Source organism: Fibrobacter sp. UWB5 (genome assembly GCF_002210295.1).
In the GTDB taxonomy this organism is placed as follows: domain Bacteria; phylum Fibrobacterota; class Fibrobacteria; order Fibrobacterales; family Fibrobacteraceae; genus Fibrobacter.
This window is the reverse complement of sequence record NZ_MWQH01000004.1, coordinates 230686-278164: the sequence shown is the minus strand read 5'-3', so window position 1 is coordinate 278164 and position 47479 is coordinate 230686. Positions and strand designations below refer to the sequence as shown.

The following is a 47479-nucleotide window of genomic DNA, read 5'->3' as shown; positions in this document are numbered from 1 at the left end:
ACCGGTAATGAATATGGTCGTTCATGAACCCACTATTAAAAAACCTACAAATCCAATCTTCTCGCTCAATGACAATGTCAATTCCGTCATCAGGTGGTACAACAATATATTTGCAGAGTTTGTCCACATCCTTTTTTGAAAGGTCCTTTATTTTCGTTTGCTCTCCATACAGTATTTCCAGAACAACTAACTCAAAAGCGTCATTTCTTTGGTTTTCCCGTACAATTGCATTGCCGGCAGGAAGTCCAACAAACTTGTTGTAATATTCATCAATTAGTTCATTGAGGTCTTGAGACATTGTTTATTCCTTTTTTTTGATAAAAATACATTCTTTTTTTGAGAAAAGAGGCCGTCTTTTCAATAAAAAAGTGATAACAGGTGGTATCATCAGCGCAATTCTTTCCGCGCTAGAGCGTGCGGCTCCTGGGGCGTAGACGCGCGCGGGGACCTTGCAATATAGCCCGACCCGGCGGGAACCGAGGAACGTCCTGTGTGGCGCATGCTTCAGCGATATCGACCTTGAAAGAATCAGGAATGGAAACTCTTTCCGCTTTTGCGGAAGAAAAAATCGTGTATGCTTAATTACACATGGAATTATTTAAAATACCCTTCCTTGAAGGGAAGGGCATGATAAGATTCCAGGTTGTAAAGCTTGGCGAATTAATGAAATACGCTAGAGAAAAGTTTTTAAATGAATTTTAGAGGGGCAGTAAAAGAAATATGAGATTCCTTAAATTTGAACTATAATTCAGAGAGTACTTTATTGTTGCGAGATAATGCGTCCTCAGATTCGTTTTTGCTTATGTAATCTTTAAGAATGTCATCAATAACAAAATGATTCATTTTTTCTGTAAAGAATGATTTTAAATAAATTTTTTTTAGTGAATCGCTTTTTTCGTGATCAATTTTTTTGAAGATCGCGTCTATTTGATTGTTCTGGTTTATTACATCGATAAGAGAAGGCTTTATTTCTTTCTTTATTGAAATGCTCTTTAAATCCATGATTTTAGAAATGATTTGTTTTTCGTTGGCATCCAGAAAATCAATGTATTTTTGATTGATGTCAAAAAATAGAAGGTATTGCCTAGATATCTCCTCAATTAGGAGTTTGTTCTGATTGTTTAAAAAGTTTTCTTCGAATTTTTTTGAAAACTTTATCGTATTCTGGCAAACGTCCTGAAAGTCGCTCGATTGGCTGTTGTTTCGGCGATTAATTTCTTCCTTGTTTTTTTTCTTAAATAATGAAATTAGTTCTTGCCACATATTTATCTCCTTCGGTTTGCTCTAGAATGCTTTCGAGTGCTTCGAGGTTGAGCGATTTTTATTGAGAACGTAGCTTGTTGTTGAGTCTGGCTTTGCTCCTCGCTGTCGGAATTTTCAATTTCTTTTTTCTTGCTGGCAATTGTTGCGGCGGCTATATCTGCTAAGGCTTTTGCTAGGGCTACATCATCTTGGTTAAAGGCTTTTTTTCCACTTGATGATATATGCAGAATTCCAATCATTTCCCCTCCATTGCCTTCCTGTATGCATATCGGAGCGGCAATCATCGACTTGACTTCGTCTTTGAATTGCAGTTCATTATCTGTTCTGATGAACTCGTCAGGAGAAGCTTTATGAGTGTTTGGGAAAATTACACACCCGTTTTTATGTTGGTCGAGGAGAATCTTTGCGACCCCCTGTTTTTTGTTCAAATGAGTTATTTGTCGAGATTCGCTTAGATTCCCTGCTTTAGAGATTGTCGTATAGCACCCTCTATGGCTGTTGTCGAATCCAGATAATCTTATGGCGACGCCAATAGTTTTTTTTGATTTGCAGGCTTCGAAGGCCTCCAAAGTGTCGTTGCAGATGTGCGAACACAATTCACTGATAGGAGGGGATTTGCTTTTATTTTGTATCTTAACAATGCTATTTCGGCAATGGTGCGAATTTTTATGTATGGCTTTAAAAAGTTTGATATGTTTATTTATGGAATTGGTGTAGCCTAAATAAAATGCGATAATAATCGCACTGATAATTATGGCTATGGCCAAAGCTTCTTCATAGTATACAAAATCGAATAGATTTAATTTTTTTAGCCCTTTTACTGCTGATGGAGGGATAAAGGAAAGTAACATTTTCCCGATATTTGAAAAAAAGAGCTTTATGGTATTTTTGCTTGGGAAAAAAGGATGAAGCTCTGAATCGCTATAAAATTTGTGTGTCTTTTCCACGAGGAATAATCCGCTGATTTGTTCAGATAGTGATTTTTGCAAAATATAACTAAATAATTGTAAAAATTACTTTGTGTAACATTTTTAAAATAAATTTTTGTTTCAAAAATGCTATATGAATCTATAGTTGGCTGGTGTAATTATTGCATTCGTGTTAGGGATAGTGACCCCTTGGGGCGGAGACGCGCTTGCGCGGCACCGTTGCAAGAGCGGCGCGGGGGTGCCGCAGGCGCGCACGGGGCGCCTTGCAATATAGCCCGACCCGGCGAAGGGTGGACCCTATCGCCTGCGGCTCCAGGGTGACAGGGGCCAACCGAGCCGGGGAACGCTACAGAGAAACGCGGGAAGTAACGCGCGGGCGTTGACTTCCTGCTGGTCTCTTTGTATATTTATCCCCGTATTACGACAATCCCTGCGACAGTCGGCATAGGCCTTGCGGCCCGTACGTGCATCCGCGGTGGGGCTCATCAACCTTCTTGTTGATGTTGTTGGATAGCTGATAGGAACACGACCTATTCGAGTGTGTGGCGAAAGCCGCGCCAGGTAACGCCGAGGAAAGCCCTCGCCAACAGCATTGCAAGAGCATCCAAAAACATAAACAAACCCTAATTGTGCCTGCAGTGCAGACGCAATTAAAACCGTTTTTAACGTTTGCTCATGCCGAGCGGGCTAGAGGATTATTATGGGAGACCTTCATGACCAAGGAAGAAATTTTAGCTGGCGAATCAGAGGTGCTTGAGTTCAAGAGAGATGTTCCTGAACAGAGTATCAAGTTTATCAAGACTGTTGTAGCTTTTGCCAATGGCAAGGGTGGCACGATCGTTTTTGGCGTGGACGATAAAACACATAAAATAGTGGGCATTAAAAAGAGCGAGGTCTTTCAGAAAGCCGACACAATCGCCGATACGATTTTCAACAGTTGCGAGCCCAAAATCAGGCCGAGCATCAATCTTCAGGAAATTGACAAGCGCTACATTATTGTGGTGACGGTGCCTTCTGGAATGCAGCAGCCCTATTACATAAAGAGCTTGGGCATTACCGAAGGCACTTTTGTTCGCGTGGCGGCAACGACCCGCGAAGCCGAACGATATATGCTTAAGGAATTGGTTCTTGAAGGTGAAAACGAATCGTTCGATCAGCAACCGGCTGGCGAAACCGTTTCGAAGGAAGAAGTCGAAAATCTTTGTGATAAGATTTATGAATTTACAGCCGGAACATTAAACAAAAAGGAACGTACAGCATTGCGAAGGCCGACCGTCAACCAGTTGCTTTCGTGGAAACTGTTAAAAAAGGAAGGCCGTTCTTTTATAGCTTCGAATGGGTTTAAACTTTTGCAGGGGACAAACGGGGATTTCCCTGACGCAAAGATTCAATGCGCCGTATTCAAAGGACAGGTCCGGGGCGAGTTCTTGAAGCGTCAAAATATGGAAGGCCCTCTTTTTGAGCAAATTGAATCGGCATATCAGTTTGTAATGCAGAATTTGCCTGTTCAATCCAAGGTAAAGGGGCTTTTTAGGCACGACAGTTCCCTCTTGCCCGAATCTGCTGTGCGCGAAGCCATTGCAAATGCGGTCTGCCATCGCAGTTACCTAATCCCTCGCAAGGTGCAGGTGGCATTGTATGATGACCGCCTGGAAGTGACGTCCCCAGGGACGCTTTGCAGGGATATCACCTTGGAAAAAATGCGTGAAGGCATGTCTAGCGTGCGCAACAAGGGGATTGCAGAAACGTTTATCTATATGCGCATTGTCGAAACATGGGGAAGTGGTATTCCGAACATCTTCAAGGCAATGCAAGAAAGCGGCTTGCCGGAACCCGTCATGCAGGATTTTCATGGGGATTTCAGGATAACCTTATATTGGAAGAAATCCGTCCAATCCCACCCAATCCTACCCAATCCCACCCAATCCCACCCAATCCTACCCAATCCCACCCAATACAGTGAGGTGGAATGGAATCTTCTTAAAATCTTAAAGGACAATCCTAAATTAAGTCAAAGCGAAATGGCCGAAAGAATGGGAATGAAGATAAATCGTCTCAAGTATTACTTAAACGAACTTCGAAAGGCTCCGAATCCAGCAATTCGCCATATTGGCACAACTCGTGATGGCTATTGGGAAATCCTAGTTGATATTGCAACAACCCACTCCCATTGATAAAAAATCAACAAAAAGTGTCTTTTGGGGCAGTTTTTAGCCTGTTTTTGGGGCTAATTTTATTGTGGTTGGACATTTTTAGGAGTTCTTATGAAGACGCTGGGCTTAGTGTTTGGTACTTTGGCGTGTGCGGCGACGGTGTTTGCACCTGTGGCTTTCGCTGCCGAAAATCCCCTAAAACTGTGGTACAATAGCGATGCGGGTACCTCGTTTACCGACGCTTTGCCCATTGGCAACGGCTACATGGGCGGCATTGTCTACGGTGGCGTTGCAAAAGACATTATCGGCCTGAACGAAAGTACCGTATGGTCGGGCGGCCCCGGCGACAACAACAAGCAGGGGGCGGCAAGCCACCTGAAAGACGCGCGCGATGCCATGTTCCGTGGCGACTACCGCACGGCGGAATCTATCGTGTCTAACTATATGATTGGCCCAGGCCCGGCAAGTTTTCAGCCGGTGGGCGACCTGGTGATTACCACGTCGCATTCGGGCGCTACCAATTACCGCCGCGAACTGGACCTCAAGACGGCTATCGCAAAAACGACGTATACGGCGGGCGGCGTCAACTACACCCGCGAATATTTTGCAAGCTACCCGGACCATGTGATTGTGGTGCGCCTCACGGCCGACAAGAGCGGCTCGGTGAGCTTTGGCGCCACCATGACGACTCCGCACCGCAGCAACAGCATGTCGAACAGCGGCAACACGCTCGTTTACGACGTGACGGTGAATTCCATCAAGTTCCAAAATCGCTTGAACGTGGTGGCTGACGGCGGCACAGTTTCGGTCGCGAACGGCAAAATTAACGTGCAGGGCGCAAATTCTGCAATGCTCGTGCTCACCACGGCTACGAACTTCAAGTCTTATAATGATGTCTCGGGCAATCCGGGCGCAATCGCAACTGAAATCATGTCGAAGGTGGCCAAAAAGTCTTACGACGACTTGCTCAGCGCGCACCTCAAGGATTACCAGACGATTTTCAATCGCGTCTCTTTGAACTTGGGCGAACCCGACAAGAGCGCAGGCGACATTACCAGCACTCGCGTCAAGAATTTCAATTCCACGAATGACCCCTCTTTGGTGGAACTGCATTACCAATTCGGCCGTTACTTGCTGATTTCTAGCTCGCGCAAGGGTGGCCAGCCGGCTAACTTGCAGGGCATTTGGAACAAGGATACGAACCCGGTTTGGGGCAGCAAGTACACCACGAACATTAACCTCGAAATGAACTACTGGCCGGTCGAAACGGCGAACCTCGGCGAATGCGTGTGGCCGCTCATCGATAAAATCAAGAGCATGGTGCCGCAGGGCGAAAAGACGGCCAAGGTGCACTGGGGCGTAGACGAAGGCTGGGTGGAACACCACAATACCGACCTTTGGAACCGTACTGCACCTATTGACGGTGCATGGGGCTTGTGGCCTACGGGCGCAGGCTGGCTCAGTACGCACTTGTGGGAACATTACCTGTTCAACCCGACCGACAAGGCCTACTTGCAAGACGTTTATTCGACCATGAAGGGGGCGGCGCTCTTCTTTGTGAATAGCCTTATCGAAGAGCCCGAAACCGGCAACAAGTACTTGGTCACGGCGCCGAGCGATTCGCCGGAAAACGATCACGGCGGCTACAATGTGTGCTTTGGCCCGACCATGGATAACCAGATTATTCGCGACGTGCTGAATTACACCATCGAGGCTTCCAAGATTCTGGGTGTCGACGAGGATGTTCGCGCCAAGATGGAAGCGGTGGTAAAGCGCTTGCCGCCTACAAAGACGGGTAAGTACGGCCAGATTACGGAATGGCTGCAGGATTGGGATGACCCGAACAACAAGAACCGCCATATTTCGCACCTGTACGGCCTTTTCCCGAGCGCACAGATTACGCCCGAAGAGACCCCTGACCTGATCAAGGGTGCAGGCGTTACGCTCAAGCAGCGCGGCGACGATGCGACCGGCTGGTCGCTTGCTTGGAAGATCAATTTCTGGGCCCGCATGCACGACGGCGATCACGCTTACACCATGATTCGCATGCTGCTGACGCCGAACAAGACTTACAATAATTTGTTCGATTCCCACCCGCCGTTCCAGATTGACGGTAACTTCGGTGCGGTCTCGGGCGTGAACGAAATGCTCATGCAGAGCCATAACGGCAGAATCAACCTGTTGCCGGCATTGCCTTCGCAGTGGAAAGACGGTAGCATCAAGGGAATTCGCGCCCGCGGCGGTTTCGAAATCGATTCCATGGCCTGGAAGGGTGGCAAGCTCACTTATGTGGCCATCAAGTCCGATGTGGGCCAGACGCTGAACATTGTGAATGGTTCTAACAAGTTCACCACGACGACGGTGCCGGGCAAGGTTTACGAATTCGACGGCAACCTCAAACTCACGAATCAGCCGTTCGAAGCGGTGACGATTCCGGGCAAGATCCAGGCCGAAAGCTATGTCGCCATGGACGGCGTGCAGATTGAACCCGACGAAGATGGCGAACCGAACCTCGGCTGGATCAACGATGGCGACTACAGCGAATATCTGGTGAAGGTTCCGGCTGCAGGCGCTTACAAGCTTACCGCCCGCGTAGCCTCTGGTGCCGAAGAAAAGTCGACCATTACGGTGTCCGATTCTACGGGCAAGGCGCTTGCGACGCTGACGGTGGACCCCGCAAAGACCGAGGGCTGGAACGACTGGTACGAATCTGCGACCACGATTGATTTGCCCAAGGGCGAACAGAAACTCAAGTTCACTTATAACGGAAGCGACACGTACCTGATGAACGTAGACTGGTACAGCTTCGAAAGCGACCCGACAGCGATTCCGACGGCGGTGCGTGTGGCGAGCGCACTCTCGGTTCGCCAGGTGTCTATGGCCCGCGCCTCGGTGGCCCTGATGGTAAGTGCCGACGGCGACTTTGAGGCCCGCCTGTACTCGGCAAATGGCAATTTGGTGGCAAAACGGCAGGGTAGCGGTAATTCTCTGGTGGAATTCGGCAAGAATGGCCGCCTGCTGCAAGGGACCTACATTGCGGTTGTCAAGAGCGGTAACCTGCAAAAAACGCTCAAAATCAAGGCATATTGATAACTTGTCCACGCGAATTGCCCTTTCGCGTGGAATTTTGGCCTTTTTTGGGGCTAATTTTAGAGGGGTGAGTAAAGAAAATCGCTCCAGTGGGGGCGTAAAGGGATGAATTATGATGTTTGTGAAGAACATTAAGGCGGCTGTCGCCTTGGTTGGTTTCGGGCTCTGCACGCAGGCCATGGCCGAAAACCCGCTTATCCAGACCTATTATTCTCCGGACCCGGCGCCTGTCGTGTTCGGCGATACGCTTTGCACCTATTCCGGCAACGACGAGGGTGGTAGCTTTTTTACGATGCACGGCTGGCGCGTATCGTGCACCACGGATATGGTGAACTGGACCGACATGAACACCCTCATTCTGGAAGCGGGTGACTTCAACGGTTCTGCCAAGAAAAACGGCGACTGGGCTTCTCAATGCATTCGCCGCAATGACAAGTACTATTATTACGTGACCGTGGAATCCACCCGCGGCGGCCGCGCCATTAACGTGGGTGTGTCCGACAAGAAGGAAGGCCCCTTCAAGGATGCCCTGAACGGCAAACATTTGGCGGGCCCCAACTGGGACTACATCGACCCCACCGTATTTATTGACGACGATGGCCAGGCATGGCTTTACTGGGGTAACCCCAAGCTTTATTACTGCCCCCTCAAGGAGAACATGATTGAATGCGCAAGCGACATCAAGGTCTCCGACATGAGCACCTTTAACGGCAAGTATACCGAAGGCCCATGGATTCACAAGCGCGGCAAAAAATATTACATGATTTACGCCGCCGGCGGCATTCCCGAATCTATTGACTATTCCTGGAGTGATTCCCCGACGGGCCCCTGGACTTACAAGGGCGTCATTATGCCGAAAAGCGAACCGGGTGCCGCGTTCACCGTCCACTCCGGCATTGTCGACTTTAAGGGCCGCAGCTTCTTCTTCTATCACAACCAGAAGAACGTGAAGGGTGGCGGCTACAGCCGTTCTACCGCAATTGAAGAATTCACCTGGAATGCCGACGGTACCATTCCCACTATCCGCGCTACCAACAATGGCGTCGTAAAGCCCATCAAGAACCTTGACCCGTTCGTGCGCGTGGAAGCCGAAACCAAGTCTTGGGTTGGCGGCATGACTGTCAATACGTCGGGTGGTTACACCATCATCGAACATGTGAAGGCTCAAAACGGTGCGGTTTACCTGACCAATATGGGTAACAGCTTCTATACCAAGGTACGCTCTGTGGACATGGGCGACGGTGCCGACCGCATTATCGTTTGCACTAGAGGCAACGGCGGTAAGATCGAACTCCATGCCGGTTCCGAAAACGGTGCGCTCCTTGCTACAATGAATATTCCGTCTAGTTCTGCTTGGCAAGAAAACTCGTTCGACTTGACTGATGCCGCAGGCGTCGATGATTTGTTCTTCGTGGTAAAGCAGGGCGGGTTCGATTTTGACTACTGGTACATGGAAAGCGAAAAGACCGCTGTGCCGCAGACTCCTTACAAGGAAGTGGCTGCAAAGATTCCGGGCAAGATCGAAGCCGAAAACTACGACGTGGGTGGCCACAATAAGGCCTTCTACGACAACGACCGCGAAAACCAGGGCAAGGCCTACCGCGAAGACGAAGTTGACGTCGTAGACATTAGTGATTCCAAGTGCGGCGACGCCGCCTGTGCGGGCTATGCTATCGGTTACACGAACGATGGCGAATGGGTAGAGTACACCATCAATGTTACGGCCGACGCCAAGTACGACATTACCGTGAACGTGGCGACCGCCTTCGAAACATCTGCAATGCAGCTGTTCATTGACGACAAGGAAATCACCGAATCGGTGGTGTTCCCGAAGGTTGACAGCGTATGGACTACGTACAAGGTGATAGACGTGGGTTCCGTGGATCTCAAGAAGGGCGAACATGTGCTCAAGCTCTTGATTACCGGCGGTTACTTGAACGTGGACTGGATTCAGTTTACCGATCCGAACGACACCACGACTTCTATTGCGAAGAACGTAAAGCTTGCCCCGCAGACAGCGTCTTACAACGTGTTCGGCGCCACCGGCAAGTTCCTCGGCCGCGTAGAATCCGGTGCGAACATGGCTGCAACCCTTAAGAATGCTGGGTTCGCAAGCGGTATGTACATCTTGCGTGCCGTGGGCCTGAACAAGACCCTCCGCGTACAAGTGAAGTAACTTATTGCAACCACTGAGCGCAAGTACGTAAGCATGTCATCCCGGCCTTAGACCGGTTAGTGGGCACTTGCAATTTATTGCTTATGTGCCCACAATCCTCGGAACGGGGAGATCTCCTTTTTTTATCACGCTTCAAAGCGTTGACAACTTGTCAATGAGAACTCTCTAAAAGTGAGTTCTTTTTTTTCACGAAAAGGTATTTTTTTTATTGGTGTGGATTTTAAAGTGAGGTTTCTTATGAAAAACTTCTTGGTTTCGTCTGCTGTAACGTGTGCAGCCCTTTGCGCAGCGTTGGCATCCACTGCAAATGCTCAACCCAACGATGAATGGAACGGCAAACCGCGTGTGTTTGCGGTGAATGCGCTTACGCCGCACGTCACGTCTATGCCGTATTCTACGGTCGAAGAGGCCGTGAAGGGTGATCGCCATGGGTCTGAGTGGTACCAGACACTTTCGGGTAAGTGGAAATTTTTCCATGTTGAAAAGCCCGCCCAGCGCAATAACGATTTCTACAAAGACAACTACGATGTGTCCGGCTGGAACGAAATTCCGGTGCCGTCGTCTTGGCAGCTGTTTGGCTATGACCACCCGATTTACACCAACGTGGTTTACCCGTGGGCGCAGACCCATAACGTGTCTGCACCTGCAGCCCCTACCAACTTTAACCCGGTGGGCCATTACCGCCGTAACTTCACCATTCCCGAAAAGTGGAGCGGCAAACGCATTCGCCTGCACTTTGAAGGTGTGGAATCCGCCTACTACGTTTGGGTGAACGGCAACTACGTAGGCTACGCCGAAGACACCTTTACGGACCATGAATTCGATATCAACAAGTACTTGCGCAAAGGCGAAAACAACGTCTCTGTTCAGGTGTTCCGCTGGTGCGATGGTTCTTGGCTCGAAGACCAGGACTTCATTCGTCTCGCCGGTATTTTCCGCGATGTGTACCTGTATGCAGTCCCTGAAGTGCATATTCAGGATTTCCAGATCGATGCGACGCTCACGAACAACTATACCGATGGCTTGCTGAAGACGACAGCCTGGATTTACAATTCTACGGGTTCGGCTTCCAGCGAATTCACTGTGGAGCTTTCCCTGTACAACGACAAGGGTACCGAAGTGATTTCCCCGTCGGCACAGAAGGTTTCTGGCGTTGGTTCGAAGGGTGAAAAGAGCGTGCACTTTGAACTCCCGATTACAAAGCCGGACCGCTGGTCTGCAGAAACTCCGAACCTGTATACGGCGGTGCTCGCCCTCAAGGATGGCAAGGGCAACATCGTGCAGGTCGAAAGCAACAAGATCGGTTTCCGCAAGATTGAAATCAAGAAGGATAACGGTGCTCCGCGCCTGTATGTGAACGGCATGCCGGTAAAATTCCATGGTGTTGACCGCCATGAACTCGACCCGGATAATGGCCGTGCCGTGACTTACGACCGCATGGAAAAAGACGTGATTCTCATGAAGCGTTTCAATATTAACGCGCTGCGTATGTCGCACTATCCGAATAACCCCTACATGTACGATCTTTGCGACAAGTACGGCATTTACGTGATTGACGAAGCAAACGTCGAAAGCCATGGTGCAAACAACAGCTTGCCCAAGAACAGCGACGACTGGCGCGCCCCCGCTGTGGACCGTATGAATTCCATGGTGCAGCGCGACAAGAACCACCCCTGCATTATCTTGTGGTCTTTGGGTAACGAAGCCGGTAATGGTAACGTGTTCGCCTCGGAACGCGAACGCGCCCACCAGATTGACTCCACCCGCTTTGTGCATTACGAAGGCGACTGGAATAACGCCGATGTGAACAGCTGGATGTACTTTGGCCCCGACGCCGTGCGTAGCTATAACGATGCCAACAAGCCGATTATGCTTTGCGAATACGAACACGCCATGGGTAACTCCGTGGGCGACCTGCAAGAATATATGGATGCCTTCTATGGCAACCCGCGCAGCTTCGGTGGCTTTATTTGGGACTTCATTGACCAGGGCCTTCGCCATAAGGGTACGCCGTATTTTGAATTCGGCGGCATGTGGGGTGACTGGCAGAACGACGACAACTTCTGCGCGAACGGCCTCGTATTCCCCGATCGCGCCTTGCAGCCCGAAATTTGGGAAGTCAAGTATCAGTACGCTCAGGTCCGCGTCAAGAACGTTGACGCCGCCAAGGGCAAGATTCAGATTGAAAGCCGCTACCTCTACAAGAACCTGGGAGATTTCCTCGATGGCTACTGGTCTATCAAGGAAAACGGCAAGGTCATTAAAGAAGGCAAGCTGAACGGCACCCAGATGAATATCGGTCCGAACCAGAAGAAAGAAATCACGATTGACATGCCGAAAATCGAAACTACAGTTGGTGCCGAGTACTTCTTGGATCTCGATTTCCGCCTCAAGAACGATGAACTCTGGGCTAAGGCCGGCTATAGCATTGCCCACGAACAGTTCGGCATTGATTTGGGCCAGCTCTGGTCTACTGAAATCGATATCAGCACCTTGCCGACTTACAAGGTGAACAAGGCGAACGGCCTCGAAATCGAAGGCACTGATTTCAAGATTCGCTTCGACGAAAAGAACGGTACGCTTGCAAGCTATGTTCTCGGTAACGATACCATTATCAAGAACGGCGGTATTCCGAACTTCTGGCGTGCCCCGATTGACAACGACAAGGGCTTCAATATGGAAAAGGGTCATGGCGAATGGCGTAAGGCAAGCCTGAAGCGCAACGTGACCTCCGAAGTCAAGGAAGTTTCTCAGCAAGAAACCCAGGTGACCTTCAACTTCACGTTCCCCGACGTGGGCAGCACCAAGATGAAGATGACTTACTACGTGTACGGTAGCGGCGATATCGTGGTCAGCTACACGCTCAACCCCGATGGTTCCAAGAGCTACTTGCCGAACGTGGGTACAATCTTTACCGTGCCGGGTGGCTACGAAAAGGTCCGCTGGTTTGGTCGCGGCCCCGACGAAAACTACATGGGTCGTAACCGCGGAAGCTTCATGGGCCTCTATTCGACGCTTGCCGATTCTATGACAATCAAGTACATGGAAATCGGCGAAACCGGCCAGCGCACCGACGTCAAGTGGGCAACGCTCACCAACAACGACGGCAAGGGCCTGATGATTGTGGGTAACCCGCGCATGGAATTCAGCGCCCAGCATTACACTCCGGAACAGCTTTCCAACGTAAAGCTCCCGTGGGAACTCAAGCGCGACAAGGACATTACGCTCCGCGTAGACTTGCACCAGATGGGCGTTGGCGGTATCAATTCCTGGGGTGCCCAGCCGCTCGATGCGTACCTGCTCAAGGCTAACCGCGAATATTCTCACACCTTCCGCCTGGCTCCGATCCGCAAAAAGTTGAACGACCCGACCGAATACTCGCTGCTCGGATTCCGCAACTTCGGCTGGAACAAGGAAATCGCCCCGGCTAAGTACGGCGAAACTGAAATCAAGAAGATTTACGAAAACCAGCCGGACAAGGATATTACCGAAGATGCCAATGAGGAAACCGAAGGTCGGACCCCGATTCTGCCGAGTGGCGTAAAAATGGCAAATAATGCCGTTCGCGACTATAGCGTGTTTGACATGCAGGGCAGAATTGTTGCTAAATTTAGCACAGTTGGTATCGAAGATTTGCAGGCCAAGACAACGGCCGCGGTCAAGCGCTCGGGTACTTACTTGGTGAAAACTAAGACGGGTACGGCTTACCGCATTAACGTAAAGTAATTGTCATCCTGGACTTGATCCGGGACCCCGAACCTCCACACCCCATGCAATGAACGTCCCGGAAGAAATTCCGGGACGTTTCTCATGAACACGAACAATGACTTATGAGAGCTCCAAAAGGATTAGTTAGTCATTGTTCGTCCTTCGTTCCGACAACTGGCTAATGCCAGTTGCCTCCACTCGGCAAGAAATCTGACTTTTTCGGGTCTTTTTGTGAATTTTTGGTGATTGAAATTTTTGCAAAAGTGTTTTTTGAAGGAATACGCAATTTGTGCTTTTTTTGGATATCTTTAAATTGGTTGAAAAGGATGGTCATTATGAAGTTTCGAGTACTCCTCCCGTTTATTTTGCCGTCGTGCATTTGTGCCGCGGTAAACCTGAATGTAAGCTTGGGCGACAGCATCAAGCCGGTGACCCATGTGGCGACTGGTTCGCTTTATGGCTTGACCGAGACGCTTCCGAGCAATATCGAGAAGGACGTTGCGCCCCTGAAGCCGAACGTTTTCCTTTCGCCGGCGCGCAGCGGTAGCGGTCGCCAGCAGGGCATCGGTGGCGCGTTCCTCGTGGCACCTCGTGTCGAAAGCATCGGTGCCAAAATCCAGATCCGCCTGGCCGACGTATTGCCCGGCTGGCCGTACAAGTTCCAGAACATGGATCACTGGAAAAACGAAGTCAAGTCGGTCATCAACGACAAACTTAAATCGAGCAACAAGAACTTTGACGGTTACGAAATCTGGAACGAACCGAACGATACCTGGAAATCGAGCATTGACTTCAATTCCGGTCTCTGGAAACAGACTTACGATTTGATCCGCCAGATGGACCCCGGTGCCAAAATCATTGGCCCGTCGTACTCCTTCTATCATGGTTCCAAGATGGAAGAATTCGTGAAGTACTGTTCGCAGAACAACTGCATGCCCGACGTGGTCAGCTGGCACCAGTGGGGTAGCGGTGGCTTCGTGGGTTCTGTCGAAACTTACCGTAACCTCGAAAAGAAATACAATGTCAAGCCGCGCCCGCTGAGCATCAACGAATATTCTTCGACCGAACACAGCGAAGAAGGTTGCCCGGGCCTGTCTATTCCCTTTATCGCTAAATTCGAACGTCACGGTGTCGAAAGCGCCATGATTTCTTGGTGGTTCGTACCGCTTCCGGGTCGCTTGGGTAGCCTGCTCACCAAGGATAACGAACGCGGTGGCGGCTGGTGGCTGTACAAGTGGTATGGCGACATGAGCGGCTATATGGCAAAGGTTGTGCCTCCTAACGACAAGAGCGATGGAGTCGACGGCTTTGCTGCTCTCGACAAGAAGAAAGGCTTTGCAAGCATTGTGCTCGGCGGTAACACCAAGGGCGATATCAATGTGAACATTTCGGGCATTCCTTCTGCATTCGGCAACAAGGTGAATGTGACCGTGGAATACGTGGTTTGGGAAAACAAAGACAAGGCCGTACCCTCGACGAACTTGGTGTCCGACAAGGAATACGACGTGAGCGACGGCAAGATTACGGTGCCGGTGAATATCACGAATACCAAGTACGGCTACCGCGTGTACATTACACCGATCATTCCTCAGGCGCCTTATAAGGATGTCGCCGCCGCAATCCCGGGCAAGATCGAAGTCGAAAATTACGATGTGGGCGGTTCGGGCAAGGCCTACTCTGACAAGGACGACGACAACAAGGGCGGTGAGTACCGCGATGACGCCGTCGATATCGTTAAAGCAGGCAATGGCTACGCCATCGGTTACACGCAAGAAGGCGAATGGCTCGAATACACGGTGAAGGTCGCCAAGTCGGGCGAATACAATCTTAACGCAAGCTACGCCACATCGTCTGAAAATGTAGGCTTCAAACTCTATGTCGACGGTAATGCGGTTACAGATAACATCATCGTGCCGCAAGGTGCCGACTGGGAAACCTATTCGACATACGAAGCAGGCAAAGTGAACCTTACCGAAGGCGAACACGTGCTCAAGCTCGAAATTGTGGGTAACTACGTGAACCTCGACTGGTTCGAATTCGTGGACCCGTCGCAAACCACGACGCGCTTTGCGACCGCTCCCGCCCTCCAGCGAACAAGCGTAACCTATGACGTCTTCAGCGCGACAGGCAAGTTCCTCGGCCGTGCCGACTTCGGCGCCACCGCTACAGAATCGCTCGCCGCTTCGCTCAAGCAAGCCGGCTACGCCAGCGGTGTCTACCTCGTCCGCACCGCCGCCGGCCGCACCCAGCGCATCCAAGTGCGCTAACCGCCGTTGCGTGCCAACGCACACTTCATGACTCCATGCAACCAAAGGAACCCCCCGCGCAAGCGAGGGGTTTCTTCGGCTGTTTATATAAAAAGAATCTCCCGCTTGCGCGAGAGATTCTTTGGTTGGTTTTTAGGAGGTATTCTTAGGAGTACTAAGATTCGTTTGTGAGAGAGAACTTACTTCACGAAGCTTGCCGGGAGCGTGAACTGCTTCAGGAACGGCCAGCCGATGCTTGCGTCACCGTAGTCGTGACCACCGCCCTGCTTGGTGCAGAGCACGACCTTCGTGCCATCCTGGCAGTTGGAGTATTCATCGCAACCGTTGGAATTTTTGGTCGGAGCCCCGGTACAGCCGTTCTTTTCGGCCCAGAACCTGAAGGTGCCTTCGGCGCCGAGGAAGTTCAGGCCGTCGTTGAATCCGCTATCGCCGCCCTGATATTTGCAGACCGGGTCATTCGTACCGCGGAAGTTGATGACAGAGATCGGACGAGACATCTTGCACTGTGCACTGTTGGTCTTGTTCAAGTCCATAGCTGCCGGAGCGACTGCTGCAAAGACGTCGGACATCATGCAAGCCACGTGGTTGCTCATGCCGCCACCCATCGAGAAACCGGTTGCGTAAATACGCTGCGGGTCGATACAGGCGATTTCTTTGAGCTTGTCAATCATTGCGTAAGAGAACTTGACGTCGTCATCGTTGGAGCAGCATGGGCCGACGTTCCAGCCGTTACCCATTCCACCCGGTTTGCTGGTGCCGTCCGGGTAAAGCGTGATTACGCCTTCGGGGTCAGTCTTGGCCTTGTACGGAGAACTTCCGAATTCGCCATTGCCGGAACCGCCAATCGGGTGGTAGTCGATAACGAGCGGTACGGGCTTGTCACCCGTGTAGGCGCTCGGGATGTGCATAATAAAGGTGCGCTGCTTGCCGTCGACGGTCACGGACATGTTTTGCTTGTCTCCGACCTTTGCAGTCTTGCCGGAGCAATCGACTACGACAGGTTCATCGCTGCCAGCGTTGCTGCTGGAAGACTTCGGCGGTTCAACCTGTTGAGAGCTAGAAGATTTCGGCGGTTCAATAGCTTCAGAGCTGGAAGAAGCGTCGGCAGAGGGCCTTACCATTTCGATGGTCACGCCGGTCTCGGTTTCGCTCTGCATTTGGTAGACAAAGTTGGCATAACCATCCAGCGCGAACTGGAGCATCGGCAGCAGGTCGCCTTCTTTCTTGAGAGCCTTGACTGCACCCTTGTCGGTCAGCATGAAGGTGCTGTTACGGTTGTCTGCGCTGACGCGGATAAACTTCGCGCCTTTCGCAAGCTTGCCCAAGTCGAGGGAGACGATACCCTGGACGTTTTCGATGTTGTTCTTCTTGAGAACCTTGCCAAGGGAGTTGATCACGGACACGCTGAGAGAACGTGCGTCAGCGTTATAAATGGTGAGCATGTTGCCTTCCATGTGGAGGGCGACATTTGCGGTGTAGGCGTTGGCGACAATGCCCGTGTTGTCATCGCTGCTGAGGCGGAATGTGCCATCTTCGGCGCTAGTGGTTTCATAGCCGCCGAAGTTGAATGTGTTGATTTTTACACCGCCGAGCAAACGGCCGGAAACCTTGGATTTGACCACGCCGTCAATGCTCCAGGCAAAAGCCTGACTGCTGAACAAGCCGAACAGTGCCAGGCTAGCGATACTTGCGAATTTGGGGTTACGCATAAATACTCCTTTTTTATGATACCCTTTTGTTTTCACTCCATAATAAATTTACACATTTATTGCTGAAATGCAATATATTTTACGTAAAGTTTGCGAAACCACGAATAAATCTTACACATTTCCGTGTAAAAAGCGTTTTAAAACGACTTTGTTTTTCAATGTTTACCTGCCCTTGGATGTTTTGTCAATGGAACTGTTTGCCCAAGGGGGGGCTTTTGGGCCTTTTTCGCGGTAGATTTATCATTGGCTGTTACACCTTAAAAAGGATGTTGGTTCATGAAGAAGACTATTCTCTCTACGATTGCCTTGGCTGCTTCGTTTGCAACCATGGCTCAGGCGGCTCCGCTTGCAGAAGGTGGTGCCAAATTCCTGGGTAACATTACTACCCGCGGCCAAGTTCAAAGCGATTTTGGTACCTACTGGAACCAGATTACCGCCGAAAACGAATGTAAGTGGGCCTCTATCGAAGGAACCCGCGGCCGTTACAATTGGTCCGGTTGCGATGCCTGTTACAACTGGGCAAAAAAGAATAACGGACATTTCAAGTTCCACGCCCTGGTGTGGGGCTCCCAGTACCCCAACTGGCTCAACGGCCTGAGCACCGAAGAAACCAAGAAGGCGATTACCGCCTGGTTCGACGCGGTGGCCGAACATTATCCCGACCTCGAAATGATCGACGTGGTGAACGAAGCCATTAAATCGGGCGGCGGCTACCATTCCGGCTACGGCAAGAACAACAACATTATCCCGGCTCTCGGCGGCGACAACGGCAACTACGAATTCGTGGCCACGGCGTTCAAGATGGCGCGCGAACGCTGGCCGAAGGCAGTCCTTATCTATAACGACTATAACACGTTCCGCTGGCAGATCAACGAAGGTATCGACCTCGTGAACAAGCTCGTGAAGCAGGGTGCCCCGGTCGATGCATACGGCCAGCAGGCGCATGACCTGACCGACATGAACGTAAATGACTTCAAGAGCGCCTTGAACAAAATTCAGACGAGTGTCAAGAATGCGAAGGGCGAACCGATGCCCTTGTACATTACCGAATACGATATCGGTACCGACAACGACAGTCAGCAAAAGCAGCGCTATTCCGAACAGATTCCGGCCTTCTGGGAATCCAAGCAGGTCGCAGGCATTACCCTTTGGGGCTATGTCTATGGCGCTACTTGGACCACGAACGGAAACTCCGGCATTATCAAGAATGGTTCTGACCGTCCGGCCATGACCTGGCTCAAGGACTACTTCAAGAACCACCTTGCCGACGGCAAGAATGAAACGGGCCTTAACAATGCAGAACCTTACACCCCGCCTGAACCGGTACCGCGCAAGGCGTTCAAGGATCTTGCTATTCCGGGCAAGATTGAAGCCGAAGACTTCGATGTTACCGGTGTCGGCGAAACCGACGGCGTAAGCAATGTGTCTTACAACGATGGCGATCCCGAAAACCACGGCGATTCCGACTACCGTAAGACCGACGCACCTGATGTCGACATCTACAAGAAGGCAACGGGCAACATTGTGGGCTACAATACCAATGGCGACTGGTACGAATATACAGTCAATATTGACGAAGCGGGCGAATATACCGCAATCGCTTCTGTCGCTGCCAATGGTTCTGCCGCCTTCACCCTCTCTGTCGACGGCAAGTCCGTGGGTGAACTCTCGGTTTCCGGCACAAGCTTTGACGACTATACCACTGCAAAGGCTAATGTGACCCTTCCGGCCGGCAAGCATATTCTCCGCCTGGATGTGACCACGCAGTATTTCGATATCGACTACATTGAATTCCTGAAGGGCGCCAATGCCGATCCGCAGTTTGTGCAGCCGAGCATCCAGCTCGACAACAATACCTTGCAGGACTACTATGTGTTCGACATGCAGGGCGTGCGCATGGGCGTGCTTTCGGCCTATGGTTTCGATGCCGCCAAGGAAATTCTCCAGAATTCCGGCGCCGTCAAGACTTCTGGCGTGTACTACTTGCGTAGCCGTACCACCGGCCAAATGCAGTCCGTGAAAATAACGAAATAAGGCCGCTCGGCTCTATTTCACTCTTAATTTCTCTCTTGAAAAGATAAACCGAACAACGGGCCTCGCGGCGAATGCTGCGGGGCTCGTTTCTTGCTCTTTACATTATTATGGATATTTTATCAATGGAAATCCTTGAAGACCGTGAGCGATTCCGCCTTTGCCGAGATAATTTTATAGGAGCATGGTGTAACTTTAAAAAAGGATGTGGTTTCATGAAACAGAAACTTTCTTTCTCTGCTTTGGCGGTCGCACTTTCTTGTGCCGTTCCGTCGTTCGCTGGCCCCGGCCTTGCCGATGGCGCAGCCAAGTTCATTGGTAACATTACCCAGAGTAATAGTGTCGGCTCAGACTTTACTGCGCTCTGGAACCAGGCTACGGCCGAAAACGGCTGTAAGTGGGGTTCCGTCGAAGGTACTCGTGGCCGTTACAACTGGGGTGCCTGCGATGCTGCCTATAACTGGGCAAAGCAGAACGGGGGTCACTTCAAGTTCCACGCTTTGGTGTGGGGCTCCCAGTATCCGAACTGGCTCAATGGCCTTAGCACAGACGAAACGAAGAAGGCGATTACCGCTTGGTTCGATGCGGTCAAGGAACATTACCCCGATCTCGAAATGATCGACGTGGTGAACGAAGCTATCCGCACGGGCAACAACAGCTATCATTCTCCTTATGGCAAGAACAACAACATCATTCCGGCACTCGGTGGCGATAATGGTGGCAATTACCAGTTCGTAACGACGGCCTTCAAAATGGCGCGCGAACGTTGGCCGAAGGCTATCCTCATTTATAATGACTACAACACCGTCCAGTGGAACAAGGATCAGGGCATTCAGCTTATCCAGACCATCAAGAAAAACGGTGCTCCGGTTGACGCCTACGGCTTGCAGGCCCACGACATGATGAGCCAGGGCGGTGGCCAGGGCGGTACCGGTGGCGGCGGCGTTTGCTTGAACATCAATACGCTCAAGAGCATTACCAAGGAAATTTGGGACAAGACCCAGACCCCGATGTTCATCAGCGAATACGACATCGCGACAACCGATGACAATATCCAGAAGCAGTGCTACTCCGAACAGATTTCTCACTTCATGGAAAACGAACACATTGCCGGCATTACCATTTGGGGCTACATTTATGGTCGCACTTGGCTCGACTGTAACGGCACTGCGAGTGGCTGCTCCGGCATTGTCAAGAATGGCCAGGACCGCGCCGCTTTGAAGTGGATGAGGGAGTACCTCAAGAGCAACAAGGGCGTGAACACGACTGGCCTCAAGACGGGTGTGCTCACTCCGGTCGAACCTGTGCCGCGCAAGTTGTTCAAGGGCTCTGCATTCGACATCCCGGGCAAAATCGAAGCCGAAGACTTTGATATTTCCGGTGTCGGCGAAACCAATGGCGTGAGTAACGTTTCTTACAGCGAAAGCGATATCGAAAATCACGGCGACGTGAAGGATTACCGCAAGGACACGACAGGTGTCGACCTCTACAAGAAGGCGACCGGCGTCATCGTGGGCTACAACAGCGAAGGCGATTGGCTCGAATACACCGTGAACGTAAAAGAAGCGGGCGACTACACCATGTTCGCAGCCGTGGCTGCCGCAGGTTCGACTTCCAGCTTCCAGCTTTCTCTCGACGGCAAGGAACTCACCAACGTGATTACTGTTCCTGCAGCAAAGTCCGGCGAAGAAAACTACGACGACTACAACAAGGTCAAGGCTAACGTGTCCCTCACGGCCGGCACGCATATCCTCCGCATGACGGTGACTGGCTCCTGGTTCGACATCGACTATTTCACCTTCGTGAAGGGTAAAGATGCTACCGACCCCGAACCGATTGAAATTGAAGATGATCCGATGTTTGTCCAGCCGAGCATCCAGATCGATGAAAACGGCCTGCAGGACTACTTCGTGTTCGATGCGCACGGCGTGAACTTGGGCGTGCTCTCGGCCTACGGTTTCGAAGGCGCTGCCGAAATTCTCCAGAACACGGGCGACATCAAGGCTTCCGGTATCTACTACCTGCGTAACCGCTGGACCGGAAAAATGCAGTCTGTGAGAATTTCTAGGTAAATTTCAAAACTCAATACACCAAACAACGGGTCCCGGGGCGAATGTTCCGGGACTTGTTTCCTTTTGTTTACGCTTTTATGGACATATTGTCCATGACAATCCCCTTTTTCCGTGAAAAAACGCCCTTTTTAGGGGATATATTAATAATGGTTTTTGGGATGAAAAACCATCAAAAAGGATGTGTGGATATGAAAAAGATAATCTCTACAGCAACGAAAGTTGCTGCTGTTGCTCTTGCAGCAACAACTTTCTCCTTCGCGGGACCCGGCTTGGCCGATGGTGCAGCGAAGTTCGTCGGTAACATTACAACTCGTGGCCAGGTCCGCAGCGACTTTACGCAATTGTGGAACCAGATTACGGCCGAAAACGAATGTAAGTGGGCCTCTATCGAAGGCTCCCGTGGCAGCTACAACTGGAGTGGTTGCGATGCTGCCTATAACTGGGCTAAGAACAATGGTGGTCACTTCAAGTTCCACGCCCTGGTGTGGGGTTCCCAGTACCCCAACTGGTTGAACGGTCTTAGCGCGGCCGATACCAAGACGGCCATCACGAACTGGATGGATGCTGTCAAGAAGCATTATCCGGACCTCGAAATGATCGACGTGGTGAACGAAGCCATCAAGACATCGGATGGTAAGTACCATTCCAATTATGGCCGTCAAGGCAATAACAATATTATTGAAGCCCTCGGTGGTGACAACGGTAACTACGAATTCGTGCAAACGGCGTTCAAGATGGCTCGCGAACGTTGGCCGGAAGCAATCCTTATCTATAACGACTATAACACGGTTCAGTGGCAAAAGAACGAAGGTATTGACCTGATTAACAAGCTTAAAAAGGCTGGTACTCCGGTGGATGCCTACGGCTTGCAGGCCCACGACATGATGAGCCAGGGCGGTGGCGCTGGCGGTACCGGTGGTGGCGGCTCCTGTTTGAGCCTTAGCACGCTCAAGAGCACCATCGAAGAAATCTGGAACAAGACCCAGATGCCGATGTTCATCTCTGAATACGATATTTTCACAAGCGATGATAACGTCCAGAAGAAGTGCTACTCCGAACAGATCTCCTACTTTATGGAGAACGAACATATTGCCGGTATCACCATTTGGGGCTATATCTACGGTGCAACGTGGAATGACGGTACGTCCGGTATTATCAGGGACAACAAGGACCGTGCGGCCATGACCTGGCTCAAGGAATACCTGAAGAGCAACAAGGGCGTCAACACGACCGGTCTCGCGGGTGGTGGCGAACCTCCTGAACCGGAACCGCAGACTCCGTTCAAGGGTAAGGCGTTTGACTTGTCGAGCAAGATTGAAGCCGAAGACTTCGACATTCCGGGCAAGGGCGCTGGCAACAACTCTTACTCTGTCAGTGGTGATTGCAGCGATACCTGGAATACGGAATATAGAAAGGGTACATCTGTAAACATTGGCGAAAAGAACGGTGGTCTTGTTCTCGGTTGCAATCCCACAGGTAACTACTTCCAGTATACCATTAACCCTGCTTCTGCTGGCACGTTTAAAGTAAAGGCCGCTGTTGCTGCAGACGGTGATGGTGCTGTGATATTCAAGGTCGGCGACAAGGTCGTATCTGATTCGTTGAAATACACTGGTACTTCCTGGACTTCTTTTGATGAAGTTTCCGGTTCGATTACGCTTGAAAAGGGCGAACAGATCCTCACCATGGAAATTGCCAAGGGCTATATCGACGTCGACTGGTTCCAGATTTCTGCTGCTGGTGACGAACCGCAGTTCGTGCAGCCGAGCATCCAGCTTGACAACAACAGCCGTCAGGACTACCATGTGTTCGACCAGAACGGTGTCCACATGGGCGTGCTCACTGCCTACGGTTTCGATGCCGCCAAGGAAATCCTCCAGCACTCCAGCGCTGTGAAGAGCTCCGGCATCTACTACCTGCGCAGCCGTACCACTGGCCAGATGCAGTCTGTAAGAGTGACGAGATAATTAGAGTACTCAATACACCAAACAACGGACTCCGAAGCGGACGCTTCGGAGTTTGTTTGTTATGAGCCCGCTCGGCTATAAAGAGCCCGCTCGGCTCTGTTGCTGTCATGAAAATGTGATATCGCCTCGCTCTCGCCACCGCCCCAGCTTAACGCTTGGGGCTTTGTGGCTCACGAAGACCGCTCGTCTCTATCGCGTTTCACCGCCTTATTGTCTTCCCGCACGGAGATGCGGGATCTCCTTTTACGGCTTTCCAAAAGCATGCTCGGCCCTATTGCGTTTTCACGCCTTGAATGCGGACCGTGTCATGCTGAACCTGTCGTCCATCGTCATGCTGACGCAGGTCAGCATAGGCTTCTTGTGCTCTCAAAATGCGATTTTTATTATTACAATTAATACAACTCTATCAATTGATAGAATGAAAATGCCTAAAATGGCGCGGATTTTTTGAAAAATCGTACTTTTTTACCCTTGCAAAGCCGCAATTTTTCTTCTAAATTTAGCGCAGCATTTCACGGGGCGACTTTGCTCCGGAATAACTCAAAAAGGATTTACATGAAGACCATTACGGTAAACCCGAAGAACGTCGAACGCAAGTGGAAGCTTGTGGACGCCGCCGAAAAGCCTATGGGTCGCGTTGCCTCTGAAGTTGCAAAGCTCCTGATGGGCAAGCACAAGGCCATCTTCTCCCCGAACGTCGACACTGGCGATTTCGTGGTTGTGATCAACGCTGAAAAAGTTGCTGTTTCCGGCAACAAGAACCTGCAGAAGCAGTACTTCCACCACACCGGTCACATTGCCGGTGAACGCTGGATCAACTTTGCCGACCTTCAGGCAAAGCACCCGACTGCACCGCTCGAAGCTGCCATCTGGGGCATGCTCCCGCACAGCGCTCTCGGTCACAAGATGATCAAGAAGCTCAAAATTTATGCCGGCGCCGAACATCCGCACGCTGCGCAGAAACCTGAAGTTGTAGAACTTTAAGAACGGAGGATACCTCTATCGCTACCGCAAAAACTAAGAAGATCTACCGCGGCACTGGCCGTCGCAAGAACGCCATCGCTGCTGTGATCCTGAAGCCGGGTTCCGGCAAGCGCACTATCAATGGTCGTGATTTCAAGGATTACTTCCATTCTGAAGTGCAGAACATGATTGCTAACCTTCCGTTCGCCATCCTCGGCAACGCGGAAGAATGGGACGTCGAAGTTACCGCTCGTGGCGGTGGCATCGCTGGCCAGATGGGCGCTGTCCGTCTCGGCATCTCCCGCGCACTGGTTGCTAACGACGCCGAAGTCAAGCCCGCCCTCAAGAAGGAAGGCCTCATGACTCGCGACTCTCGTGCCGTTGAACGTAAGAAGTTCGGCCGCAAGAAGGCTCGTAAGCACTTCCAGTTCAGCAAGCGCTAATCTGCGAATTTGCTTTTACGAAAAACCCTGGCTATGCCAGGGTTTTTCTGTTATTACAAGACCGTTCGGCTCTGTTGCAAATCCAGGAATATGATATCGCCTCACTTTCGCCTCCACGATTCGTTGATACGAATCGCTTGAGGCTCACAAGACCTCCGCTTTGCGGAGGCCTTTTTTTGTAAATAACTTTTCTTTTCTGTGCATTATAGTTTATATTTAATTTTGATGAAAAAGCTAGCCTTATTATTTGCTGTTTCTTTTTTGCTTGCTGCCTGTGGCCTGGACAGCGGTGATAAACATTATATCATCTGGGAAGAAAAGGAAAATGAGGCGCTCCTTACGGACTTTTCCTCTATTCACTTTGCATTGCGTTGCCGCGTTGATTCCAAGTCGAAAAATTGCGGAATCGTACTGGGCAATTTTTTGTTGAAAAAATCCGAACTGAGTGGCTGTAACCCTAATACGGGCTGTACCTATTTTGATACCTACTATGGGTTTAAGGAAGCCTCGTTCCTTACGTTGCAAGTCAAGAACGAGAATACGGGAGAGGCTAAATCCCTGATGTCGTATTTACAGGATGATATTCCTTACATGAAGGGAGATACATACGTGCCGTCCGTAATGAACCTGAACAAGTCGAAAGACTCTATCAATACGGTTACGCTGACGGGCTATTATGTTGGAGACGAGTGGGTTAAGCATGACACGACCATCGTCATTAAAGACATTCTTTATGCCGACAAAAATGGAAAAATCAGCTTTTCTGTTTCGGATGCCAAGAAAAATCGTGCCGCACTTTCTATAGATATAAGTGCCGTCCTCGAAAAAAATAATGCGAATACTGTTCAGCAGAAATCCGTGACTCTGGTAGATACTTCGTATACCGAACATTACTGGACCGTAGAACCGGGGGCAATTGTCGTGGAACCCATGGACATCAATTTTGAAACGAAGGAATCTTTTAAGATAGCGCAATTCTTGAACGTGCCCGTTCAGAAAATCGTGTACTTGAATGTAAATCCGCTTCCCGATTCGCTTATTCTGTCCGGCGGAGTGAATGATCGTGCCGTTGAAATCCCGGTGGAGAGCTATGCGAAATAGAATTGTCATCATTCTTCTGTCTTTGCTTCTCGCAACTCCCGCCTTGGCTGGTGTCGGGGCTTTCCAAAAATTCAGCATGGGCATCATGTTGGGCCTTGGACCGTCTTATATGACCGGGGAAGACGCTGACCTTTACGATGACAACTGGTCGGCTGGGGTTGGTGTTGCTTTCCGAATGGCGTTCCCTGTGGCAAGCAGAATGTCGGTGCTTGTGGATCTAGGTGTCGATGGTGCTTTCGGTTTTTCTAGCGAATATGAATACCAGCACCGCACGGTTAAGGATTCTGTCATGACGAATGCTTGGGAAATTACCGTGTTGTGGGACTATTTTGCGACGGACAATTTTTTCGTGGCGGTGGGCCCGTGTTTTCGGTTCCCGTTTGTCGAAGAAAAAGTCGAATTAGGCGACGATGAAATCTACTCAGATGATGAAATAGACTATGCGAACGATTTTTGGCTTGATGCGATGTTTGCCTTTGGCTGGAAATATGACGGCTTTGAATTCGGCTTAAGAGCCGGCTACGAGTTCCTGGGAATGTTCAAGGAAACCGATAAATACAAGTCGACAGACATCAGCGAATTGCGCTTCCGTTTGTATATGACGTATTGGTTCGGGCAGACCCCATAGGAATCTGATTTAGAAATTATCGTCGCGGTCGAACATGTGCGTCACGAATTCGACGACCAGGGTCTCGTAAGCCTCGTCGCTAAAAATCGGTTTCTGCATCAGGTCGATCGCTTCTTTCGAAAGCTTGCCGGTGGCGGCAAGTTCCGCACCGCCCTTGCGGTACTTTTCGCGCAGCATGTTCAGTCGGCGGGGGCCGCCGCGATGGTCGAGCGCACGCATCTGCGGGCAGGCAATGAGCGTGTAGCCCTCGTGCCCCAAGATAATGTCGAACTGCTTCACAATCGGTTCGTACACAACGTCCAAGTCCATCCAGGCGCAGCTCGAAAGCAGGATGATCTTCTGGCCTTCTTTCTGGAACTGCAGCCCGTGCAGGTGCGAATTCATGGCCGTGTCGCCTTCCTTGAGCTTCTGGCCCATGTAGGGGTGCACCATGCCCACGATGCGGTCCATCAGGCACTTCATCTGGCCCGGCACGCCGAACAGGTACAGCGGGAAACTCCAAATCACAATGTCGGCATTCGTGAGCTTTTCGCGCACCCAGGGCACGTCGTCGTCCTTCATGAAGCAGCTGCCGTCTTCACGACCCCAGCAGCTCAAGCAGCCGCGGCATGGCTTGATATTCAACTTGTCGATAAAAAGGTATTCAGACTCGTACAGGCCGCTTTCTTCCAGGCCTTCTACGAACGCCTTGGTCGGAATCAGGGTTCCGCTGCGCTCCTTTTTGGGGCTTGCAACCATAATCAGGACTTTCTTCTTTTCGGGCATGGACACAAATTTAGAATTTTTCTACATTTACGCGCGCTCGGGCAATTACGCCCGGGTAAAACCAATCACCGGCTTGCGAGAGTCGCTTCGGTGGCACCGTCCTGACCCCTGGGTCCGCTCTGTGCTTCGCGGCTTAATTGCAGTCCGGGTAGTAACAACCGAAAAGGAAAATACATTATGGCAAATCTGCCTTCTGTCGAAGATCTGCTTGCTGCAGGCTCCCACTTTGGTCACCAGACTCAGCGCTGGAACCCGAAAATGAAACCCTACATCTTGGCTGAAAAGAACGGCATCTACGTTCTCAACCTCTCCAAGACTCGTGAACTCCTTGAAGAAGCCGCCAAGGCCGCTGCCAAGATCTCTGAATCTGGCAAGACCGTGCTCTTCGTTGGCACCAAGCCGACCGCTCGTCAGTGCGTGCTCGACGCTGCTGCTTCTTGCAATCAGTTCTCCGTGACCAACCGCTGGCTCGGTGGTATGCTCACGAACTTCCAGACCGTTCGTAAGTCCATCAAGAAGATTGACAAGATCGACGCTATGGAAGCTGACGGTACTTTCCAGGCTCTCTCCAAGAAGGAAGTCCTCGACAAGAACCGCGAACGCGAAAAGCTCCTTTCCGTGTTCGGTGGCATCCGTGAAATGGTGAACCTCCCGGGCCTCCTCGTCGTGACCGACCTCGCTCACGAAAAGATCGCCGTGGCTGAAGCTCGCCGCCTCCACATTCCTATCATCGGCATTTGCGACACGAACGTCGACCCGACTCTCGTGGACTATCCGATTCCGGCCAACGATGACGCCGTGAAGTCCCTCACGCTCATCATCGACTACATTGCCGCCAACGTTGCAAAGCGTTCCGCCGACAAGAAGGCTGAAAAGGAAGAAGCTAAGAAGTTTGACAACGGCGAGGAAGAAAAGTAATATGCAGATTACCGCTTCCCTCGTTAACGAACTCCGTCAGAAGACTGGCGTGGGCATGATGCAGTGCAAGAAGGCCCTCACCGAAACTGACGGCGACATGGACAAGGCCGTTGAACTTCTCCGCAAGCAGGGTGCTGCTGTTGCCGCCAAGCGTGCCGACAAGGCCGCCAAGGAAGGCCGCATCTACCTCATCGAAACCGCCGACAAGGCTGCTGCTTTCGAACTGTCTTGCGAAACTGAACCGGTTTCCAACAACGACGACTTCGTCGCTCTCGCCAACATGGCTGTGAAGGCTGTCGAAACTCAGGCTATCGCCTCTGTCGACGACCTCAAGAACGCCGTTGTCGATGGCAAGAAGATTAACGATGTGCTCCAGGACGTGCTCGTCAAGATCCAGGAAAACATCGACTTCCGCAAGTTCGCCGAAATGAAGAAGACTGCAAATTCCGTGTTTGGCGTTTACAGCCACATGAAGGGCAAGATCGGTGTCATCACCGAACTCGCTTACGAAGGCTCTGCCGACGAAGCTGCCCTCAAGGCTGCCGCTAAGGACATCGCCATGCAGGCCGCTGCTTTCGCTCCGGTTGCATTGAACGATGCTGCAGTTCCGGCTGAAACGATCGAAAAGGAAAAGGAAATTGCCAAGGCTCAGATCGAAGCTTCCGGCAAGGCTCCGAAGCCTGAATTCCTGCAGCGCCAGATTGACGGCCGCGTCGCCAAGGTGCTCAAGGAAATCGTTCTCGAAGATCAGGAATTCTTCATGTCCGAAAAGAACCCGAAGAAGCTCTCTGTCAAGGACTACCTCCAGGAAGTCGTTGCCAAGCAGCTCGGTCTTTCCAGCTTGAAGGTCGTGAACTTCATCCGCTTCGAACGCGGTAACTAATCCTACGTCATTGCGCAAGCGCATGACTCTTCGGTTATCCAATACGTGTGCAAGCGCCCGTGCTGTATAACCTTGGACGTCATTGCGAACCCCGTAGGGGTGAAGCAATCTCTAGCGAAATTAAAAGGGTCGCCCTTTGCGGGGCGACCTTTTTTTGCGTGCAAATAGCGTGTTAGGGCTGTTTTTAGGGCTCAAAACGTGAAAAAACGTTTGCATTTCTGCAAATAATCAATTAATTTAAAGGATAAGAGAGAAAATACGAATTAAGGTGGGAGCAATGACTTTGCGTGATAAATCCGACATTCCCGCGTCGGTAGTCGTGGATCTTTTGAATACGGCCAAGGTGGACCCGTTTGTGATTTTCGATGCGAAATCGCACGAAATCTATATGGTGAATCCGTCTATTTCGCATTTCTGGAAGCCGAAGAGACCCTATGAACAGGGAATCAAGTTCGAAGAATATTTCTTTCCTGCCAACGAACAGAATACATTGTTTGTCGAAGAACTCCTTGAAAAAGGGGTGACGATTATTCGCTGCCCGTATTCGGGAAAAGACCTGGTTGTAGAGGCGTCGCAGATTTCCTGGAATGGCAAACGCTCCATTTTCATGCGCGTAAACGATCATTCCGACCGGTTCTTCGATTCCCTGACGGGGCTTCCGAATCTGGAGTATTGCCGCATCCGCGGAGAAAACTATGTAGAGGGCCTTTTAAATGCAGGTAAAACCCCTGCAGTGGTTTTCTTCGACATTATCGGGATGAAGCTTTACAACAATGCCAACGGCTTTAGCTCCGGAAACGAGTTCTTGATTCACTTTGCGGCCGTACTGAAAAAGCAGTTTGCAGATAACCTGGTATGCCGTAGCACGAACGACCATTTTGTCGTTGTTGCAGAAATTGCCAACCTCGAAGAAAAGTTGCGCAAAGTTCGAAAATACGTTAAAGGTACGGTTTCGAAAATTTCGATGGACCTTTACGTGGGCATTTGCCAAACGGATACAGAAAGCGATATTCTCGACGCGATTGAAAAGGCGAAACTCGCCTGCAACATTCAAAAGAAAAAAGGCGACAAATTTATCCGGCAATATGACGAAGACCTGCACAGGACTCTCATGTTGCACAATTACGTGGTAAACCACATTGACGATGCCATTACGAATGGCTACATCAAGGTTTACTATCAGCCGGTGGTGCGAACGATTACAGGAACGTTTTGCGGTATGGAAGCGCTCGCCCGTTGGATTGATCCGGAACAGGGCTTTTTGAACCCGGGCGAATTTATCGGCGCATTAGAGGAATCCAAGCAAATCCATAAACTCGACAGCCACGTGATAGAACTTGTCTGTAGAGAAATGCGCGATCAATTGGACCAGGGCAACCCTGTGGTTCCGGTGTCGTTCAACCTTTCGCGATTGGACTTTACCGGCTGCGATATTTTTGAGGTAGTCGAAGGTATTCTTGAAAGATACAAGATTGAGCGTGACTACATCCGTGTAGAAATTACCGAAAGCATCATGGCGTCGGATTCGTATATCCAGCATGAAATCGAAAAGTTCCGCGAGGTCGGTTACGAAGTCTGGATGGACGATTTTGGCAGCGGTTATTCTTCGCTGAATACGCTCAAGGACTACAAGTTCGACGAACTTAAAATCGACATGGCCTTCCTTTCGAACTTTAACGATGTGTCTCGCACCATTATCAGCTCGATGGTCCGCATGGCGAAAAGCCTTGGGTTAAAGACCTTGGCCGAAGGTGTAGAAACCAAGGAACAGAAGGAATTCCTGAAGAGCATCGGTTGCGAAAAAGTCCAGGGCTACTACTATGGAAAGCCGCAACCGTTGAAGGCTACCATGGAGCACATGGAGACTTCGGGAATAGTCATCGAAGATAGCAACACGCGTGCCGTGTATTCAAAAATCGGGCGTCTCGACTATCAGGAAAATACTCCTAGGGCGATCATGACGTTCGAGAATGAAAGGTTCAAGTTCCTGTTTGTGAATCGGCAGTACGAAGAACAGCTCCTGAGTCTCGGTTTTAAGGATGTCCAAGAAGTCGAGGATGCTTCGAACAATCCTGAAAACCCGGTGTACTACACACTTCACGAGGCAGAAAGGGCCGCCTACGAGGCACCCTGTGAAGTGACCTATGTGACGCGTGGCATGTACGTCATTATGAGGGGGCGCCTGGTTGCCGACAATAACGGATGTCACATTTACGACTTGTCTTTCCGCAATACGCATGTGAGTGCTCATGATAGTTCTTCTCGCGGCAAGGAGGTCGCACTTCCGGCGAATACGAAGACCATCTTGATTGCCGAAGCTAATCCGCAAGAGAGAGCGTTCCTTGAAAGTATTCTGAGGTCGGATTACCACGTGCTGCTGGCCGAAAATGGCGAACAGGCGCTCAACTTGCTGCTTGAATACGGGCGTCATGTGGCGCTTGCCTTGATTAATGCGAACCTTCCGAAAATGGACGGCTTCAAGCTCATCCAGAATTTCCAAGCTGAACGGCGCAATCTCCAAATTCCATTTGTTGTCATGACCGACAACATGGATTTAGCCAAAGAAAGCATCCGTATAGGCGCCACTCAGTTCCTCTTGACGCCTATTAAAGATAGGGGCATGCTCAAGGCAAAAATTGATGGCTCTATCAAGAATGCCGAAGAACTGCAGCAGCTGGCGTTGAACTACATGGAATTTGTTCCCGGCGGAGTAGTCTTGTTCAGCTTAAAGACGGGCGAAATTCTTTATGCGAACGCTCGCGTGCTCGATATGCTGGAGTGCAACAGCATCGAAGAATTCCGCACCTATGTCGGAAGATTCTTCAAGAACGCGATCCTCCCCGAAGATTACGGAAAGATAAATGCCGAAATCTCGGAACAGGTGACGAGCAGGAGTACAGCGACAAAGCAGCTGACTTTCCGTGTAAAGACGACTGGCGGAAAAACCAAGCGTGTCTACCATGTGGGTAAAGTCTTTGGCAAAACCCCGTATGGCACCATCTTTTCGGCCTTCATGTCCGAAGATGACTTGGCGATGAAAGCGTACTTTAACCGTAAAGACGCCTTTGAAAAATTCATGGCATCGGGCGTGTCGACGAATACGAAATCTTACGACCCGGGTTATCGCGGATTCCTGTTCTGGAATCTGACCAAGAATTCACCGGTGCTCCGCATGGGCGGAATCTCGTACATTCCCAAGGAACTCGAAGACAAGTACACCTACGAAATCCATTACAGGTACCTGAGTTCCTTGATGCAGCAAAACGAGACTAATGTCATCAATTCATTGGATTACACCCGCGACAAGCTGATTCTCGATTACATGAACAAGTGCATGGTCCACGCAATGGACATAAGCTATGACGTCGCGGGCTTCAAGTTTACCATCCGCTCAAGCTTTGACATGATGATGGATCCGGAAACAGGCGACATCATCCTGAAACTGCAAAACGACAGCATCAAGACGACAAAGAAGTAATATAAAAATTGATGTGACTCGGATCGCATCAAATAACGAACTGAAAGAATAAAAACAAGTTGCCTCTTTAGAGGCAATGTTTTTATATTTTGTATGAAAATTAGAATAGGAGGATTGAATGCTGAAGAAGTTTTTGATGGCCGGCGCTGTTGCGTGTCTGTTTGCTGCATGTGGCGATTCCGATTCGTCTTCTCAAGCCCCGGGACAAGATATACCGCAAGTTGGCTCGGAGAGCTCCTCTTCACAAGATTCTGTGGAAAGTTCCTCGTCCGAACAGACTGAGGCAAGTTCTTCGTCTGAAGAACCGACAATAAGTTCTTCTTCCGAAGAACCTTCTCAAGATTCGATTATAGATAAGTTACCCTTCGATACCACAGGCGTTGAACCCGAAATTTATCACTATGGACCTCTTATAGAAGATGAGGATTCACTTTTTCATAAGGAACTTTTTGGCGATAAAATAAAGGACGCTTTCTGGGTTCTGCCTGAAAATAACGGCTATTGCTACACCATCGATGAACCGGAAGGAGAATTGGGTGGTGGTTATATAACTAATGGACCGGATCAGTATATCATTATCGAACAGAATGATTCCCTTCTGCTTTCTGATAGTCGAAACTGCACTACCTATGAATGGGGAGACTGCCATGATGATGAATATGCCTATACGCAAAAAATGACGGTCGGCGAGGACACCTTTTATTATGGAGAATTTAAATCCAGATTGCTCCTAATCAAATTGACCGATTCGACAATTACTCAATGGACGGTGCGAAATCCCAGCTATGTTCCGCCTGCTCAAGATACGACCATACATGGTTGGGCAAAAAGATGGTTCGAAGACGATTCGTTGGTGACCTTTGTCGGTGCAAATCCGAACTCCGACTACGTGGATACCATTTTCATTGAAAAATACAACGTGAAAATCATCGGTGTGGAAACTACATGGATTTTTGAAAATGATACGTGTACCAAAAAAGGTTTTGTCCCTAAACCTGGAAGTACTCCAGCAGAATCTTGTTATGATTACATTAAATACTATAACGAGGCCGCTAAATGCATCCAACGCAACATGGGCCTGTCGGATGGGAATTTCGCAAGGTTGTGCCGTCCTGAACCCCATAGGTATAGGCAGAGCGATGTTTGGTGTATTCTCGATGCCGATAAGCCCGCCGAATCCAATTAGAAATTTGATTTTATAAAGAAAACCCCGACTCTAGCGAGCCGGGGTTTTCAATTTCGCGTTAGCGAGGCTTATGCCTGCTTGTAGCTGTCGAGCGATTCCACGCTGAGGCTCTTCACGAAGTTGTAGTGCTTCGCGACTTCGGCTTCGGCGAGGTTCAGGTACACCTTCATGCTCTTGTCGAACAGTTCGGGTGCCTTGGTGGCGTCGCGGAGGAGCAGCTGGCTCATCACGCAGTTGGCGGCGAGTTCGTACAAGTGGCGGCTGCAGAGGTCGGTGAACTCGTTGTTGTTCGCGGCCTTCACAGTTTCGATGGCTTCGTTGAACTTCGCGTCCATGGCCTTAGCGCGGGCCTTGAGGCTCTCGTATTCGGCGGCCACTTCGCCCGCTTCCAGTTCCTCGAGCATCTGGCTGTAGGTGCCGGTGGTGATGTGCGGGAGGGCGGCAACGGTCTGCAACTGCGTCGTGCCTTCGTAAATGGAGGTGATGCGTGCGTCGCGGTAGAGGCGCTGGCAGGCGTATTCGAGCATGTAGCCGGAACCGCCGTGAACCTGGATGCTGTCGTAGGCGTTCAGGTTGGCGTATTCGGAGTTCATGCCCTTGGCCAAAGGCGTGCAAGCAGAGGCGAGCTTCTGGTAGAGCTTGAGTTCAGCCTTCTCCTCGTCGGTGAGCTTGCGGGTGCGCTCGATGTCTTCGAGGCCCTTGTAGATATCTACATAGCGGGCTGTCTGGTACAGGAGTGCGCGGCCAGCGTCAAGACGAGCCTTGATGTTGGAAATCATCTCGTAGACGGCCGGGAAGTTCACGATAGCCTGGCCGAACTGCTTGCGGTCCTTGGCGTAGGCGAGAGCTTCGTTGTAAGCCATCTGGCTGATGCCCACGGACTGAGCGGCAATGCCCAGGCGGGCGCCGTTCATGAGGGCCATCACGTACTTGATGAGGCCGAACTTGCGGCGGCCACAGAGTTCAGCCTTCGCGTTCTTATAGACAAGTTCGCAGGTCGGGCTTCCGTGGATGCCGAGCTTGTTCTCGATGCGGCGCACGTTCACGCCGCCGTCGCGCTTGTCGTAAATGAACATCGAAAGGCCGCGGCCGTCATGGGTGCCTTCTTCGGAGCGGGCGAGCACCAGGTGGATGTCGCTGTCGCCGTTGGTGATGAAGCGCTTCACGCCGTTCAGGTACCAGCACTTGTCGGCTTCGCTGTAGGTGGCCTTGAGCATTACGCGCTGCAGGTCGGAACCGGCATCGGGTTCGGTCAGGTCCATGGACATCGTCTCGCCGGCGCACACGCGCGGGATAAAGCGGGAACGCTGGTCCTCGTCGCCGAATTCATACAAGGTCTCGATGCAGTCCTGCAGGGACCAGATGTTCTCGAAACCGGCGTCCGCGGAGGCGATCATTTCGTTGATGGCCGTGTAGGCGGTAATCGGGAAGTTGAGGCCGCCGAAGCGGCGCGGCATCGTGACACCGTTGAGGCCAGCCTTGCGGGTGGCTTCCAGGTTTTCGTAGGTCTTGCTTGCGTAACGCACGCGGCCGTCTTCGCAGTGGGGGCCTTCGGCGTCCACGTCTTCGGAGTTCGGGAAGATGGTGTTCGCGGTGATGTCGCCTGCGACTTCGAGCACGCGGTTGTAGCTGTCTATCGCGTCGGCGTAGTCTTCCGGCGCATAGTCAAAGCTGTCCTTGTCGGCGTAGCCGTTTTCCTTGAGTTCCACGATGCGCTGCATCAAAGGAGAGCTTTCAAGGTTGAACTTAATCTCTGGATGGTCTGTGTAAAAATTCGCCATAACGCCTACTTGTTGTTTGCCTTGTAATACTTGATCATCTTCGGGATGACCTCTTCGACGGTGCCGTTGATCACGTAGTCAGCGATAGCGTTGATCGGGGCGTCGGGGTCGGAGTTCACGGAGATGATGATTCCTGAATCCTGCATGCCGGCGAGGTGCTGAATCTGGCCGGAGATACCGCAGGCGATATACACCTTCGGGCGTACGGTCACGCCGGTCTGGCCAATCTGGCGGTCATGATCGGCAAAGCCCGCGTCGATAGCGGCACGGCTTGCGCCCACTTCAGCGTGGAGTTCCTTCGCAAGTTCGAACAGCATGTCGAAGTTTTCCTTGGAGCCCATGCCGTAACCACCGGCCACCACGATGGGTGCGCCCTTGAGGTTGTGCTTGGCCTTTTCCACATGGCGTTCGAGCACCTTGACCACGTATTCCGTTTCCGGCACGTACTTGGCCACGTCGTGCTTGATGACCTCGCCCTTGTAGTTCGGATCGACGATTTCCTTCTTCATCACGCCTTCGCGCACCGTCGCCATCTGCGGGCGGTGTTCCGGGTTCACGATGGTAGCGACGATGTTGCCGCCGAACGCCGGGCGAATCTGGCAAAGCTGATTTTCGTAGAACTTCTTCACGCCGCCGATGCTCATTTCAAAGCTGTCGATTTCGAGTTCGGTACAGTCGGCGGTAAGGCCGCTGTGCATGGCGCTGGAAATGCGCGGACCGAGGTCACGGCCAATCACCGTTGCACCCAGCAAGCAAATCTGCGGCTGCTCTTCCTTGAAGAGGTTCACCACGAGCGATGCGTGCGGGTTGGTGGTGTAGGGGAAGAGCCCTTCGGCATCAAACACATGGACCTTGTCCACACCGTAGGGGAACACCTGCTTTTCAATTCCGTCGAGGCCCTTGCCTGCGCAGATGCATTCGAGCTGAACGCCGAGCGTGTTGGCGAGCTTGCGGCCCTTGGACAAAAGTTCGAGGGAAACATCGACAACGGTCGTGCCCTCAATTTCGCAATATACAAATACGTTATTCATAGGCTAGCCAATAATCTTCCCGTCTAAAAGTTCCTTGATAAGTCCTTCGACGTCGGCGTCGCTTGCGGTGAGCGTGCGGCTTTCCTTCGCCTTGAACACGATGTTCTTGACAGCCTTCACGTTCGTCGGCGAACCGGCCTTACCGATCTGGGCAGGGTCTGCGTCGATGTCGGCGGCACCCCACTGCGGAATGTTCAGGTAGGGCTTCTTCGCGATGAGGGCTTCGTATTTTTCGGCGTCTTCCGGCTTGCGTTCGGCAACCACCGTAGCGTTCTTGAACTTCATGAGGCGCTTTGCGTTGCGCGGGCGGCACGGGGCCGCACTTCCGTTCACGGTCACGACCAGCGGGAGCGGTGCTTCCACCGTTTCCACACCACCGTCGATATGGCGGCGGATCACGACCTTACGGGCCTTTTCGTCGAGGGAGAGAATTTCTTCAGCGTAGGTCACCTGGGTGAGGCCCAGCTTTTCTGCAATCTGCGGACCGACCTGTGCGGTATCGCCGTCGATAGCCTGGCGGCCACCGAGAATAATGTCGTAGTCGCCAATCTTCTTGACGGCCTGGGCGAGCGTGTAGCTCGTAGCGAGAGTGTCAGCACCACCGAGCGGGCGGTCCGTCACCACGAAACCCTCGTCGGCACCGCGGTACAGAGCTTCGCGGACGACTTCGGCAGACTTCGGCAGACCCATCGTCAGCACAGAGATGGTGGAACCCGGGAACTGGTCCTTCAAACGAAGGGCTTGCTCCAGGGCGTTCAGGTCTTCGGGGTTGAAGACCGCGGGCAATGCGGCACGATTGATGGTTCCCTGCTCCGTCATGGCATCGGGGCCCACGTTTCGTGTATCAGGTACTTGCTTAGCAAGCACAACGATTTTAAGACTCATATTACTATAGTGTTTTAATTTAACGGTTAATGTTTAGATAGGGTACAAGATAGCAATTATAAAGGAGCGGAGAGTGCTGTGCCCCCCGCTATGCTCCTGTTAGTATAGTGTAAGAAAATGATAATTATTTTGTAATAAGTGAGACTGGGAGGCTATTTTTATTTAGCTACACCAAAAGAAGTGCGGATTTTTTCCATAGACGCACCCTTTTTAAGCATCCGCTCTATTGTTCGGATTGTTTTTGCCACAGCTTCTAAAATGCTCCGTTATGCAACGGAGTCAAATAAAAAGGTCCTGCATTGTTGCAGAACCTTTGTGATGAAATATTTTTAGGATCTAAATTTTCCTACTTCACGACTTCCACATAAATGCTCTTGGGCAGGTTGGGGAGTTCTCCGGATGCGTTTCGGGTGCCGACGGGTTTGCCGAGGGCGTTGAAGATTTGGCTTCCGGGCTTGCCGTGCTTGGCGTTCCCTAAATTCGAGATGATTTTAGTGGTCCCTTTTTCGCTTATCGTTACCGTGATTTCGAAGGTGACCTGCTTGCTTCCGTAAACTAGGGCCTGTTTTACGAAGAACGAATCGCCTGACTTTACTTTGTTCGGCATGTGGCCGATTTTCGTGGTCATGGTCGTGAGGTCCATATTGGAGAATACTACGCTAGAGCCGTTCGGGTCCCAGACAACGATTTTGCCGTCTTTGTCAAACCAGTGGCCGGTGCCTTCGCCGGTCGTTTTGCTGTTGAGGCTTCCGTCGGGTTCTACGCCGTAGAATTCTACTTTGTCTTCAATTTCGGTGCGCTTGATGCCGAGAATGCTTGCGACTTCGCTGCCGTTCAGGTCGAGTGTTACGGACGCATAACTGTCGCTAATCGGAAGTGTCGTTTCGAGTGCGATTTTCTGGACAGTGATTTCGACGGAGCTGCTGGATGCGGGTTCCGACGAACTGGACGAGGGCTCGGAACAGTTTTCACCGATGCAGAAGGTGAGCGTTTCGCCGGGAGTCCCGATGTCGGTGATTTTCAGTCCCGTCTTGGAGCCGTTATACCAACGGATGGCAGGGTAGGCGTCATCTGAAAATTCCGGATAAGTTCCGCTCTTGAAGAAGGTGTTGGCGGTGCTGCCCGGACTTGGCCATTGATCGCCCGGATTGTCGCTCGATTTGCCTGCGGCGTTCGCGTGCACGATTCGGAGTCCGAGCTTGTCTGAAGCGGAATTGCCTTCGATGGAAAAGTCATAGTGCTGCATCAAGAGGCCGCTACCAGCAAGCACCTTGTTGCGGCCCGTGTTGCGTACGTAAGACCATACGAGTCCTTCTTGGTTTGGCCTGTTTGGGTTCTTGTAACGGTAACAGAATTCGCCGGGCTTGGTGGTTTCGAGGGGCGTTATGTTGTTTACGTCGTCGCTGGTGATGTCCACGAACGGAATCCAGCCTTGGTCCGCACGGTAGAAGTCGTTGATCGCGACGGGATTCAAGTCGTTCGCGCGGTTGCCCATGGTGCAGTAGTCGCCGTACCAGTAAAGGTCCGGCCAGCCAAAAATCATGTGTCCCGATTCATGCACAAAGACGTATATCGAAAACTTGCCCGGCATGTCCGTCATCTGGTGGTGCGTGAGTTTCACGCCATCGCGTCTTTCGTTGGACCATCCGGAATGCGGCCACAGGCCCTGTCCCCAGGTTTCACCTGCGCCGGCGTACACGATGTTGATTGCTTCGGTGGTGCCGTCTTTGTCGTTGTCGTAACGAGAAAAGTCGACTTGGGAATCGAAATACGCAAATACTTCTTTCATGAGCGAATCGGAGCCCGAGTATCCCTGCAAGCCTTCGTACCAGGATTTAGGGTGCTTTGCACGATACCAGCCGTAGACTTCGTTCGTGAGGTCCAGCTGCCCGTTAGAAACGTCTAAATAGTAGTCGCGCACGGAACCGTTGCAACCGTCCCTATTGAATCCTTCTTTATTCAGCCAGTCTTCTACTTCGCTCACCGTGACCGGAGCTGCCTTGTCCGGGAAATCCACGAGCAAGGTCAAACTGTAGATTTTGCCCTTGGGGGCGGCGTAGTGGCCTTTCGTTTGTGTTGCAACTGCTCTCGATAAACCGGAACTGGACGCGCTTGCTTTGGATCCGGTGAATGTGGGTCGGGCTTCTTCGGGCCATTCCTGGACGCGTTTCCCCTGATACACGATGTCTGCAAAAAGCATCGTTGGGAATAATAATGAGCCTAATAACAGGTCAAATGCAATTTTGGTTTTCATAAACATCCCATTTTCTTTAAACCACCAAATATGGAAATACATTTTTTTACGGCAAGAGGCACCCTTGTCCGTTTTTTATTACATTTCAGAGCATAAAATATTCCTAATTCCCCAAAAAAATTATGTCTAAATTCAAGCGCATTCTTCTCAAACTCAGTGGCGAAGCCCTCGCAGGCGAAAAGGGCCACGGTATCGACAACCAGATTCTCTCTGACATGGCGTCCGAAATTGCCTCCATCGTCAAGCAGGGCGTGCAAGTCGCTCTCGTCATTGGCGGCGGCAATCTCGTCCGCGGCATTTCTGCTTCTGCAGGCGGCATGAACCGCGCTCAGGGCGACGCCATGGGCATGCTCGGCACCGTGATGAATGGCCTCGCCATGCAAGATGCTTTGGACAAGCAGGGCGTTGACTCTGTTGTGATGTCCGCGATCCGCATGGAACCGGTCTGCGAATTCTTTGACCGCCGCAAGGCCCTCAAGCTTTTGTCCGCAGGCTCCGTGGTGATTTTCTCCGCAGGCACCGGCAACCCGTTCTTCACCACTGACAGCTGCGCCGCTCTTCGCGCTATCGAAAGCGAATGCGACGTGATCATGAAGGCCACCAAGGTCGACGGCATCTACACCGCAGACCCGGTCAAGGACCCGACCGCGACCCGCTTCGACGACATCAGCTACAAGGAAGTTATCTCTCGCGGCCTCAAGGTCATGGATACCGCAGCGGTCGCCCTCTGCATGGAAAACAACATGCCTATCTTCGTGTTCAAGATGGAAAAGGGCAACCTCACGCGCGCCGCTATCGAAGGCGACCTCGGCACGCTGGTGCACTGCTAATTTCAAGCGGTTAAATCAAACTGTATTTCTGGCTTCGTCCGCCCTTGTTTTCGGGGCGGACGATTTCTTTTTGAATCAAGTCCTGGATGTCGCGGAGTGCGGAATCGTGGCTCGTGCCGGTAAATGCGGCCACCTCTTTCACCGAGAATACGGCCGGCAGTTCTCCGTTCCAGACAGCTTCGATAATCTTGCGTTCGCGCCCACTCAAGTCGGCCTGCTGGTTCTTTTGCAGGAACTGCATTTTCTTGAGGGCGCCTGCAATTTCTTTCTTGCTATCATCAATTGATTTTTGCATCGCGCTCAAGAACCACAAAATCCATTCGGTCAAGTCGCCGTTGCCGGCCTGCGCCTTGAATAAAGTTTGTATGTAATTCTCGCGGTCTTTTAAAATTTGCTCGTTCAGCGTATACTGGCAGCGAGTCGTGTCTTCGCTGCGGGCCAAAAGCATGGCGGCGAGTGCGCGGGCAATGCGTCCGTTGCCGTCTTCAAACGGGCGGATCGTCAAAAACCAAAAGTGGGCAATCGCCGCTTTAATGGCGCCGTCTTGCGTCGAGTTTTCAAACCAGTCGATAAAACGCCCGATTTCAAGCGGAATGCGTTCCGGGCTTACGCCGGTAAATGTTCCTGCAACGCTTTCCTTTGTCCTAAAGCTCTTGACCTTGTTCTGGCCAATGGCCGCATGCCATGCGAACAGGCGTTCTTCGGTCAGCGGGAGCTTGGCGTTTTGAATCGCGCCTACAAAATTTCGAATGTCGTTCCTGGCGGAATTCTTTTTCTTGATTTCGCTTTCAAGTATCGGAATTTCCAGAGTGTAGCCGTCCAGCGCGTAGTTGGCCGCAATGTCTTTCGCGAGCATGCGCGTCTCGGTGTCCGAATCACAAACCAGGTCTGCAACGCCCACGAGGGCGCCTTCAAGCAGGCGAGTCTGGCCCAAGGCGTCCATCACGCTCTGCGCGTTGTAGCGGAACTTGGTCCAGTCGGGGTACTGGTGTATAAAAAGCGGCTTAGAAACTATCATTTAACGCAAAATATACGTAGATAAGCCGAAAATGCAAGCCCCAAAGGCCTTATTCTAACTTGGAATACGAAATTATAAAAAAAGTTTACCTTTCGGAAAGAAACTGTTTATATTAGTTTACAAGATGGATGAAAGGGGCCAAGCGGTTTGAGGTGTTTGCGCTTGGTGAGAGGCTCGGTGACGGGGTTGGCGTACCGAGCCTCTCCTTTTTTTAATCCCCGCGAATGCGGGGATCGGCTCATGTTTTTTGAATTTCTATTATTGGGCTATGCAAAAAATCGATACCTGGTACAAGGCCGAGGGCTATTGCCCTGCCGAAGAATTTGAACTTGCAAGCTACCTGCTTTTTGAAGCTGGTGTGGCGACACTCGAAGAATTGGACCCGAAAGAAGATGGTCGCACGGACTTCTGCTTTTATACCGGCGACAAGGCCGAACGTGACCGTATCGTAAACGAATTTCCGCAGTATCATTTTACGCTGAGCGATGAACCCGCGAAGGATTGGGACAAGTGGTGGCGCGACCGTGCGCAGCCGGTGTCCGTGTCACCGCATTTGTGGGTGCGTCCGCCTTGGGTAGAATTTACGCCTGATGACCCGAAGGCCGTGGTGCTTGAACTTGAAGCCAAAACCGCTTTCGGTACTGGCGAACACGATACCACAAGTAGCTGTGCGACTTTGATGGAATCGGTCGATTTCAATGGCAAGACCGTGCTCGACATCGGAACGGGTACGGGCATTTTGGCCATGTACGCTCGTCGCTTGGGCGCAAAGCTCGCAGTCGGCACCGAAATTGATCCGCTGACCATTCCCTGCATTGCTGAAAACTTTGAACGCAACGGTTTCAAGGAAAGCGACTGTATTCTCGGATTTCTGGATGCGTTCAAGGATGGCGCCAAATTCGACGTTATTCTCTGCAACATGATTCGCAGCGAACTTTGGCCGCTCCGCGACGACATCGAAGACTTGCTCGCCGAAGGTGGCGAACTCATTATTTCGGGACAGCTCCTGACCGAAAAGGATTATATCCTCAAGTGGTTCGAAGAAGCCGGCTTCAAAGTCAAAGAAGAACGAATTAGCACGGAGTGGTGGAGTGTGCTCGCTCACTCCTAATTTAAAGAAAGCTTTTTACCTTCCCCGTTTAAACGAACTGAATTGCACGGGAGAGTTGTTGCGATTGTTATCCTGGCGGCTCTTGCCGCCATTTTTATTGAAGTCGCGACCCTTGTTGCCGTTAAACTTGCGGTCGCTATGGAAACTCTTTCGCTCACCGCTTCCGAAATTGTTGTTGCGGTTTTCGTCACGGAAATCGCGGCGTTCGCGATTGTCATCGCGACGACCTTCGCGCCTGTCATTGCGCGGTTCGCCAAATTGTGCGGCGCGGCGTTCCTTGCGGGCGGAGTTTTCCCAGCGGCCCTTGTCGCCGGATTTCTGCGGAACGATAGTAACCACGCGCTGCTCGCGCTTCTGCTGTTCGCGCTGGCGGTATTCTTCGTTTTCTTCGCGTTCCTTGCTCGGGAAGAATTCCTTGCCTTCGGCCTTCGCGCTGCGGCTTAAGAGCAGTCGGCCAATCTTGCCGAGTTTCAAGCGTTCAAGCGTCGCGCGAATCTGCGGGCGGTTCTCTGGAATGTACCAGAAGAAGAACTGGCGCTGGCTCCGTTTTTGTTCCGGCGTTTTCGCCACGTAAAGCGGCTTTCCGTCCGGTGTCATTTCGCTGTAGAACATCTCGGTCGCAATCGTCATCGGCGTAGGTGTAAAGTCCTGCACCTGTTCCAGCTGGAATCCGAGCTGCTTTGTCTCAAGCGCAAGTTCCGCCATGTCGGCCTCGGTGCATCCGGGGTGGCTACTGATAAAGTAAGGAATAATTTGCTGGCGCTTTCCGATGCGTTTGCATTCGTCGTCGAAGAATTCCTTGAACTTGTGGAACAGCGTAAAACTCGGCTTGCGCATCAGCTTAAGAACTGCGTCACTCGTATGTTCCGGGGCCACCTTCAGGCGTCCGCTTACATGGTAGTCGATGAGCTCGCGGGCATATTCTTCGTGGTCGCGAATCAGTTCCTTGTCATCGGTTTCTTGCAGCAGCATGTCGTAACGCACGCCGCTTCCAATGAACAAGTGCTTTACCTTCGGGTGGTTGCGCACTTCGCGGTAAAGTTCCAAAAGCTCGTGATGGTGCGTGTCCATGTTGTCGCAGACTTTTGGAGTCAGACAACTGGGGCGTGCGCACTTTTGACAACGACTCGGGTCGCGGCCGCGCATGTTGTACATGTTGGCGCTCGGGCCGCCCAAATCGGTGATGGTGCCGGCGAATCCGTCCATCTTCGTAATCAAATCGACTTCGCGCAGAATGCTTTCGCGGCTACGGCTTGCGATGAATTTGCCCTGGTGTGCGTTGATGGCGCAAAAACTGCAACCGCCAAAACAGCCGCGGTGCGTGTTGATGCTGAACTTGATCATGTCGAACGCAGGCACGTTGCCGCGTTTCTTGTAACGCGGGTGCGGTTCGCGGGCGTAGTTGTATTCAAAGCTTTCGTCGAGTTCGCCGTATTCCAGCGGCGGGTACGCGGGATTAATCACCACGGTCTGTTCTGCGACATCTTGCAGAATACGGCGCTGGAACCACTTGTTGCATTCGATGTCTACCCTGCGGCAGTTCTCGATTTGATTGCGCTTGTTGGCGAGGCATTCCTCGTAACTATACAGGCGCAAGTCTTCCCACTGCTTGGTCGTAGGAATTTGTCCCTTGGGCGCGAGGTAGGCCGTCTGCGGAATCGAATGCAGGCTGGAGAAGGGTACGCCCTTCTTCAAGAGTCGCACGATTTCTTTCAGCGGTTTTTCGCCCATGCCGTACACGAGAATGTCGGCTTGCGTATCGAAAAGAATGCTGGGCTTAAGTCTGTCGCTCCAGTAGTCGTAATGCGTCACGCGGCGCAGGCTTGATTCGAGCCCGCCAATGAGTAGCGGCACATCGGGATAGAGCTTCTTTAAAATCTTGGCGTACGTGTAAGTCGCGTAATCGGGGCGGAAACCGGCCTTGTTTCCCGGCGTAAAAGCATCATCGCTACGCAGGCGCTTGGCAGCGGTGTAATGGTTCACCATGGAATCCATACCACTCGAAATCGCAAAGAACATGCGAGGCTTGCCGAGTTTCTTGAAATCGCGCAAGTCGTCGCGCCAGTTCGGCTGCGGGAGTATTGCCACGCGCAAGCCTTCGTGCTCAAAAAGGCGACCGACCACAGCATGCCCAAAACAGGGATGATCCACGTAGGCGTCCGCGCTAATGATAATCACATCGACATAGTCCCAGCCGAGTTCGTCCAGGTCTTCTTTGCAGATGGGTAAAAAGCGCGGATCGTACATAATGTGAAATGTAGAAAAAAAGAACTTAGAGCTTAGAACTTAGAGCTTAGAACTTAGATTATTCTTCTAAGCTCTACCAACTAAGTTCTACCAACTAAGCACTTTTTTCTGCCATCTTTCTTGCTAAATTTCCTCCCATGAAACCTTTAAGTAATCGTACGGAACATTTTACGGAATCGGTCATTCGTCACATGACGCGCATCGCGAACGCTTGCGGTGCAATCAACTTGTCGCAGGGTTTCCCGGATTTTGACCCGCCCAAGGCCTTGCAAGACCGCCTGGCCGAAGTCGCCCACACGGGCCCGCACCAGTACGCGATTACGATTGGTGCGCAGAATTTCCGCGAAGCGCTTTCCAAGAAACAGGAACATTTCAGCGGACTCCGTTACGACCCGCAAACCGAAATGGTCATTACCTGCGGCAGTACCGAAGCCATGATGATCACGATGATGTCGGTCTGCAATCCGGGCGACAAGGTGGTCATCTTTTCGCCGTTTTACGAAAACTACACTGCCGATACGATTCTGAGTGGAGCGACTCCGATTTATGTGCCGCTGGACCCGCACGATTTTACCTTTGACGCAAACGTTCTCGAAGATGCCATGAAGCAGCCGGGTGTCAAGGCGCTCGTACTTTGCAATCCGTCGAACCCGAGCGGAAAAGTCTTTACCCGCGAAGAGCTGCAGATTATTGCCGACCTCGCCATCAAATATGATTTGTATGTAATCACCGACGAAGTCTACGAACACATCGTCTTTGCTCCGCACCGTCATACTTATATTGCGACGCTCCCGGGCATGCGTGAACGCACCATCGAGTGTTCTAGTCTTTCCAAGAGCTATTCCATTACGGGCTGGCGCCTGGGCTATGTGCTTGCCGCCGAACCCATCATGAACAACATCAAGAAAATTCATGACTTCACTGTGGTGGGTGCCGCTTCGCCGCTGCAGGAAACCGCGCTCACCGCTCTCAATTTCGGCAATGATTACTACCAGGAACTCCAAGCGCATTACACGCACATGAAGGAAATCTTCACCGGCGGCCTGCGCAATCTAGGTTTCAAGTTCACCGAGCCGCAGGGTACGTACTTCGTGATGATGGATATCAGCGAATTCGGCTACAAGTCCGATGACCAGTTCTGTATCGACCTTGCGCAAAAAGTGGGTGTCGCCGCAGTGCCGGGTTCCAGCTTCTTCCGCGAACCGGTGAATCACCTGATCCGCTTCCACTTCGCCAAGAAAGACGAAACCCTCTACGACGCGCTTAACCGCTTAGAAGGTTTACGTAAAAAGCTACTATAGATTGGGTTGTCCTGATGTCATTCCGGCCTCCGAGCCGGAATCTCCTTTCTCGGAATCTCGTTTCTCAGCATCTCGCTTTGAATACGCGCACCCGCAATAATTCTGCCTATACAAATTGTATTCTGCTGAAAGCTGAATAGAACGCTTGTACCCACCCTTCTTCTTGAAGTCGCTGGGCAGGCGCTTGATTCCGTAAATATCGCACTGCTCCTGCACCACTTCGTTCAGCACCTGTGCGTTTTTCATCGGGCTAATCGTAAGCGTCGTGGTGAAGTATTCGCAGTTCAGTTCGCGGGCGAGCCGTGCCGATTCAGCGAGGCGCAACTCAAAACACTTGCGGCAGCGCGCACCACCTTCGGGTTCGTTTTCGAGCCCGCGCGCGACATCGTAGAATTTTTTCGGGTCGTATTCGCCTTCGATCAGCGTGACCGGATGCTTCGTCTTGAATTCGGCCACGAATCGTTTGATTTCTTCGACGCGGTGGCGGTATTCTTCGTCGGGCGCGATATTCGGATTGTAGTAGAAAAGCGTAATCTTGAAGTATTGCGACAGGTATTCGATGGTGTAGCTGCTGCACGGCGCACAGCAGGCATGCAGCAAAAGCGTCGGTACCTCGCCGGTGCGTTCCAGCCTGCGGATGATATAATCCAAGTCGCGCTGGTAATTATGCTTGGGGGCATTGGATTGCTGCGGTTCCATGGCCTACTCCCAACTTAAGGTGCCGAAGGCCGTAATCCAGTAGCAAACCGCCGTAATCACGGCAAAAGTCCCCATTACGGTACGTTCCTTGTGGGCGGTGCTAAAGAGAACCGTCGCGGTATAAAAAGTCAAGTACAGCGCAAAGAAGAATGCGAGAATCCGTGTCACCATGAACGGGATAATCTCGGGCAGGACATGCCCCGCCGAAAGTAGCACGAAAAGGGCGACAAACTGCATCGTGGTCGGCACAATGAAGGCCTTGCGAACTTCGGGCGGAATCACCTTGTAGCGGGCGTTCATGGCGTAGGCGCCGAGCGGGGCGCCCAAGGCAAGCGCAATATTCAGAGCGATGGAGGGCAAAAAAGCGATAGCCCCGATGATTGTAGCGATAATCATTAGCTCAAATTTAGAATTTAACCCCTAAAAAAGAGGACGGCCCTGGGTAAAGGAGGTAACCTAGGGCCGTCAGGGAGTGTTTGGGTACCCATAAAATAGATATTCCAATTTGGAATAAGCCTAAAAATCGTATAAATCGCGTATACCCGAGTAAACATCCTGTATCCACCTAAATCAGGGGCGAAAATGGCTTATT

32 protein-coding genes are annotated in these 47479 nt (G+C 51.4%); 19 read left to right on the top strand and 13 right to left on the bottom strand.

Going from position 1 to position 47479, the window contains the following annotated elements:
• The 3 genes from B7989_RS08345 to B7989_RS08335 all read right to left on the bottom strand — a co-directional run.
• The coding region (locus B7989_RS08345) for a hypothetical protein (protein WP_144265002.1) at nt 1–298 on the bottom strand (298 nt) is incomplete at its 3' end.
• A gap of 443 nt (nt 299–741) precedes the next feature.
• Nucleotides 742–1263: a hypothetical protein gene (locus B7989_RS08340; protein WP_088628056.1), complete on the bottom strand. Its 522-nt coding sequence runs from the start codon at nt 1261–1263 to the stop codon at nt 742–744.
• A gap of 2 nt (nt 1264–1265) precedes the next feature.
• A complete protein-coding gene (locus B7989_RS08335; RefSeq protein ID WP_144265001.1) occupies nt 1266–2210 on the bottom strand; it encodes a GAF domain-containing protein in 945 nt (314 codons plus the stop codon).
• Between the two features lie 524 nt (nt 2211–2734).
• Between B7989_RS08335 and B7989_RS08330 the strand changes: the two genes are divergently transcribed.
• The 5 genes from B7989_RS08330 (at nt 2735) to B7989_RS08310 (ending at nt 15586) form a co-directional block, all read left to right on the top strand.
• Nucleotides 2735–4366 (top strand): RNA-binding domain-containing protein, encoded by a 1632-nt coding sequence (locus B7989_RS08330; RefSeq protein ID WP_233144324.1) that lies wholly within the window; start codon nt 2735–2737, stop codon nt 4364–4366.
• Between the two features lie 90 nt (nt 4367–4456).
• Nucleotides 4457–7435: a glycoside hydrolase N-terminal domain-containing protein gene (locus tag B7989_RS08325; protein ID WP_088628054.1), complete on the top strand. Its 2979-nt coding sequence runs from the start codon at nt 4457–4459 to the stop codon at nt 7433–7435.
• Nucleotides 7436–7547: 112 nt separating this feature from the next.
• Nucleotides 7548–9611, top strand: a complete 2064-nt coding sequence (locus B7989_RS08320) for a family 43 glycosylhydrolase (protein WP_233144323.1) — start codon at nt 7548–7550, stop codon at nt 9609–9611.
• 237 nt (nt 9612–9848) lie between these two features.
• Nucleotides 9849–13337, top strand: a complete 3489-nt coding sequence (locus tag B7989_RS08315; protein WP_088628053.1) for a glycoside hydrolase family 2 TIM barrel-domain containing protein — start codon at nt 9849–9851, stop codon at nt 13335–13337.
• A gap of 317 nt (nt 13338–13654) precedes the next feature.
• Nucleotides 13655–15586 (top strand): carbohydrate-binding protein, encoded by a 1932-nt coding sequence (locus B7989_RS08310; protein ID WP_144265000.1) that lies wholly within the window; start codon nt 13655–13657, stop codon nt 15584–15586.
• A 179-nt stretch (nt 15587–15765) separates the two neighbouring features.
• Here B7989_RS08310 and B7989_RS08305 read toward each other — a convergent pair whose 3' ends face one another.
• Nucleotides 15766–17295: a PHB depolymerase family esterase gene (locus tag B7989_RS08305; RefSeq protein WP_088628052.1), complete on the bottom strand. Its 1530-nt coding sequence runs from the start codon at nt 17293–17295 to the stop codon at nt 15766–15768.
• 276 nt (nt 17296–17571) lie between these two features.
• Between B7989_RS08305 and B7989_RS08300 the strand changes: the two genes are divergently transcribed.
• From B7989_RS08300 to B7989_RS08270, 7 genes are all read left to right on the top strand, one after another.
• Nucleotides 17572–19329: an endo-1,4-beta-xylanase gene (locus B7989_RS08300; protein ID WP_088628051.1), complete on the top strand. Its 1758-nt coding sequence runs from the start codon at nt 17572–17574 to the stop codon at nt 19327–19329.
• Between the two features lie 212 nt (nt 19330–19541).
• Nucleotides 19542–21398, top strand: a complete 1857-nt coding sequence (locus tag B7989_RS08295; RefSeq protein WP_088628050.1) for an endo-1,4-beta-xylanase — start codon at nt 19542–19544, stop codon at nt 21396–21398.
• Nucleotides 21399–21586: 188 nt separating this feature from the next.
• Complete coding sequence (locus B7989_RS08290) at nt 21587–23365, top strand: endo-1,4-beta-xylanase (RefSeq protein WP_088628049.1); 1779 nt, start codon at nt 21587–21589, stop codon at nt 23363–23365.
• A 555-nt stretch (nt 23366–23920) separates the two neighbouring features.
• Nucleotides 23921–24349, top strand: coding sequence for a 50S ribosomal protein L13 (rplM, locus tag B7989_RS08285; protein ID WP_088628048.1), 429 nt, complete (start codon nt 23921–23923; stop codon nt 24347–24349).
• A 17-nt stretch (nt 24350–24366) separates the two neighbouring features.
• Nucleotides 24367–24771, top strand: coding sequence for a 30S ribosomal protein S9 (gene rpsI / locus B7989_RS08280; RefSeq protein ID WP_088628047.1), 405 nt, complete (start codon nt 24367–24369; stop codon nt 24769–24771).
• 225 nt (nt 24772–24996) lie between these two features.
• Entirely contained in the window at nt 24997–25872 is an 876-nt protein-coding gene (locus B7989_RS08275; protein ID WP_144264999.1) for a hypothetical protein, read from the top strand.
• On the top strand, nt 25862–26500 hold the full coding sequence (locus B7989_RS08270; protein WP_088628045.1) for a hypothetical protein: 639 nt from the start codon (nt 25862–25864) through the stop codon (nt 26498–26500). The genes B7989_RS08275 and B7989_RS08270 overlap by 11 nt, the downstream gene beginning before the upstream one ends.
• 9 nt (nt 26501–26509) lie before the next feature.
• Here B7989_RS08270 and B7989_RS08265 read toward each other — a convergent pair whose 3' ends face one another.
• Nucleotides 26510–27265 (bottom strand): flavodoxin family protein, encoded by a 756-nt coding sequence (locus tag B7989_RS08265; RefSeq protein WP_088628044.1) that lies wholly within the window; start codon nt 27263–27265, stop codon nt 26510–26512.
• A 177-nt stretch (nt 27266–27442) separates the two neighbouring features.
• Between B7989_RS08265 and rpsB the strand changes: the two genes are divergently transcribed.
• From rpsB to B7989_RS08245, 4 genes are all read left to right on the top strand, one after another.
• Nucleotides 27443–28183: a 30S ribosomal protein S2 gene (rpsB, locus tag B7989_RS08260; RefSeq protein ID WP_088628043.1), complete on the top strand. Its 741-nt coding sequence runs from the start codon at nt 27443–27445 to the stop codon at nt 28181–28183.
• 1 nt (nt 28184) lies between these two features.
• Entirely contained in the window at nt 28185–29066 is an 882-nt protein-coding gene (gene tsf, locus B7989_RS08255; protein ID WP_088628042.1) for a translation elongation factor Ts, read from the top strand.
• Between the two features lie 277 nt (nt 29067–29343).
• Complete coding sequence (locus B7989_RS08250) at nt 29344–32544, top strand: EAL domain-containing protein (RefSeq protein ID WP_088628041.1); 3201 nt, start codon at nt 29344–29346, stop codon at nt 32542–32544.
• A gap of 118 nt (nt 32545–32662) precedes the next feature.
• Entirely contained in the window at nt 32663–33730 is a 1068-nt protein-coding gene (locus tag B7989_RS08245; protein ID WP_088628040.1) for a hypothetical protein, read from the top strand.
• Between the two features lie 68 nt (nt 33731–33798).
• On the opposite strand, the gene B7989_RS08240 is transcribed toward B7989_RS08245, so the two are convergent.
• From B7989_RS08240 to B7989_RS08225, 4 genes are all read right to left on the bottom strand, one after another.
• Nucleotides 33799–35511, bottom strand: a complete 1713-nt coding sequence (locus B7989_RS08240; RefSeq protein ID WP_088628039.1) for an acyl-CoA dehydrogenase family protein — start codon at nt 35509–35511, stop codon at nt 33799–33801.
• A 5-nt stretch (nt 35512–35516) separates the two neighbouring features.
• Nucleotides 35517–36542: an electron transfer flavoprotein subunit alpha/FixB family protein gene (locus B7989_RS08235; protein WP_072807905.1), complete on the bottom strand. Its 1026-nt coding sequence runs from the start codon at nt 36540–36542 to the stop codon at nt 35517–35519.
• A 3-nt stretch (nt 36543–36545) separates the two neighbouring features.
• Complete coding sequence (locus B7989_RS08230) at nt 36546–37427, bottom strand: electron transfer flavoprotein subunit beta/FixA family protein (protein WP_072807907.1); 882 nt, start codon at nt 37425–37427, stop codon at nt 36546–36548.
• A 346-nt stretch (nt 37428–37773) separates the two neighbouring features.
• Nucleotides 37774–39627 carry a M6 family metalloprotease domain-containing protein gene (locus tag B7989_RS08225; RefSeq protein WP_233144322.1) on the bottom strand — a complete coding sequence of 618 codons (1854 nt, stop codon included), beginning with the start codon at nt 39625–39627 and terminating at the stop codon, nt 37774–37776.
• A 176-nt stretch (nt 39628–39803) separates the two neighbouring features.
• Between B7989_RS08225 and pyrH the strand changes: the two genes are divergently transcribed.
• The gene (gene pyrH, locus B7989_RS08220) at nt 39804–40511 is read left to right on the top strand and encodes a UMP kinase (RefSeq protein ID WP_088628038.1); all 708 of its coding nucleotides are present in this window, start codon (nt 39804–39806) and stop codon (nt 40509–40511) included.
• 10 nt (nt 40512–40521) lie between these two features.
• Here the strand turns inward: pyrH and B7989_RS08215 are convergent, their stop codons facing one another.
• Nucleotides 40522–41529 (bottom strand): Fic family protein, encoded by a 1008-nt coding sequence (locus tag B7989_RS08215; RefSeq protein WP_088628037.1) that lies wholly within the window; start codon nt 41527–41529, stop codon nt 40522–40524.
• A gap of 268 nt (nt 41530–41797) precedes the next feature.
• Between B7989_RS08215 and B7989_RS08210 the strand changes: the two genes are divergently transcribed.
• On the top strand, nt 41798–42640 hold the full coding sequence (locus tag B7989_RS08210; protein ID WP_088628036.1) for a 50S ribosomal protein L11 methyltransferase: 843 nt from the start codon (nt 41798–41800) through the stop codon (nt 42638–42640).
• A gap of 15 nt (nt 42641–42655) precedes the next feature.
• Here B7989_RS08210 and B7989_RS08205 read toward each other — a convergent pair whose 3' ends face one another.
• A complete protein-coding gene (locus tag B7989_RS08205; protein ID WP_088628035.1) occupies nt 42656–44887 on the bottom strand; it encodes a YgiQ family radical SAM protein in 2232 nt (743 codons plus the stop codon).
• A 137-nt stretch (nt 44888–45024) separates the two neighbouring features.
• Between B7989_RS08205 and B7989_RS08200 the strand changes: the two genes are divergently transcribed.
• The gene (locus tag B7989_RS08200) at nt 45025–46188 is read left to right on the top strand and encodes a pyridoxal phosphate-dependent aminotransferase (protein WP_088628034.1); all 1164 of its coding nucleotides are present in this window, start codon (nt 45025–45027) and stop codon (nt 46186–46188) included.
• Here B7989_RS08200 and B7989_RS08195 read toward each other — a convergent pair.
• Together B7989_RS08195 and B7989_RS08190 are read right to left on the bottom strand one after the other, a co-directional pair.
• Nucleotides 46183–46887, bottom strand: a complete 705-nt coding sequence (locus B7989_RS08195) for an epoxyqueuosine reductase QueH (RefSeq protein ID WP_088628033.1) — start codon at nt 46885–46887, stop codon at nt 46183–46185. The two genes, B7989_RS08200 and B7989_RS08195, sit on opposite strands and share 6 nt — an antisense overlap.
• Before the next feature lie 3 nt (nt 46888–46890).
• Nucleotides 46891–47283: a hypothetical protein gene (locus B7989_RS08190; RefSeq protein ID WP_088628032.1), complete on the bottom strand. Its 393-nt coding sequence runs from the start codon at nt 47281–47283 to the stop codon at nt 46891–46893.
• Nucleotides 47284–47479: the final 196 nt, after the last annotated feature.

Bases quoted from the DNA above. Each gene is read 5' to 3' on its own strand.
- B7989_RS08305 (WP_088628052.1), bottom strand. From the start codon at position 17,295: ATGCGTAACCCCAAATTCGCAAGTATCGCTAGCCTGGCACTGTTCGGC.
- B7989_RS08215 (WP_088628037.1), bottom strand. From the start codon at position 41,529: ATGATAGTTTCTAAGCCGCTTTTTATACACCAGTACCCCGACTGGACC.
- B7989_RS08225 (WP_233144322.1), bottom strand. From the start codon at position 39,627: ATGCTTTTTGCAGACATCGTGTATCAGGGGAAACGCGTCCAGGAATGG.
- B7989_RS08250 (WP_088628041.1), top strand. From the start codon at position 29,344: ATGACTTTGCGTGATAAATCCGACATTCCCGCGTCGGTAGTCGTGGAT.
- B7989_RS08265 (WP_088628044.1), bottom strand. From the start codon at position 27,265: ATGCCCGAAAAGAAGAAAGTCCTGATTATGGTTGCAAGCCCCAAAAAG.
- B7989_RS08235 (WP_072807905.1), bottom strand. From the start codon at position 36,542: ATGAATAACGTATTTGTATATTGCGAAATTGAGGGCACGACCGTTGTC.
- B7989_RS08240 (WP_088628039.1), bottom strand. From the start codon at position 35,511: ATGGCGAATTTTTACACAGACCATCCAGAGATTAAGTTCAACCTTGAA.
- B7989_RS08210 (WP_088628036.1), top strand. From the start codon at position 41,798: ATGCAAAAAATCGATACCTGGTACAAGGCCGAGGGCTATTGCCCTGCC.
- B7989_RS08190 (WP_088628032.1), bottom strand. From the start codon at position 47,283: ATGATTATCGCTACAATCATCGGGGCTATCGCTTTTTTGCCCTCCATC.
- B7989_RS08300 (WP_088628051.1), top strand. From the start codon at position 17,572: ATGAAGAAGACTATTCTCTCTACGATTGCCTTGGCTGCTTCGTTTGCA.
- B7989_RS08195 (WP_088628033.1), bottom strand. From the start codon at position 46,887: ATGGAACCGCAGCAATCCAATGCCCCCAAGCATAATTACCAGCGCGAC.
- pyrH (WP_088628038.1), top strand. From the start codon at position 39,804: ATGTCTAAATTCAAGCGCATTCTTCTCAAACTCAGTGGCGAAGCCCTC.
- B7989_RS08230 (WP_072807907.1), bottom strand. From the start codon at position 37,427: ATGAGTCTTAAAATCGTTGTGCTTGCTAAGCAAGTACCTGATACACGA.
- B7989_RS08310 (WP_144265000.1), top strand. From the start codon at position 13,655: ATGAAGTTTCGAGTACTCCTCCCGTTTATTTTGCCGTCGTGCATTTGT.
- B7989_RS08270 (WP_088628045.1), top strand. From the start codon at position 25,862: ATGCGAAATAGAATTGTCATCATTCTTCTGTCTTTGCTTCTCGCAACT.
- B7989_RS08295 (WP_088628050.1), top strand. From the start codon at position 19,542: ATGAAACAGAAACTTTCTTTCTCTGCTTTGGCGGTCGCACTTTCTTGT.
- B7989_RS08275 (WP_144264999.1), top strand. From the start codon at position 24,997: ATGAAAAAGCTAGCCTTATTATTTGCTGTTTCTTTTTTGCTTGCTGCC.
- B7989_RS08315 (WP_088628053.1), top strand. From the start codon at position 9,849: ATGAAAAACTTCTTGGTTTCGTCTGCTGTAACGTGTGCAGCCCTTTGC.
- B7989_RS08340 (WP_088628056.1), bottom strand. From the start codon at position 1,263: ATGTGGCAAGAACTAATTTCATTATTTAAGAAAAAAAACAAGGAAGAA.
- B7989_RS08245 (WP_088628040.1), top strand. From the start codon at position 32,663: ATGCTGAAGAAGTTTTTGATGGCCGGCGCTGTTGCGTGTCTGTTTGCT.
- B7989_RS08200 (WP_088628034.1), top strand. From the start codon at position 45,025: ATGAAACCTTTAAGTAATCGTACGGAACATTTTACGGAATCGGTCATT.
- B7989_RS08290 (WP_088628049.1), top strand. From the start codon at position 21,587: ATGAAAAAGATAATCTCTACAGCAACGAAAGTTGCTGCTGTTGCTCTT.
- rplM (WP_088628048.1), top strand. From the start codon at position 23,921: ATGAAGACCATTACGGTAAACCCGAAGAACGTCGAACGCAAGTGGAAG.
- tsf (WP_088628042.1), top strand. From the start codon at position 28,185: ATGCAGATTACCGCTTCCCTCGTTAACGAACTCCGTCAGAAGACTGGC.
- B7989_RS08325 (WP_088628054.1), top strand. From the start codon at position 4,457: ATGAAGACGCTGGGCTTAGTGTTTGGTACTTTGGCGTGTGCGGCGACG.
- B7989_RS08205 (WP_088628035.1), bottom strand. From the start codon at position 44,887: ATGTACGATCCGCGCTTTTTACCCATCTGCAAAGAAGACCTGGACGAA.
- B7989_RS08320 (WP_233144323.1), top strand. From the start codon at position 7,548: ATGATGTTTGTGAAGAACATTAAGGCGGCTGTCGCCTTGGTTGGTTTC.
- rpsB (WP_088628043.1), top strand. From the start codon at position 27,443: ATGGCAAATCTGCCTTCTGTCGAAGATCTGCTTGCTGCAGGCTCCCAC.